The 57,671-nt window shown below is 38.1% G+C and carries 45 protein-coding genes and 1 tRNA gene (2 of these 46 only partly in view); 26 read left to right on the top strand and 20 right to left on the bottom strand.

The window, feature by feature from the left end:
- On the top strand, positions 1-846 hold the 3' portion of the coding sequence (locus tag ASG38_RS09170) for a FecR family protein (protein ID WP_056069550.1). The gene continues 51 nt to the left of window position 1, outside the view; only the last 846 of its 897 coding nucleotides appear in the window; the start codon falls outside the window, past its left edge; the stop codon is at positions 844-846.
- Complete coding sequence (locus ASG38_RS09165) at positions 843-3,182, top strand: TonB-dependent siderophore receptor (protein WP_056069547.1); 2,340 nt, start codon at positions 843-845, stop codon at positions 3,180-3,182. The genes ASG38_RS09170 and ASG38_RS09165 overlap by 4 nt, the downstream gene beginning before the upstream one ends.
- A 37-nt stretch (positions 3,183-3,219) precedes the next feature.
- Here the strand turns inward: ASG38_RS09165 and ASG38_RS09160 are convergent, their stop codons facing one another.
- The 5 genes from ASG38_RS09160 to argS form a co-directional block, all read right to left on the bottom strand.
- Complete coding sequence (locus ASG38_RS09160) at positions 3,220-3,678, bottom strand: hypothetical protein (RefSeq protein ID WP_056069545.1); 459 nt, start codon at positions 3,676-3,678, stop codon at positions 3,220-3,222.
- A 101-nt stretch (positions 3,679-3,779) separates the two neighbouring features.
- Positions 3,780-5,468 carry an MBOAT family protein gene (locus ASG38_RS09155; protein WP_056069542.1) on the bottom strand — a complete coding sequence of 563 codons (1,689 nt, stop codon included), beginning with the start codon at positions 5,466-5,468 and terminating at the stop codon, positions 3,780-3,782.
- Positions 5,468-6,901 (bottom strand): LysM peptidoglycan-binding domain-containing protein, encoded by a 1,434-nt coding sequence (locus ASG38_RS09150; RefSeq protein ID WP_056069540.1) that lies wholly within the window; start codon positions 6,899-6,901, stop codon positions 5,468-5,470. Before ASG38_RS09150 ends, ASG38_RS09155 begins: the two co-directional genes overlap by 1 nt.
- Positions 6,894-8,342 carry an SGNH/GDSL hydrolase family protein gene (locus ASG38_RS09145; RefSeq protein WP_157486132.1) on the bottom strand — a complete coding sequence of 483 codons (1,449 nt, stop codon included), beginning with the start codon at positions 8,340-8,342 and terminating at the stop codon, positions 6,894-6,896. The genes ASG38_RS09150 and ASG38_RS09145 overlap by 8 nt, the downstream gene beginning before the upstream one ends.
- Before the next feature lie 22 nt (positions 8,343-8,364).
- A complete protein-coding gene (argS, locus tag ASG38_RS09140; protein ID WP_056069538.1) occupies positions 8,365-10,140 on the bottom strand; it encodes an arginine--tRNA ligase in 1,776 nt (591 codons plus the stop codon).
- Between the two features lie 255 nt (positions 10,141-10,395).
- Between argS and ASG38_RS09135 the strand changes: the two genes are divergently transcribed.
- The gene (locus tag ASG38_RS09135) at positions 10,396-14,565 is read left to right on the top strand and encodes a choice-of-anchor L domain-containing protein (RefSeq protein ID WP_056069535.1); all 4,170 of its coding nucleotides are present in this window, start codon (positions 10,396-10,398) and stop codon (positions 14,563-14,565) included.
- A gap of 246 nt (positions 14,566-14,811) precedes the next feature.
- Complete coding sequence (locus tag ASG38_RS09130) at positions 14,812-17,223, top strand: TonB-dependent receptor domain-containing protein (protein WP_056069532.1); 2,412 nt, start codon at positions 14,812-14,814, stop codon at positions 17,221-17,223.
- A 92-nt stretch (positions 17,224-17,315) separates the two neighbouring features.
- Here ASG38_RS09130 and ASG38_RS09125 read toward each other — a convergent pair whose 3' ends face one another.
- Positions 17,316-17,753, bottom strand: a complete 438-nt coding sequence (locus ASG38_RS09125) for a murein L,D-transpeptidase family protein (RefSeq protein ID WP_235498579.1) — start codon at positions 17,751-17,753, stop codon at positions 17,316-17,318.
- A gap of 127 nt (positions 17,754-17,880) precedes the next feature.
- Positions 17,881-18,891, bottom strand: coding sequence for a 3-oxoacyl-ACP synthase III family protein (locus tag ASG38_RS09120; protein ID WP_056069527.1), 1,011 nt, complete (start codon positions 18,889-18,891; stop codon positions 17,881-17,883).
- Between the two features lie 215 nt (positions 18,892-19,106).
- Here ASG38_RS09120 and ASG38_RS09115 point away from each other — a divergent pair, with 215 nt between their 5' ends.
- Positions 19,107-21,515 (top strand): prolyl oligopeptidase family serine peptidase, encoded by a 2,409-nt coding sequence (locus tag ASG38_RS09115; RefSeq protein ID WP_056069524.1) that lies wholly within the window; start codon positions 19,107-19,109, stop codon positions 21,513-21,515.
- Between the two features lie 57 nt (positions 21,516-21,572).
- Here ASG38_RS09115 and ASG38_RS09110 read toward each other — a convergent pair whose 3' ends face one another.
- The 4 genes from ASG38_RS09110 to ASG38_RS17685 form a co-directional block, all read right to left on the bottom strand.
- The gene (locus ASG38_RS09110) at positions 21,573-22,520 is read right to left on the bottom strand and encodes an ABC transporter ATP-binding protein (protein ID WP_056069521.1); all 948 of its coding nucleotides are present in this window, start codon (positions 22,518-22,520) and stop codon (positions 21,573-21,575) included.
- 102 nt (positions 22,521-22,622) lie between these two features.
- Positions 22,623-23,225, bottom strand: a complete 603-nt coding sequence (locus tag ASG38_RS09105) for an outer membrane protein (RefSeq protein WP_056069519.1) — start codon at positions 23,223-23,225, stop codon at positions 22,623-22,625.
- 215 nt (positions 23,226-23,440) lie between these two features.
- Positions 23,441-23,974, bottom strand: coding sequence for a hypothetical protein (locus ASG38_RS18010; protein WP_056069517.1), 534 nt, complete (start codon positions 23,972-23,974; stop codon positions 23,441-23,443).
- 296 nt (positions 23,975-24,270) lie between these two features.
- Positions 24,271-24,411: a hypothetical protein gene (locus ASG38_RS17685; RefSeq protein ID WP_157486131.1), complete on the bottom strand. Its 141-nt coding sequence runs from the start codon at positions 24,409-24,411 to the stop codon at positions 24,271-24,273.
- A 199-nt stretch (positions 24,412-24,610) separates the two neighbouring features.
- On the opposite strand from ASG38_RS17685, the gene ASG38_RS09095 reads away from it, so the two are divergent.
- The 3 genes from ASG38_RS09095 (at position 24,611) to ASG38_RS09085 (ending at position 28,229) form a co-directional block, all read left to right on the top strand.
- Positions 24,611-25,147, top strand: coding sequence for a porin family protein (locus ASG38_RS09095; RefSeq protein WP_056069515.1), 537 nt, complete (start codon positions 24,611-24,613; stop codon positions 25,145-25,147).
- Positions 25,148-25,254: 107 nt separating this feature from the next.
- Positions 25,255-25,668 (top strand): type II 3-dehydroquinate dehydratase, encoded by a 414-nt coding sequence (gene aroQ, locus ASG38_RS09090; RefSeq protein ID WP_056069512.1) that lies wholly within the window; start codon positions 25,255-25,257, stop codon positions 25,666-25,668.
- Between the two features lie 92 nt (positions 25,669-25,760).
- Positions 25,761-28,229 (top strand): DUF5686 and carboxypeptidase regulatory-like domain-containing protein, encoded by a 2,469-nt coding sequence (locus ASG38_RS09085; RefSeq protein ID WP_056069510.1) that lies wholly within the window; start codon positions 25,761-25,763, stop codon positions 28,227-28,229.
- Between the two features lie 57 nt (positions 28,230-28,286).
- On the opposite strand, the gene murA is transcribed toward ASG38_RS09085, so the two are convergent.
- Genes murA through ASG38_RS09070 form a run of 3 tightly spaced genes read right to left on the bottom strand, consistent with a single transcriptional unit; the run spans position 28,287 to position 30,657 of the window.
- Positions 28,287-29,594, bottom strand: a complete 1,308-nt coding sequence (murA, locus tag ASG38_RS09080) for a UDP-N-acetylglucosamine 1-carboxyvinyltransferase (protein WP_056069507.1) — start codon at positions 29,592-29,594, stop codon at positions 28,287-28,289.
- Between the two features lie 56 nt (positions 29,595-29,650).
- Positions 29,651-30,355, bottom strand: coding sequence for a DUF4290 domain-containing protein (locus ASG38_RS09075; protein WP_056069504.1), 705 nt, complete (start codon positions 30,353-30,355; stop codon positions 29,651-29,653).
- 17 nt (positions 30,356-30,372) lie between these two features.
- On the bottom strand, positions 30,373-30,657 hold the full coding sequence (locus tag ASG38_RS09070; protein WP_056069501.1) for a DUF493 family protein: 285 nt from the start codon (positions 30,655-30,657) through the stop codon (positions 30,373-30,375).
- A 312-nt stretch (positions 30,658-30,969) separates the two neighbouring features.
- Between ASG38_RS09070 and ASG38_RS09065 the strand changes: the two genes are divergently transcribed.
- The 5 genes from ASG38_RS09065 (at position 30,970) to ASG38_RS09045 (ending at position 35,487) form a co-directional block, all read left to right on the top strand.
- Positions 30,970-31,509: an AAA family ATPase gene (locus ASG38_RS09065; protein WP_056069499.1), complete on the top strand. Its 540-nt coding sequence runs from the start codon at positions 30,970-30,972 to the stop codon at positions 31,507-31,509.
- Between the two features lie 4 nt (positions 31,510-31,513).
- On the top strand, positions 31,514-33,403 hold the full coding sequence (locus tag ASG38_RS09060; RefSeq protein ID WP_056069496.1) for an ATP-dependent DNA helicase RecQ: 1,890 nt from the start codon (positions 31,514-31,516) through the stop codon (positions 33,401-33,403).
- A gap of 1 nt (position 33,404) precedes the next feature.
- A complete protein-coding gene (fmt, locus tag ASG38_RS09055; RefSeq protein ID WP_056069493.1) occupies positions 33,405-34,352 on the top strand; it encodes a methionyl-tRNA formyltransferase in 948 nt (315 codons plus the stop codon).
- Between the two features lie 178 nt (positions 34,353-34,530).
- The gene (locus tag ASG38_RS09050) at positions 34,531-34,809 is read left to right on the top strand and encodes an HU family DNA-binding protein (RefSeq protein WP_056069491.1); all 279 of its coding nucleotides are present in this window, start codon (positions 34,531-34,533) and stop codon (positions 34,807-34,809) included.
- A 117-nt stretch (positions 34,810-34,926) separates the two neighbouring features.
- Entirely contained in the window at positions 34,927-35,487 is a 561-nt protein-coding gene (locus tag ASG38_RS09045; RefSeq protein WP_056071367.1) for a YqgE/AlgH family protein, read from the top strand.
- On the opposite strand, the gene ASG38_RS09040 is transcribed toward ASG38_RS09045, so the two are convergent.
- Both ASG38_RS09040 and ASG38_RS09035 read right to left on the bottom strand, forming a co-directional pair.
- Complete coding sequence (locus ASG38_RS09040; protein WP_056069489.1) at positions 35,484-36,320, bottom strand: aminotransferase class IV; 837 nt, start codon at positions 36,318-36,320, stop codon at positions 35,484-35,486. The two genes, ASG38_RS09045 and ASG38_RS09040, sit on opposite strands and share 4 nt — an antisense overlap.
- A gap of 56 nt (positions 36,321-36,376) precedes the next feature.
- Positions 36,377-36,769, bottom strand: coding sequence for an START-like domain-containing protein (locus ASG38_RS09035; protein WP_056069486.1), 393 nt, complete (start codon positions 36,767-36,769; stop codon positions 36,377-36,379).
- Positions 36,770-36,917: 148 nt separating this feature from the next.
- On the opposite strand from ASG38_RS09035, the gene ASG38_RS09030 reads away from it, so the two are divergent.
- Positions 36,918-36,994: transfer RNA gene (locus ASG38_RS09030), tRNA-Met, on the top strand.
- 227 nt (positions 36,995-37,221) lie between these two features.
- Positions 37,222-37,770 carry a DUF4113 domain-containing protein gene (locus tag ASG38_RS09025; RefSeq protein ID WP_255354198.1) on the top strand — a complete coding sequence of 183 codons (549 nt, stop codon included), beginning with the start codon at positions 37,222-37,224 and terminating at the stop codon, positions 37,768-37,770.
- Here the strand turns inward: ASG38_RS09025 and ASG38_RS09020 are convergent.
- The gene (locus ASG38_RS09020; RefSeq protein WP_056069479.1) at positions 37,767-38,717 is read right to left on the bottom strand and encodes a hypothetical protein; all 951 of its coding nucleotides are present in this window, start codon (positions 38,715-38,717) and stop codon (positions 37,767-37,769) included. The two genes, ASG38_RS09025 and ASG38_RS09020, sit on opposite strands and share 4 nt — an antisense overlap.
- Before the next feature lie 614 nt (positions 38,718-39,331).
- Here ASG38_RS09020 and ASG38_RS09015 point away from each other — a divergent pair.
- The 6 genes from ASG38_RS09015 (at position 39,332) to ASG38_RS08990 (ending at position 46,056) form a co-directional block, all read left to right on the top strand.
- Complete coding sequence (locus tag ASG38_RS09015) at positions 39,332-41,626, top strand: hypothetical protein (protein WP_056069472.1); 2,295 nt, start codon at positions 39,332-39,334, stop codon at positions 41,624-41,626.
- A gap of 435 nt (positions 41,627-42,061) precedes the next feature.
- On the top strand, positions 42,062-42,514 hold the full coding sequence (locus ASG38_RS09010) for an Hsp20/alpha crystallin family protein (protein WP_056069469.1): 453 nt from the start codon (positions 42,062-42,064) through the stop codon (positions 42,512-42,514).
- A gap of 68 nt (positions 42,515-42,582) precedes the next feature.
- Complete coding sequence (locus ASG38_RS09005; protein WP_056069465.1) at positions 42,583-43,758, top strand: cation:proton antiporter; 1,176 nt, start codon at positions 42,583-42,585, stop codon at positions 43,756-43,758.
- A 78-nt stretch (positions 43,759-43,836) separates the two neighbouring features.
- A complete protein-coding gene (locus ASG38_RS09000) occupies positions 43,837-44,127 on the top strand; it encodes a hypothetical protein (RefSeq protein ID WP_056069461.1) in 291 nt (96 codons plus the stop codon).
- Positions 44,128-44,463: 336 nt separating this feature from the next.
- A complete protein-coding gene (locus ASG38_RS08995; RefSeq protein ID WP_162239684.1) occupies positions 44,464-44,976 on the top strand; it encodes a CPBP family intramembrane glutamic endopeptidase in 513 nt (170 codons plus the stop codon).
- Positions 44,977-45,060: 84 nt separating this feature from the next.
- Complete coding sequence (locus ASG38_RS08990; protein WP_056069454.1) at positions 45,061-46,056, top strand: OmpA family protein; 996 nt, start codon at positions 45,061-45,063, stop codon at positions 46,054-46,056.
- Between the two features lie 184 nt (positions 46,057-46,240).
- Here the strand turns inward: ASG38_RS08990 and ASG38_RS08985 are convergent, their stop codons facing one another.
- Positions 46,241-46,588: a helix-turn-helix domain-containing protein gene (locus tag ASG38_RS08985; RefSeq protein ID WP_056069450.1), complete on the bottom strand. Its 348-nt coding sequence runs from the start codon at positions 46,586-46,588 to the stop codon at positions 46,241-46,243.
- A gap of 93 nt (positions 46,589-46,681) precedes the next feature.
- Between ASG38_RS08985 and ASG38_RS08980 the strand changes: the two genes are divergently transcribed.
- Entirely contained in the window at positions 46,682-47,281 is a 600-nt protein-coding gene (locus ASG38_RS08980) for a nitroreductase family protein (RefSeq protein WP_056069447.1), read from the top strand.
- Between the two features lie 323 nt (positions 47,282-47,604).
- Here ASG38_RS08980 and ASG38_RS08975 read toward each other — a convergent pair whose 3' ends face one another.
- Positions 47,605-48,603 (bottom strand): GlxA family transcriptional regulator, encoded by a 999-nt coding sequence (locus ASG38_RS08975; protein WP_056069445.1) that lies wholly within the window; start codon positions 48,601-48,603, stop codon positions 47,605-47,607.
- A 173-nt stretch (positions 48,604-48,776) separates the two neighbouring features.
- Here ASG38_RS08975 and ASG38_RS08970 point away from each other — a divergent pair, with 173 nt between their 5' ends.
- A complete protein-coding gene (locus ASG38_RS08970) occupies positions 48,777-49,694 on the top strand; it encodes an SRPBCC domain-containing protein (RefSeq protein WP_056069442.1) in 918 nt (305 codons plus the stop codon).
- A 130-nt stretch (positions 49,695-49,824) separates the two neighbouring features.
- On the opposite strand, the gene ASG38_RS08965 is transcribed toward ASG38_RS08970, so the two are convergent.
- Positions 49,825-50,697: a DUF808 domain-containing protein gene (locus tag ASG38_RS08965; protein ID WP_056069438.1), complete on the bottom strand. Its 873-nt coding sequence runs from the start codon at positions 50,695-50,697 to the stop codon at positions 49,825-49,827.
- Between the two features lie 451 nt (positions 50,698-51,148).
- On the opposite strand from ASG38_RS08965, the gene ASG38_RS08960 reads away from it, so the two are divergent.
- The 3 genes from ASG38_RS08960 to ASG38_RS08950 all read left to right on the top strand — a co-directional run.
- A complete protein-coding gene (locus tag ASG38_RS08960; RefSeq protein WP_056069435.1) occupies positions 51,149-55,186 on the top strand; it encodes a M14 family zinc carboxypeptidase in 4,038 nt (1,345 codons plus the stop codon).
- Positions 55,187-55,201: 15 nt separating this feature from the next.
- The gene (locus tag ASG38_RS08955) at positions 55,202-55,408 is read left to right on the top strand and encodes a hypothetical protein (RefSeq protein WP_056069432.1); all 207 of its coding nucleotides are present in this window, start codon (positions 55,202-55,204) and stop codon (positions 55,406-55,408) included.
- Positions 55,409-55,707: 299 nt separating this feature from the next.
- Positions 55,708-57,671, top strand: partial view of a LamG-like jellyroll fold domain-containing protein gene (locus tag ASG38_RS08950; RefSeq protein WP_056069429.1) — the 5' end (the start) only. 2,680 nt of this gene lie beyond the right edge of the window; only the first 1,964 of its 4,644 coding nucleotides appear in the window; it begins with the start codon at positions 55,708-55,710; its stop codon lies beyond the right edge, outside the window.

Raw genomic sequence — 57,671 nt, 5'->3', positions numbered from 1 at the left:
AGTGAATTGGAGGCTTTTGAAAAATCGCCTGAATTTGCTATCTATCAAAAAATTAAAAACTATTCGGGTAGTATGGAAGCTCCTGCTTTTGATACTGAAAAATCGTATCAAAACGTTATAAAACAAGTAAAAAAGGAACCGGTACGAAAGCAAAACTACTGGTTTATAAAACTAGTCGCTGCTACTCTTGTAATCAGCCTGGGAACAGTGTTCTATTCAAAAAACAAGACCACTACCCAATATGCAGAAGCCGGGCAGAAAACAACTTTTTCTCTTCCTGACCAATCAGAAATCGTACTGAATTCTGATTCAAAAATCCAATATAAAAAATGGAAATGGAAAACCAACAGAAGTTTGAAGCTTGAAGGTGAAGCTTTTTTTAAAGTTGCCAAAGGCGAAACGTTTGACGTGAATACCAGCCTTGGAAAAGTAACGGTTGTAGGCACACAATTCAATGTCAAATCCCGAAACCGGAATTTTGAAGTGGAATGTTATGAAGGAAAAGTAAAAGTTGCCTTTGGAAATAAGAACTTTCTGTTAGAAAAAGGAAGCAGCATTACGGTACGAAATGGAAACATAACCGCTACAGTGCCGCTGAATACAGAAAAACCAAGCTGGCTTTTGAACGAAATAAAATTCAGCCAAAACAACTTAAAAGAAGTCATGGACGAAATTCAACGCCAGTACGGTATTGAAATTGAATATCCTCAAATTAATTCGGGTCAGTATTTTACCGGGACAGTTCCGGCAGACAATATTGATACGGCCATGAAAATTATAGGCAAGGTGTATCATTTGAATTATATAAAAGCATCTGACAAAAAGATTATTTTGAAGAAAGAATGAGGAAAATAATCTCGCGATTATTGTTGTTTTTGGTGTTATTTTTCGCGGGCCAATCCATCCGGGCTCAGGAAAAAGGCATTGCCATGCCCTTAAAAGAAATTCTTACCGGTTTATCCAAACAGTATAAAATCCAGTTTAATTTTCTTGAAGAAGAAGTAAAATATATTTCGGTCATACCGCCTTCACCAGAATTGAGCTTGTCTGAAAAACTGCACTATTTAAGCAACCGGACGGCATTGACTTTTGAAAACATAAACAATCGCTATATTGTTATTACTTCACAAAAGCAGTCAATTACTATAATTGACTCTGTTAAAGGTGTTCCTATTCCCCTTGAAGAAACGGTTATTGAAAAATACCTGACCAAAGGCATTGCCAAAACCGCAGAAGGAAATCTGGTCATAAAACCTAAAAAATTCGGGATACTTCCAGGGCTGACGGAAGCAGATGTATTGCAGACCATGCAACAGGTTCCGGGAATTTACAGCGCTGACGAAACGGTTTCCAACATCAATGTGAGGAGTGGCACCCACGACCAGAACCTGTTTTTATGGAATGGAATCCGGATGTTCCAGACCGGACATTTTTTTGGATTGATTTCTGCCTTTAATCCGTCACTTCCACAAAAAATAACCATTTCAAAGAATGGCACTTCTGCCTTTTATGGAGAAAGTGTTTCCAGCACTATTGCTATATCTTCTTTTCCTGAACCTATTGAAAATACGGCTTCCAGCATCAGCACCAACCTCATTGCGGCACAGTTCAATTCTAATATAAAAATTTCCGACAATTCCAGCTTTCAAATTTCCGGCAGGCGTTCCTTTACGGATTGGGTCAATTCTCCAACCTATCAGAACTTTTACAATCGCGTTTTCCAAAATACTATCGTAACCAATATTGAAAACAATGAAATCTCTGATTATCACACAGACGAGAAATTTTACTTTTATGATTTTACCGCCCAATACCAGCAAAAAATAGGCTCCAAGTCTGAAGCCACGGCCGCATTTATAGGAATCAACAATTCACTGGACCTTAACCAGAACATGATTTCCGAAGGAATCCAAAAATCCCGGAACAGTGATTTGAGTCAGCAAAATTTTGGAGGTATGTTAGCACTAAAAACAGTCTGGAATGATAATATTTCCAGTAAAATTAGCGGCTATCTTTCCTATTACAATCTCAATTCAAAGAATGAAGCCGTAGAAAATAACCAAACGCTGGTTCAGCAAAATACGGTTATCGATATGGGATTCCGATTGGAAAACAGACACATCCTGAATCCAAACATGGTTTTAAATACAGGCTACCAATACAACGAAACCGGAATCAGGAATTTCGAAAACATTGATAATCCCGGATTTTCCAAAAGTATTAAAGAAGTCTTACGTTCCCATTCTTTAATTTCTGAAGCCGAAATGCATTATCTCGACGGACATCTTTTTATAAAGCCGGGCTTCCGATTTAATTATATTGAAGAATTAGAAAAATATATTTTTGAACCGCGCCTGCAATTCAATTACAGACTCACACAGGAAATAAGCATAGAAGTTCTGGGCGAACTGAAAAGTCAGACCGCCTCTCAGGTTATTGACCAGCAGCAAGACTTTCTTGGTATTGAAAAAAAACGTTGGGTTTTGGCTGACGACCGTTCTATCCCGATACAAAAAAGCAGGCAGGCTTCTGTCGGGTTTACCTACAACACATCAGATTGGTTGATTTCTTTAGATAATTTCTACAAAAAAGTGACCGGAATTACAACACCAAGCCAGGCATTCCAGAATCAATTGGAATTTACAAAACTCAATGGCGATTATACGGTATGGGGTTCCGAATTTCTGATACAGAAAAACTTTGACCGATTTTATTCCTGGATTAGCTATAACCTGAGCAGCAGTGAATACAATTTCGGGACACTCCTACCTTCTCAATTCAGCAACAATTTCCAGATAATCCACAATATCAATTGGGCAGTGATTTATGATTGGAACAATCTTAAAGTAGCTTTAGGTACTAAATGGCATTCCGGAAGACCGGAAACCACTCCGGCAACAAATCTCCTGGATTTGAGTAATCCGGCAAAACCTGAAATCTATTATAACTTCCCGAACAATAAAAACTTAAGCGATTATTTTCAGGTAAATTTTTCTGCAGCCTATTGCTGGAAGTGGAATTCAAAAAACCAACTGGAATTGGGCATATCAGCCCTTAACCTATTGAACAAAAAAAATACGATTAGCCGTTATTATAGAGTGAATGATAATAATGCTATAGAAAGCGTCAATACCTATTCATTGGAAAGAACACCTAATATTGCTTTGAAATTTAATTTTTAAAGTCAAAAAAAGCCGGTCTTTTCAGACCGGCTTTTTGTTATTCTACATTTTTTTCAAAAGTCAGGTAATCCGTTCCACTACCACCGCCACTCACGTCAACAAGCCTGATTTTTGTTGGGGTTGTTTCCAGAATATCCCAATCATCGCTTAAATCTGCAAAAGTAGCCGGTGCAGTAAAGGAAATATTAAAGTCGATGTCATTTGCTGAATCATCGTCACGTGTTACACTCCATACACCCTGATAATTATTGGTACCATTGTTAGCTATGAGAATATCACCAGCTCCAAAAGTAAAATTATAGTTTGTAAAATTATCGGTTTTAATAGTCCCGCTATCTATATAACTGGTAATTCTCCAGCTACCTGAACGGGCAATATTGGTAACCTGTTGAATTGTTGCATTTGTCGACGATGAATTACTGTCATCATCCGAGCTACAGGCTGTTGTAAAAAACAGTGCCATAGCAAATACTCCAAAAATTAGTTTCTTTTTCATAGTTGGTCGCTTTTATCGTTAAAATAATATTCTATTAACAATAATAACGAATTTATCCGTTTATTTATTACAAATAAATCTTAAAATAATATAAAAAAATACTAAAACTGGAAATAGATAAAAGGCTGCGGGCCTGCTGTTGCAGTAGCATAGACTATCCAATAGACGAAGCCTAATATCAAGGCTTTACCAACCAGCGGAGTTTTGTCAAAAGCCAGCTTCATGTTTCTGGTAATGCCTTCCGGAAGGAAATGCCAGACATAACCTATCAGCATCAAAAGAAATACATTTTTATAGCCCTGAATGATAATCTGCCATTGTTTTGGGTCAAAAGTAAGCTGCCCAATATTATTGATTACCTGTAAGGCCGTGTCAAAGTCTTTCGCTCTGAAAAACAGCCAACAGAAAACCACAAAATGAAACGTTAGCAAAACAGAGAAAAATCTCCAGATATAGCTGAAAGCATTCTTTTCACCATCTTTTTTGGATGGGAAGAATTCCAAAAAGATTTTGTGTACTGCCAAAGCAATTCCGTGCAAGGCGCCCCAAATAATAAAACGCAAACTGGCCCCGTGCCACAATCCTCCAAGAAGCATGGTCGTTAGCAGGTTGACATTGGTAAACATAGTTCTTTCCCTGTCTTTTGAAAGGATAAAGGTAAGGCTGAAAAGCACCAGGGATGAAACGGCAATAATCAGCGGAATGTGACTAACTGTAGAATAGCTGATACCCCAAACTATCAATCCGAAGAAAAACAGTGCCGGAAAAAGGAATCCTGCAAAAGAACCATTACGGTTTCCACCAATCGATATGTATAGAAAATCTTTTAGCCAGGTAGAAAGCGAAATATGCCATCTTCTCCAGAATTCAGTTATAGAAGCTGATTTATACGGAGTCCTGAAGTTGGTTGGTAATTTAAATCCAAGTAACAATGCTACTCCAATCGCCATATCTGAATATCCGGAAAAATCACAGTAAATCTGAATCGCATAGCCATAGGAAGCCATCAGGTTTTCAAACGCCGTATAGCTGGTTGGTGCGTCAAAAACACGGTCGACAAAATTGACGGAGATATAATCCGAAATGACCGTTTTTTTAATAAGCCCTCCAATCAAAAGAAATAAGGCCGCATTGACATCTTCTTTGGTAAGATTCAGTTTTTGGTAAATCTGCGGTAAGAAATCTTTGGCTCGTACAATTGGACCCGCGACCAATTGCGGGAAAAACGACACAAAGAACAGGTATTCAACATAATTATTGGTAGGAACAATTTCCTTTCTGTAAATCTCAATAATATAACTTATCGATTGGAAAGTATAGAATGAAATACCAACAGGCAACAGTATGTCATGGAATGCGAAATGGCCATTAAACATATCATTATAAGTGCCTATCAGGAAATTGGTATATTTAAAATAACCTAAAAGTCCTAAGTTCAGGATGACGCTGAGCCAGATATAGAATTTACGCCAGCCTTCCCTGTTCTCCCGATAAATGACGCCGCTGAGATTATAATCGACAACGGAGGACAGAATCAGCAAAAGAAAATAAATCCCGCTTGACTTGTAATAAAAGAAAAGCGAAAACAGAATGACATATACCAATCTTAAATAAAAGGTCTTACGCAGAAAGGCATAAACCAGATAAAAAATCAGGAACATTCCTAAAAACAATCCTGTATTAAAAAGCAAAGGCTCTTTCGGATTGTATATAAACCAGCCTTTCACCTGCTCTAAAGTGATTGCTCCAAAGGTTTGAATAAACCAGTCATTTATGCTGTTGATCGTCATTAATTCTCTGTACCTGATTTAAAATTATTGTATGCTTTTAGAAATGCTTCCGACAAAAGATTTCCTTGTTTTTCATAACCTGCTTTGGAATAGTGAACTCTGTCTCCCGACATGAGTCCTCTTGCCGCATTACGCTCCACTCCATACAAGCCCCCAAACTGGGAATACAAATCCCAAACGGCAAAGCCTTTTTCTTCTGCCGATTTCAGTATATTTTCTGAATAATCGGCTGCAAATGTATTTGGAAATTTCCTTTTAAACAAGGAAGGCGGTGGTGTCGACACCAATACGGAAGCGTTTATATTTTGAGCCTTTAAATTCTCCAGAAACAGGTTGAGCTGTACCATATATTCTGAAGAAACGGTCTTGTCGAAAGTTTCATTTGTTCCTAAGGAAAGGACAATCATGTCCGGCTGCAATGCTTTCAGTTGTTCGAAAAACAGCGGATATTTGTTATAATCTGAGAATTTTGCTCCGTTAACTCCAATACTGCTATAAATAACACCCGGATTATTATTTTCCAACACCAGTCCGTTCAATGCAAATTCTGAAGCCTGAGGTTCAGGAATAAGATAAATCCTGCTTAAAGGAGTGTCACTTGTATAATAATGCGTTAACTGATCGGACTGTATATCCAAAGGAATAAATTCCGACCTTGAAATGGATTTTTGCTGCATTTCATTGGTAGGAATCCTGAGCGTCTTTCCGGCGCGGATATTATTCGACTTTAGATTATTTGCTTTTTTTAATTGGGCAACCGAAATACCATATTTTTCAGCAATAATAGAAACAGCTTCCCCTTTTTTAATCTTATGCGTAATCTTTTTAGGAATGCTCGATTCCATTACGATTGTTTTTGATGCCGTAGCAACATCAAACATATCTTTATTTTTAGGAGTAATTATCTTAATCGTATTGAAACCGTAGGAACTGTCCTTTACATTGATTTCAATGGCAAAATCCTTTGCCTTTGTCCAAAGTCCGATTCCGCTCAGACCAACAGGATGTCCTATTGCGGGATAAATATTCCGATAGCTTTCCCATGTTCTGTTTGATGAAAATCTTTCGTTATAAGACCCGTTTGTTTTGGCCAGACTGTACGGAAAAATAAATCCTCTCCCGCCGTTTCCAAATTCGCCCTGCAGTTTTTTCCGGATAACATTCGTCATCAAATCGGCCTGTATATGGGAATCACCGATATGAACAATATTGATTTTTCCTGTTTTTTGCTGCTGATTAAGGATTAGCTTTTCAAAAAATGGCTTCAATGCCTTGGTATTGTGAAAATGATTGTCGGGAATAATGATAGTTTCTGTCGTATCAATTGCTGCAACAGTATCGATTTCTACAAATATAGAATCTGTTACCTGCGCACGCATACCAACCACAGCCAATAAAAACCACAGGCTTAAAAATAATTTTAGCTTATGCATTGACGCTGTCCTTTTTAATTCCTGTTGAATCCGGAGATTTTTTTGCAGCCGGCTTTCTCTTTTGTCTTAAAGCCTTGTACTTTTCATATCCCTGATTCAGCTGTTCGTACAACAATCCTGCAATCTTTTTAGCTCCCCTGTGATTGAAGTGGGTATAATCCTTATTGGCCTTTACCGGTTCTTCTTCTACCCATTTTACCATAGAACCGTCACCACCCATTAAGGTATACAGGTTCACAAATCCGGATTGGGTTTTCAAAGCATATCTCTTTTGGGCAACAGTCAACGGAACCACAGCTGAATCGGTTTTCATTTCCAGGTCGTATTTTGTTCCTTTATCTGCTGTCGAAACAATCAGTATGGCAACTCCCGGAAAGCATTCTTTCAGGTGGTTCACGGTTTTGGTCATGCTTCTGTCATACCAGGTATAATCTTTCGTTCCGTAGTTCAATACGTTTGTTCCGTAGTGCAATACAATCAGGTCATAACCCAACTTGTTGTTAAATGCCTGCATTACCACCGGATTAAATGTTGAAATAGGCAATCCGGAATTACCTCTCTGCGAGAAGTTATCGACATGCACACCTTTTCCATCATCAAAATTGAAACCGAAGATTGGAATAGAATCGGCCTTTATAAAATCGGCCTTAAATCCTTTTATGCTGTTGGAAGAAACCTTTAGGGTATTCACCAGATTATTTGGCGTCAGGCTTTTTACAATGGTATCTTTTCCAATAATTACGTTGACTTTTCCGTTAAGATTAGACGACTTGCCATAGAAAAGCGTTGGATTGTCAAGCATGGTTGCAAATCTTGTCGTATTAGCCTTGAAGCGTACCCATTCAATATGAGCGGTGTCGTTGGCAAAAAACACATGACCGTTCACTCCAAACGGACTTCTCGGTTTTTTGACATTCAAATAGGACTGGGTTTTCCAGTTTCCTGAATATTGGTGCGTGATGGAACCTCTTGAAGCTGCCGATTCAGAAGTTATGGAAACAAAACCAACGCCCTGTCCTCCAAATTTTGCCTGATAGTCGGCTCTCAAATCCTGAACAATCATATCGCCATCTGTCATGGAATCACCAAAATAGGCAATCCTTACATTTTCAGACTCCGGATTTGTTTCCAGCTGATAAAGCTTTTCATAAAAAGAAATCAGGTATTGGTAACCTTTATATTCTTCAAATTTTTCTGCAGGAAAAGTAACTCCAAAGGTCGGGTCAAAGACAATCTTTTTATTCACCAATGTATCCTTTGTTGTTGCCTTGACATCTTTTGCCACCGCATCCAGAAGCATACTGTCAATCAGGACGTTCTTTGAATCAGGAGCACTTTCAGAAAAAATTTTCTTAGGCAGAAACTGTTTAAACCCAATAAATGCGACAGTTGCCAGAAGCACAATTGCAAATGATTGAAAGAAATAAGATTTCGTTTTCACTTAATTGATTATGATTTATGCGTTACATTCTTTCAGGAACATCAATTCCCAAAAGGCTAAATGCCGAAGCAATAATATCGGCTACTTTTTTTGACAACTGGACGCGGAAAATCTTCTCTGTTTTATTTTCAGAGCCCAAAATAGGCACGGCCTGATAGAACGAGTTGTATTCACGAACCAGCTCATACGTATAATTTGCAATTAATGCCGGGCTGTAATTTTGAGCCGCATTCTGAATTACTTCAGGAAAAGCTTCCATTTGCTTCAGCAATTCTTTTTCTTTTTCGTGCAGTACGACCGAAACGTTTTCTGAATAGTCAAAATCTGCTTTTCTGATGATGGACTGGATTCTTGCATAGGTATACTGAATAAACGGGCCTGTGTTCCCTGCGAAATCGACAGATTCTTCAGGATTGAACAGTATACGTTTTTTCGGGTCAACTTTTAATATATAGTATTTCAAGGCACCCAATCCGATAGTCTTGTACAATTTCGCCTTTTCTTCTTCAGAGTAATGGTCGAGTTTGCCCAATTCTTCCGAAATCGTTTTGGCCGTTTCAGCCATATCCTCCATCAAATCATCTGCATCAACAACAGTTCCTTCACGGCTTTTCATTTTTCCCGAAGGCAAATCTACCATCCCGTAAGACAAATGGAAAAGATGCTGAGCCCAGTCGTATCCCAGTTTTTTCAAAATCAGGAACAACACCTTGAAGTGATAGTCCTGTTCGTTTCCTACCGTATATACCATTCCTCCTACATCCGGAAAATCTTTGGAACGCTGAACGGCAGTTCCGATATCCTGTGTCATATAAACTGAAGTTCCGTCAGAACGAAGCACTAATTTTTCATCCAGACCGTCTTCAGTCAAATCAATCCAAACCGAACCGTCTGGCTTTTTATAAAAAACACCTTTTTCGAGTCCGTGTTCAATAATATCTTTTCCTAATAAATAGGTATTGCTTTCGTAATAATAAGAATCAAAATCGACACCCAGGTTAGTATAGGTTTCGGCAAAGCCGGTGTAAACCCATTGGTTCATCATTCTCCAAAGATTCATTACCTGTTCATCGCCTGCCTCCCATTTTTGAAGCATTTCCTGGGCTTCCAAAATAATAGGTGCCTGTTTTTTTGCTTCTTCTTCTGATTTACCTTGCTGTATCAATGCGTTAATCTGGTCCTTATAGGCCTTGTCAAACTCCACATAATATTTCCCAACCAGTTTATCGCCTTTCATGCCTGATGTTTCCGGAGTTTCATTGTTCCCGAATTTCTCCCAGGCCAGCATTGATTTGCAGATGTGAATACCCCTGTCGTTGATAATCTGTGTTTTGTACACTTTTTTACCCGAAGCCTTAATGATTTCGGCTACAGAATAGCCTAAAAGATTGTTACGAACATGTCCCAAATGCAAAGGCTTGTTTGTATTTGGAGACGAGTATTCCACCAAAATGGCTTTTTCGTTTTCTTTTGGGGTTACAAAACCAAAGTTCTTTTCGGTTCTGGTTTTTGCAAAAAAATCAAGATAATAGCTATCCGAAATCACAATATTCAAAAATCCGGAAACCACATTGAATTTTTCAACCTCAGCAACATTTTCAACCAGATAGGTTCCTATTTTATTTCCAAGTTCAACCGGATTGCTTTTCACCAGCTTGAGCAACGGAAAAATCACCATAGTGATATCACCTTCGAATTCTCTCCGTGTTGCCTGAAATTCTATTTTGTCAATAGTAACTCCAAACAAAGCCGAAATGGCTTTTTCAATTTGCGGTGTAAGAATTTGAGATAATGTCATTTTAAGTGTTTTTTAAGCGTGCAAAGATATTAATTCTGACTGAATTTAGGAAGGCAAAATTTTAATTCCGAAAAGATGTTTTTTCCTGTTTTAAACAAATCTGTAAGATTATTAATATACAATGTCATAAATATTAACATTTAATCGGAATTATTTGTATTTCGTTGACGCGAATCCCTATCTTTGCTATGAACTTTCAAATAAAAGCCCCAATTTTTATTAAGTGAGTATCAAAAAATTTGCCCAGATTTTGATATGAAAAATAACCTATTGATTTTATTGGCATTATTGCCAATAGTTGGCTATTCCCAGGCCATAACTGTCGATACGTCTACCCGTACAGTTCCTGAACTTGTCACCAATGTTCTGGTAAACTCCCCTTGTACAGAAGTAACGAATATTTCATGGCGGACCGGAACCAATTTTGGCTCCAGCAACGGTATTGGCTATTTCCAGAACACCAATCCCAATTTCCCCATACCAAGCGGTGTCCTATTGACCACAGGCGATGCAAACCGTGCTCCCGGACCAAACAATTCAACACTCAATGACGGAGATAATCCGGCATGGATAGGCGATACCGATTTGGAAAATGTGCTGGCAGCAGCAGGAATCACCATGAATTCTGTAAATGCTACCGTACTTGAGTTTGATTTCGTACCTATTTCTTCAAATTTCAGTATGGATTTTCTGTTTGCTTCTGAAGAATATGGTAATTCGCAGTGTAACTTTTCTGATGCCTTTGCCTTTCTTCTCACCAACCTGAATACGGGAGTCACTCAAAACCTGGCCGTAATTCCAAATACGAACATCCCGATTTCTGTCTTGACGATTCGCGATTTTCTTTACAACTCTTCTTGTCCTTCAGCCAATCCGGAATATTTCGGACGATTTAACGGAGGTTCGGAGGCATTGGGTTCTGCTATTAACTTCAACGGACAGACAGTACTTTTTCAGGCTACATCGGTCCTGATTCCCAATACGCCTTACCATATCAAACTGGTTATTGCCGACCGTTCGGACTACAAATCAGATTCTGCCATTTTTCTTTCGTCAGATAGTTTTAATATCGGTCAGGATGTTTTGGGTCCTGATTTGACCATTGCCAGCCAAACGGCTATTTGTCAGGGCGCAACACATACGCTTACCACCGGATTGGACCCAGCCACTTATTCTTTCTCCTGGCTAAAAGATGGAAATCCAATTGGCGGAGATGTTGACGAACTTGTCATCAATGAACCGGGAACCTACTCTGTCACTTACAACAATACACTATTTCCTTGTGAGGCTCCGGTTACTGATACTATAGTAGTGGAATATTATCCGGAACTGATTACACCGGAACCACATACATTATATAAATGCAATACGGGGCAAGCCTCTTATAATTATGACCTGTCCTACAACACGCCTATTATTTTGTCTGGTATTGACCCCGGCGTTACACTTTCTTATCACGCCAGCAGAGCAGATGCAGAAAGCGGCGCCAACATTCTCCCTACTATTCGTCCAAGCGCGGGAAATGAAACCATCTACGTACGGATTCGCAACACAAACGGTTGTATCACAATCAAATCATTCGACCTGCTTTTGATTGCACCACCAACCGCAACACAGCCTAATGATATGACAGAATGTGCCGTAGCTTTGGACGCTACAGATGCCGACTTTAGTTTTGCGGTACAGGATTCCTCAGTCCTGAACGGACTTTCTACAGATATTTATACTATTTCATATTATACGTCGCTTCCAAATGCGCAGGCCGGAAGCAACCCGCTTCCATCAACAGGTTACACAACGGGAGGCAATCAGACGATTTATGTCAGGATAGAAAACAAAACTGATACGGACTGTTATGACACAACCAGCTTTCAGATTTTCGTAAAGAACCTCCCTCCTGTAGACAGACTGGAAAATGTAATCGTGTGCGACCAGCACGAATTGACTCCTTTAACAAACGGAAATTATTTTTCCGGACCTAACGGAACAGGAACACCACTCCTTCCGGGCGATGTTATTACAGAAACGCAAACCGTTTATGTGTTTAACCAAACGGGAGGCTCACCCAACTGTACAAACCAAAGCAGTTTCAGAGTAACCATTATTGACCCGGAGTCATTAATTCCGCCTGACGGAAGGTATTGCACCAGCTATACTTTGCCAACCTTGCCTTTTGGAAATTATTACACCCAATCTGGCGGAAACGGTACACAGATTGCTGCCGGAACCGTAATCAGAAACACCCAAACTATTTTTGTGTATTATCAGTTTCCTGAAGAGCCTTTCTGTATTATTGATGGTAGTTTTGATGTTGAAATCATACCATTTGAGAATCTTCCTGAAATTTCTTCCGTATTTGACTGCGACTCTTATGTATTGCCTGCCCTGCCTTTTGGAAATTATTATACGCTGCCGGGAGGAACGGGAGCCATAGTGCCGGCGGGTACGACAATTACTGCTACACAAACGCTTTATGCCTACGTACAGAACGATATCTGCGAGGACGAGAAAGAATTTACAGTGTTTATCAGAATCGACACTCCACCTAATGCTGAGAATTGTTCAAGCTATACGCTTCCCTCACTGCCTATCGGAAATTATTACACAGGACCGGCCGGTTCAGGAACGCAGATTCCGGCAGGAACAATAATCACTACTTCGCAGACAATTTATATATATGTTGCCACAACCGAAAATCCAAACTGTACAGACAATGTCCATTTTGATGTTATCATATCCGACCCGTTTGATTCCATACCGGAAGATATTGCAGTTTGCGGCAGCTATACACTACCTCCTATTACGGTTGGAAATTATTATACCGGTTCTAACGGAACCGGCACGATGATGCTTGCCGGACAAACAATATACAGTACACAGCGGATTTATATTTACAAACCCGTACTTCCGGGACAAAACTGTACTAATGAAATCAGTTATCTGGTGACCATTAACCCTATTCCGCAAATCAGTTCGAGGTCTGACATTGGACCAACCTGCCAGCCTTATACTTTAACCCCTTTGGCTGTGGGTAATTATTATACCGAACCTAACGGACAAGGAAGAATACTGAATGCCGGGGACGTTATTTCCCAAACGCAAACTATTTATATCTATGCTATCAGCACAACAGAACCTCCGTGTAGTGCCCAAAACAGCTTTACAATAACAATTGTAGGCATTGAAGCCGATTCACCTGACCCTGCTATTAGCTGTGACAGCTACGTGCTTCCACCGCTGACGGTTGGAAATTATTATACGCAAAGTGGCGGACAGGGAACTCTAAGGCATGCGGGCGAAGTTATTACCGCCAGCGAAACGCTTTATATTTATGCTGAAATAGACAACCGTGGCGAAATCTGTTCTGACGATAATATATTCCCAATCACTATTGTCACAACTCCAACGGTAAATCCTATTCCCGAAGATTTGAAAATAACTTGCGATAACGACGACGTTAATGATGGGTTTACCTCATTTGACCTGACTCCGTTTACGGACTTTGCACTGGGCAGCCAATTACCGGCAGATTATCTTGTGGAATATTTTGAATCTGAAAACGACGCCCTAAGAAGAACGAATCCGGTAACATCTTCTACCATGCAGACCATTTACGTACGGGTTTCGAGCAGGATTTCAGACAGCTGTTATGATATTATGCCTATCCGACTAACGGTACGCCGCTTACCGGAACCGCGTCCAAGAGGAGGAACTGTTTGTATTAACAGTGAAACCAACCAGTTAGTCAGTTCTCATACGATGCAAACAGGACTTAGCAGTTCAACCCATACGTTTGAATGGTTTGATGACAATGGGCCGATTGCAGGAGCAACAGGCAGTTCCTATACGGCAACAGCTCCGGGAACGTATTCCGTAATTGCGACCAATAACACGACAGGCTGTCCTTCAAAACTTACGAGCGTTGAAGTTGTACGTTCCGAAAAAGCAACCGTCACCTATGTCGTAACCAATACATTTGGCGACAACCAAAGCATTATAGTCACAGCGACCGGCATTGGAGGCAATTATGTCTACCAACTCGACAACGGACCCTTTCAATCCAGTAATGTTTTTGAAAATGTTTCTTCCGGTGAGCATACCATAACGGTAGACGATTTGAACGGATGTGAAAAAACAACAATTACTGCTTTTGTGATTAATTATCCAAGATATTTCACTCCAAACGGAGATGGTTATAATGACTATTGGAACATTTGGGATTTAGCGCACCAACCGGAAGCCGTTATCTACATTTTTGACCGTTATGGTAAATTACTAAAACAAATAAAACCATCGCAACCCGGTGGCTGGGACGGATTTTATAATAACGCTCCTATGCCTTCCACAGATTATTGGTTCAAAGTCATCTATACAGAAAACGGCGTTACAAAAGAATTCAGGGCCCATTTCGCTATGAAACGATAAATCCGAAAACGCTAACATACACCTAATCAGAAAGCTTCCCTAAACAGGAAGCTTTTTATTGTTTGGAATGAATTTAAATATAAAAAATAGTGTAACATATTTTAATTTTTGTAGTCTATATAGGCAACTAAAATCTTGTTCAATTTTAAAAAGATGTTAATTTTTGTATAAACTAGTACTATGTATTACATATTAATAAAAAAATAAATACATTTGCAACATCAATCATCAATCAAAAATAACCCAATGAGACTAAAATTATTTTTTCTAAGCCTTATTATGCCTTTGCTTTCTATGCAGGCACAAAACAATTTAACGATTACCGGAAAAGTGGTCGACAAATCAGGGCAGCCAATTTCTTATGCTACGGTAACGATTAAGGAAGGCACAGCAGTAATTACAGGAAGTATCACAGACGACAATGGTGATTTCGAAGTAAAAGGACTTGCTCCTAAAAATTACGATATCGAAATACAGTTTATCGGATACAAGCCTTATAACGGAAAAGCAGATTTGGCTTCCGGTCAAAAAAGCCTGTCTTTGAACAGAATTACGCTTGCAGACGAAGCAACACAACTGGAAGGCGTTGAAGTTATTGCAGAGCGTTCAACGATAGAGCAGAAAATCGACCGGAAAGTAATCAACGTAGGGCGTGACCTTACTACGGCAGGAGCTACGGCTTCGGAAATCATGAACAACATTCCAACGGTGAATGTTGACCAGGATGGAAAAATCTCTTTGAGAGGAAACCAAAATGTCAGAGTATTGGTAGATGGAAGACCAACCAACATAGACCCCGCTCAATTGCTAAAGCAAATCCCTTCTACTTCAATCAAGAAAATCGAATTGATTACAAACCCGAGCGCGAAATACAATCCGGAAGGAATGTCGGGTATCATCAATATTGTCTTGCACAAAAACTCCAACAATGGTTTTAACGGAAGCTTGAATTCCGGAATTACTTTTGCGAAAGATGCCAAATTCAACAACTCTCTGGATATGAACTACAGAACCGGAAAAGTAAACTTCTTCGGGAATGCAGGTAGCAATTTCGGAAAATATTACAATGATGGTTTCATCCAAAGATTTGACAACAATTCACAGCAAGTACTTGATATTGTAAACGACAACGAATCTTATTTGTATAAGATTGGTATGGACTACTACATCGATGATAACAATACTATTTCATTCTATACGAACCAAAACTCTATGAATGGTAAAGGAAATGTAGATACCGATATCCGCTATTTGAATGGCGACCTGCCAAATGTGCTTCAACTAGGAAGATATAAAACAGACAATAATAGCGGAGCCTACAACCTGGCCTATAAGCATAAGTTTGCAAAAGAAGGGCATACTTTGGATTTTGAAGGAAACTATAACGACTATGAGCAGACTCAAAATGCGAACTTCAATACAACGACATTTAATACTCCGGCAGAACAGGTTGTTTATGGTGATAAAATCAAGGATGAAAGAAAAACGACAACTTTAAACCTGGATTACGTAAATCCTTTGTCTGAAAAGTCAACTCTTGAATTGGGTGCTGAGGCAAGAATTACAAGAACAACCAATGATTATACAACCGGAAACTTATTGGTTCCGATTGAAAACAGAAGTTCAAACTATACCTACGATATAGATATTTATTCTGCTTATGCTACTTTCGGGCAAAAGTTTGAAAAATTCAGCTACCAGCTTGGAGCACGTTTTGAAAGCTACAAAGTAAAAGCCAACCTGAATGTAAACAATAGCAACGTAGCTTTTGATGACGATTATTTTACTGTTTATCCTTCGGCTTACCTTACGTATAACCTGACTGAGAAAAACATGTTCCAGTTAAGTTACAGCCGTCGTGTTGACAGACCAAGTTTGGAGCAGACAAAACCAATCAGGGAGTTTGCAACGCCTTTGGTTACCGGTTTGGGTAATCAGGAATTGGAGCCACAGTTTACTAACTCTGTAGAATTGAACTACACCAGAATACTTTCAAAAGGTTCAATTACCGGAGGTATTTACTACAGATTAATTAATGACGAAATCAACAGGGTTTTATATTCTGACGAAACAACAGACAATCCAAATGACCTGATTATGAGTTGGGCTAACTTTGACAACAACTCTGCTTACGGATTTGAAGTGTCTGCCAACTACAAAATCACAAAATGGTGGGATGTACAACCTTCTGTAGACTTCTCAAACATTACCCAAAAAGGTCTGGTTTCTGTATTGAGACCCGGAACAACAGACCAATTTGATTTTGTAAGAAAAGAAATTGATGCAGCCGCATTTAATGCAAGACTGAACAGTAACTTCAAAGCGACAAAAAATTTAAGTTTCCTTCTGTTCGGATTCTTTAGAAGTGGTGTTGACGGAATCCAAAACGACAGCAAGGACATGTATAAGATTGATATGGGAGGCCGTTATTCATTGCTAAACAACAAACTGAATTTCAGCGTTCGTTTCAATGACGTCTTCAATATGATGGAATACGGTTTCGACAGCAAACACCCTTATCCAAGCACAGGAACTTTCAGATGGGAAAGCCAGAGTCTTTACTTCGGAATCAACTATATGTTTGGTGGAGGTAAAAACAGGGCACTTCAAAGAAAGTACCGTGAAGACAATACCAAACAAGGTGGTGGTATGTTCTAAGAATCAATTTTTAGGTTTTTTTATATATTGGGTTAAAAATGAAAAACTCGGAAGTGATGCCTCCGAGTTTTTCTGTTTTATACAACTGCCATTTAAGGAAATATTTCAATTTCTGTGCCTACTTTTACCGATTGATACAATTCGTCAATTTCATAATCGGTTACGGCAATACAACCGGCCGTCCAATCTTTCCATCGGTGGAACTTTGACCGATAGCCCCTCCCGTTCCGAAGTCCGTGAATTTTTATATCACCTCCTGCTGATTTCCCTAAAGCTGCGGCATGTTCCAAATCTTTTTCATTAGGATATGAAACTCCCAGGTTTTTATGGAAAGCGCTTTTCGGATTCTTTCCGTCAATCGTATAAGCTCCTTCGGGCGTTTTGCAGTCGCCTTCAATTTCTTTATGTCCTACCGGATTTTTTCCCAAAGCTATCTTATAGGTTTTTAAAAGAATCCCACCAGAATAGACATTCATTTTCCTTTTTGACTTATAAACTTCTATCCTGTCGATAATCTTATCTTTCGGCAATTTTTTCCCACGATAAAAATAGTAGAGAAGGATTGATACGGGTATAATTAGAAGGAGCATGTGATAAGAGTTTCTATGTGGCTAAGCTACTGAGTGGCTAAGTGACTTAGCAGCTTAACAACTTTTTTTACCATCTAATAACCACACTTCCCCAGGTAAAACCACTTCCGAAAGCAGCCAATACCACAAGGTCGCCTGATTTTATTTTTCCTTGTTCCCAGGCTTCTGTCAGGGCAATTGGAATAGAAGCTGCGGTAGTATTTCCGTATTTCTGAATATTATTATAAACCTGGTCGTCTGCCAGTTTGAATTTTTGCTGGATGAATTGGGAAATCCTCAAATTCGCCTGATGCGGAATCAGCATATTGATGTCAGAAACATCCAAATTGCTGGCTTTTAATCCTTCCATAATTACTTCACTGAAACGAACTACTGCGTTTTTAAATACAAACTGTCCGTTCATGTATGGAAAATAGCTTTCATCATTCGGGTCATTATCAGCAATAATATCTGTCACCCATCGTCCGCCCATTCCCGGAGCTTTTACGATAAGTTCTTCCGCATATTGTCCTTCAGAATGCAAATGCGTCGACAAAATTCCTTTGTTTGTATCTTCTTCTCTTGAAATGATTGCCGCTCCTGCACCATCTCCAAAAATTACAGAAACGCCACGTCCGCGTGTTGTCATGTCTAATCCTGTCGAATGTACTTCAGAGCCGATAATCAGGATATTTTTATACATTCCGGTCTTGATATACTGGTCTGCAATTGACAAGGCATATACAAATCCTGAACATTGGTTTCGGATATCCAACGCTCCAACGGTATTCAGTCCTAAATCTCTCTGTACTAAAACTCCAGGACCTGGAAAATAGTAGTCAGGACTTAGGGTAGCAAAAATGATAAAATCGATGTCCTCTTTTGCTACACCGGAACGTTCAATTGCAATTTTTGCCGCTTTCACACCCATTGACGTCGTAGTATTCCCGTCGCCTTTTACAATATGGCGTCTTTCCTGAATTCCTGTACGCTCCTGAATCCACTCATCATTAGTGTCTATTATTTTAGACAAATCATCATTAGTAACAATATTTTCAGGAACATAATATCCTAAACCTGCAATTTTTGAATGATACATATTTTATTATTTCGTTAAAAATCAGACCGCAAATTTACGCATCCGCAAATTATCTATCGCACAAGTTAGCAAATATTTCAATATCAGCAATTGAGTGTGCGTTTTTGAAAGTACTTTTCTATAACTCCTTTTTATTTATTAACTAAATATTTTAGCACATGTAACAAGCTTGACTTATTTTAGACAAATATTTCATCAACCCTAATATAAATAATATGAAATTAAAGTTATCTATGCTTTTCCTGCTTGTCGGATTGACAGGATTTTCGCAGGAAGAACTTACTTACCAAAAGCCCTCCAAAGAAATTTTGGACCTGGCCGACTATGAAAGAGCTCCTTCGGTTTCGATGGACACCAAAAAAGAATACATGCTTCTTTCGTACCGAAATACCTACAAAACTCTTGATGAATTAAATCAGGAAGAAATGAGATTAGGCGGTTTGAGAATTAACCCAATTACGAATATCTCAAGTACCGTTACCTATATTAACAACCTGAAAGTCCGCAAAATCAAGGACAAGAATGAAACTCAGGTAACCGGCTTGCCACAAAATCCAAAAATCAGCAATATTTCCTGGTCACCGGACGAAAAGAAACTTGCTTTTACACACACTACAGCTACAGGAGTGGAATTGTGGGTTTTGGACATCGCTTCAGCAAAAGCAACCCGATTAACAGAGGCAACTGTAAATGCCAACATGGGTAGCCCGTACAGCTGGTACAGAGACAATCAGAACCTATTGGTTAGGATGCTTCCTAAAAACCGTCCTGCCTTGATTGATTCCAAAAAAGACCTTCCAAAAGGACCTACGGTTTCTACCAGTGACGGTTCAAAATCACAAAACAGAACCTATCAGGATTTATTAAAAAACAAAACTGACGAGACTAATTTTGAAACCTTAGTAAGTTCTGAGCTTTATAAAATTGACCTTAGCGGAAAAGCGTCGCTGTATAAAAGCGCCGATTTATATGCCGGTGAAGGTTTTTCTCCTGACGGAAACTACATCATGATTACTACGATACAAAAGCCATTTTCTTATATTGTTCCTTTGAGCCGTTTCCCAATGAAGTCTGTAGTATATGACCTGACAGGAAAAGAAATTAAGGTGGTTAACGAAGTGCCTCTTTCTGAAATCATGCCAAAAGGTTTTATGGCTACCCGAAAAGGAAAAAGAAGCATGGGCTGGAGAAGCGATGCTCCGGCAACTCTTTATTTTGTTGAAGCTTTAGATGGCGGAGACCCTGCCAATAAAGTAGATTTCAGGGACGAAGTTTTCTTATGGCAGGCTCCATTTACTTCCAATCCTACATCTTTGGTTAAAACAGTACAACGTTACGGAGGAATTGTTTGGGGTAATAACACTACCGCTATTTTATACGACCAGTGGTATGACACCCGAAATGAAAAGACCTACTTATTCAATCCGTCAAATCCGGGACAGGCTCCAAAAGTAATCTTTGACAGAAATTCTCAGGACATTTATTCTGACCCGGGAAGTTTCGAAACAATCAAAAACCAATACGGAAGACAAGTATTGGCTCTTGAAAACGACAATGCCTTCCTAGTTGGTGAAGGTCATACTAAAAATGGTCAGTTTCCATTTATTGACGAGTTCAACATCAAGACTTTCAAGACAAAACGTTTGTACCAATCGGCTTACAAAGACAAAAAAGAAAGCATCTTCTCTATTGAAGACTTCAAAAAAGGCGATGTATTAGTTCAGATTCAGTCAAAAAGCGAATACCCGAACTATTACTTCAGAAATATCAAAAAGAAGAATGAGCTAACGCAGATTACCAATTTCAAAAATCCGTTTGAAAGTATCAAAAACGTACACAAAGAAGTAATCAAATACAAAAGAAAAGACGGTGTAGAACTTTCAGGAACATTATATCTTCCTGTTGGTTATGACATGAAGAAAAAAGAGAAATTACCTCTTTTAATCTGGGCGTATCCTGAAGAATACAAAGATAAGAACAGTGCGGGACAAAGTTCTCAAAACCCGAACGAATTTACATTTCCTAACTACGGTTCTTTCGTGTATTGGGTAGCCAAAGGTTATGTAGTTTTGGATGATGCATCTTTCCCAATCATTGGAGAAGGCTCAACAGAACCAAACGACACGTTTATCACGCAGTTGGTAGACAATGCTGCTGCTGCAATTGACGCAGTTGACAAGCTAGGTTACATTAACCGTAAAAAAGTGGCCGTTGGAGGACACTCTTACGGTGCTTTTATGACAGCTAACCTATTGACACATTCTGACCTGTTTGCTTGTGGTATTGCAAGAAGCGGTGCTTACAACAGAACGCTTACACCATTCGGATTCCAAAGCGAGCAAAGAAACTACTGGGAAGTTCCTGAAGTTTACAATACAATGTCGCCATTTATGACTGCTGATAAAATGAAAACACCACTTTTGCTTGTACATGGTGACGCTGATAACAATCCGGGAACTTTCACATTGCAGTCAGAAAGATATTTCCAAGCGTTAAAAGGACTTGGTGCTCCGGTAAGATTGCTTTTATTGCCAAAAGAAAGCCACGGCTATGCTGCTAAAGAAAACATCCTTCACCTGCTTTGGGAACAGGACCAATTCTTAGAAAAGCACCTGAAAAACTAATTGGGAATCATTTCCAAAAACAAAAATCCCGGAATCAAAAATTCCGGGATTTTTATTTTAAGATATTTTATTATTCAGTTCCAGAAAAACAAAAGTTTCATTTTCAAGTGCACCATTGTGCTCAAAGAAAATAACCTGTTTTTCAAGTACCGCCTTAACCAGATACCGGTTTCCTTTAAAATAAGATTGTTTTACCAACACCTGTATAAAACCTGTCTGTGCCACTTTTAATTGATGCGGATACAAAAGCAGGTTGATCATTGTCCCGTTTTCGTCTTCTACCGTAATTTCATTAATCTCACCAAAAAGCGAAGCTACATATTTGTTAACCGGATTAAAATACAACTCTTTTGACGGTGCTTTTTCAAGCATTCTACCCTTTTGCATCACAATGGTCTCATCAGCAAAAGAAAGCGCATCTGCGCTGTCGTGTGTAGCCACTATACAGGTAATTCCTTTTTTCTTCAGGTAAGCAAACAGGTTTCTGCGAAGGGCATTCTTTCTAAAGTTATCAATATGGCTAAAAGGTTCGTCCAATAGCAAAACTTCAGGCTCTAAAGCCAGAACTCTTGCCAAAGCTACTCTTTGCTGTTGACCGCCACTTAAATACTTCGCTTTGGTTTTGGCATAATCAGACATTTCAACCATAGCCAGCAAATCGGCTACACGTTGCGCTTTTTCTTCTTTATAAACATTGGAAAGATATTTACCCACATTTTCCTCTACCGTTGTATAAGGCATCAGGTCAAAATCCTGTGCCAGGTATTTGATATAATCTTCTCCGGGAATCAGATTGTATTTTGGTCCTAAAATAGGCGTATCGCCATAAAAAATCTGTCCTTCATCCAAATCGTAAAGTCCATAAATTAGTTTTAAAAGCGTGCTTTTTCCGCAGCCGCTTTCACCAATTATGGCAATATTCTGGCCTTTTTGAATGGTAAAACTGATGTTCTCTATTACTTGTTTTTCGGTATAACCGAAAGAAATATTCTGGACTGATAACATGAATGTGGATTGAAGATTGCAAAGTTAGCGAAACGGGAGTTAATCTTAAAAGAAAAAGGCCTCCCAAATGGGAAGCCTTTTTGATATATTCTAATGTTATTCTTAGAATTTGTAAACCAATCCTAATCTGATATCTCTCATATCAAGACCGAAATTGAAACCATTTGTGCTGTCAACTCCATCCTCATCTGGGTTAAGAGTTTCGTAGCTCAAGATTCCGAAAGTAGCCTCAATTGCAAAGTTTTTAGCAAGGAAGTAGCTAACACCTGGAGCTACAGCAACACCAAAACCATTACCTTTTGAATCAGCAAGTGTTCCTGCTTCTAGGTTAAACTCATCATCGTAGCTCATGTAGTTTACACCCAACTGACCGAAGATAGAGAATTTAGAAGCTGGTGTAAAGTAGTATCTACCAAAAGCACCTACTGACAATGTACTGTTTTTAGCATCTGCAACACCATTATCAATTTTTGATGATCCGTATCCGAATGCAACACCAAGGGCAATGTTTTCAGTTACAAAGTAACCAACACTTGGAGCGATTTCAAAATCACTAGTTTTGAAATCTCCAGTTTTAGTTGAACCAAAACCTACAGCACCAGAAATGAATACATCACCTTTCTTGAAACCTTCTGAAGTCTCTTCCTGAGCATTAGCAAATCCGAAAGCGAATACTGCTGCTACTGTTAAAACAATTTTTTTCATGTTTGTTTAGTTTTAAAATTATGCGGCAAAAGTATAAAAAAAATAACACGAAACAACTGACATGTTATTTTTCATTTATCATTAAATTCATACAAAAACCACATAGTTCTGAAAATCAGAAAATTATCACAAAAAAGAGATAGAAACAGTCCATTTGAAAAATAAAAAAACCTCCCGTTCAGGAGGCTTTTTTTGTGTAATCTAAATTTTATTTCTTAGAAATGCAGCGCAAAACCAATTCTTACCTGAAAAACGTCATCATAAAAATCATCGTTTAAGCTTTTATTGAATCTTAAACCTGGTTCAATAGATACGTTTTGTCCTAAGAAGATGGCATAACCACCCTGGATTCCTAAATAGGAAGGATTTTCATCAGCATCTTTAATAGAAGCGCCGGAATAGTCTAACTGAACAGGAATTTGGCTGATGATATAGTACTTCGCACCTATTTTATATGTGAATGAAGAAACATCGTCCCCCATATCTACATAACCCAAACCGGCTTTGATAGCCAAATCATCCATGACAAAATACCCCCCTTCAGCACCAATAGACCATGTCGTTTCACCATCTTCAGATCTCAATCCAAAAGAAGTGTCAGCGGAATGAGCAGCACCAAACCCGGTATTTGCCTCAATTAACCATTTCCCCTTTGCAGTTTGTCCTGCATTGGCTGTACTTTTTGCATCCTGAGCATTCGCAAATCCGAAAGCGAATACTGCAGCTAGTGTTAAAACAATTCTTTTCATGTTTGTTTAGTTTTAAATTACTATCAAATTTATCAAATAATTAACATAAAAATTTGACATATTACTTTTGTTATTAACTATTAAATTAACAAAAATAAAATCTAAATCCCCCTATTTATCTGGCTTTAAGAACCAAATGAATATTTCAGAATAAAAAAGCCTTCCATAAAATGGAAAGCTTTTAAGTATAGTGAAATGGAATTAAAATCTGTAACCTGCATCAATTTGAAAACCAGTAGTATTGATATCAAAAACCGGTACGGTATCATTACTATTTGTCAACCCGGCATTATATGTTAATCAAAGAACATACCGATTGGCAATTTATAATCTCTGCCAAAATTGGTAAATTCAAACCCACTAACATCAAATTTAATTCCTTCGGGAGCATTAGCAAACCTAAAAGAACCTATCACAATTACTGATAAAAACATCATGTTCGTTAAGTTTTAAAACACAAATCAAAAACAGTAAGAAAAACACATGAAATACCTGGCTTTCATGACTTTGTTTAACTTAATTTTAAGAAAAAAAATATTAATAATTTCATAATTTTAAAATTAACTCAAAAAAACATAGCTACATTTGTTTAGCTAAAAAGCTTTAAAACTTTTAAACCACCTTAAAAAATTTATTATGAAAAAATTTATCGTAGCTGCAATTTTAATCATTGCAGGAGCAACAAATGCTGATGCACAACTTTTAAAATTTGGTATCAAAGGAGGTGTTAACTTCGCCAACTTTAACGGAGGTGCCGATGGTATCGACTACAGCAGCAGAACCGGTTTTCATGCAGGTGCGGTTGCCGAAGTAAAACTTTTTCAAAACTTTTCATTACAACCAGAATTGCTTTATACTTCGCAAGGTGCTGATGTAAAAGGGATTGGTGATTTCAACCTGGACTATGTTTCTGTTCCGGTTTTGGCTAAATTTTACTTAATCTCTGAAAAATTGAGCCTGGAAGTAGGCCCGCAGTTCTCCTTTTTAGTTGATGAAGCAAAAGAGTCTTTCGACAACAAAAGCTTTGATTTCGCGGCTGCCGGAGGTTTAGGACTTAACATTACCGATAACTTTTTCGCTCAGGCAAGATATACTATCGGACTTTCTGAAGTTTCAAAAGAGGCAGAAGTCAAAAATGCCGTTTTCCAATTATCGCTTGGATACTTTTTCTAAAAAATATATTTCTTAAAAGAGAACCGTTTTGTCAAACAAAACGGTTTTTTTATGCCTTAACATTTTATAAAGAACGGAAATTCCTATTTTTACACAAATCATCTTTCATGAAAATCATTATTATTAACGGACCTAATTTAAACCTGCTTGGAAAACGGGAACCTGAAATCTATGGCAGCCAAACTTTCGAAGAGTATTTTGTTTCGCTTCAGGCTGAATTTCCAAACGTCGAGCTTGTATACTTCCAAAGCAATATTGAAGGAGAAATCATCAGTAAACTTCAGGAAACTGGTTTTACCTTTGATGGAATTATCCTGAACGCCGCTGCCTACACCCATACTTCTGTAGGAATTGGCGATGCCGTTAAATCGATTACTACCCCGGTTATTGAAGTCCATATTTCCAATACTTTTTCCAGGGAATCTTTCAGGCATCAATCCTATATCTCGCCTAACGCAAAAGGAATCATAATCGGTTTCGGACTTGGGAGCTATAAACTTGCCATAAAAGCTTTTCTATAATTTTTTTCACCCCATACAACCATTTCATAAATAGAAACGTCTATTTATAATGTGACCGTATTACTAATTTTAAACTTCACTTAACTCTCTGCATGAAACAAATAATTACCCTCATTTTATTTGCCTTTTCTATTGTTGCTTCAGCACAAATTAAGGGAAAAATTACCGACCAGTCCGGAACTACCTTACCAGCCGTAAACGTATACATCGAAAACACCTATAATGGCACCTCTTCCAATGAAGTGGGACAATACGAACTCAATGTAAAATCATCAGGAAAATACACCGTCGTATTTCAGTATTTGGGCTATAAAACTCAAAAAATTGCCATTAATGCGGATAGGCTTCCTTATGTTTTGGATGTAACACTATTGGAAGAAAACATTGCCATTCCGGAAATTGTCATTGATTCAAAAGAAAATCCGGCCAATGCCATCATCCGTAGTGCTATTGCTGCCAGAAAACAAAATTCAGAAATGACTGCCAAATTTACAGCCGACTTCTATTCCAGAGGAATTTTCAGGGTAAAAGACATGCCTAAGAAAATTCTGGGTCAGACGATGGATGAAAAAGGTATCCTGGATTCTACCGGAACGGGAATTATGTACCTATCCGAAACGGTATCCCATATTACTTACCAAAAACCGGACAAACTAAAAGAAAGGATTATCGCATCTAAAATAAGCGGAAACGACAACGGATTCAGCTATAATACTGCCAGAAATACCGATTATGATTTCTATCAAAACTATATTGAATTCAACATCAATATGGTTTCTCCTATTGCCAGTAATGCTTTTGGCTATTACAAATTTAAAATGGAAGGTACGTTTATAGACGAAAACAACAATACCATAAACAAAATCAAAGTAACCCCTAAAAGAGACAGCGACCCGGTTTTTGAAGGTTACATCTATATTGTTGAAGATAGCTGGGCCATTTATGCCGTAGACCTTGACATCAAAGGTTACAGAATGCAGGAGCCAATTCTTGAAGTAATGAACCTTACGCAAAACTTCAGCTATAATTCCAATTCTAAAATCTGGGCCAAAAGCCTTCAGACTTTAGATTTCAGCGCAGGACTTTTCGGCATTAAGTTTACCGGAAAATTTACGCATGCCTTTAGCAATTACGAATTCAAAGAGGAATTTGAAAAGAAAACTTTTACCAAAGAAATTGTATCAATAGATAAGGAAGCCAACAAAAAAGACGACAACTTTTGGGATGCTGCCCGTCCTGTTCCTTTGACTGACGAGGAATCAAAAGACTACATCAAAAAAGACAGTATCCAGACAATCCGTAAATCCCAGACCTATCTTGACTCCGTAGACAGAAAGAAAAACCGTTTTAAACCGTTTGACCTAATTGAAGGCTATACCTTTAGAAATTCCTATAAAAACTGGAGTGTAAAATATGACGGATTAATACAAGTACCTGCTTTTAACACAGTACAAGGATGGAATTTAAATAGCGGATTTTCATTTATAAAAAGAAATCCAGATGAAAACACCTATACCAATTTTGGCGTAAGAATGAATTATGGGCTTGCAGAAGACAGGCTTAGAGCTTTTGGTTATTTCTCAACAAGATTGAACAACCAGACCAATTCTTATTTTTATGCAGCTGCCGGTAATCAAATCGTACAATTTAACAGCGCGGCTATTTCTGATGTTGTCAATTCAGTCAGCACGTTGTTTTTCAAGGACAACTACATGAAACTATACGACAAGACTTTTGGTAGAATTAGCTACCAGCAGGAAGTTGTAAACGGACTGACCTTAACCGGAAACGCCGAATATTCCAGAAGAAAATCGCTTTTCAATAATACAGACTATGTATTGATTAAAAACGATAAGGAATATACTTCAAACAATCCTTTCGCTCCTACAGCCAATTCGTTGCCAATTTTTGAAACACACCGTTTGGCAAAAGCTTCGATTTCTGCCAGAGTGAATTTCGGACAGGAATATATTTCAAGACCGGACGGAAAAATGAATATCAGAAACGAAAAATACCCGGTTCTTTTTGCAACCTATGAAAAAGCATTCGCAGGTAGCGAAAAAGAATATGAATATGATGCCATCCACGCCCGTATGACGTATGATGTTACTTTAGGAAATAAAGGAGAACTTGGAGTAAACCTAAAAGCCGGAAAGTTTTTTAATGCAGACAATATCTCTTTTGCCGATTACAAGCACTTTAACGGCAACCAGACACATATTGGCCAAACTGAAAGATACCTTAACGTATTCAATTTGCTACCGTATTATTCACACAGCACCAATGATGCCTATATTGAATTTCATGCCGAGCATAATTTCAAAGGTTACATCATGAACAGAATTCCTTTGTTGAATAAGCTAAAATCAAATCTTATGGTTGGATATCATGCAATAGCAGTACCGGATGTAAAACCTTATTCCGAGTTTTCTATAGGGTTAGACAATCTTGGTTTTGGCAAGTTCCGAATGCTGCGTGTAGATTATGTACGTTCCTACCAAAACGGATTCCAGGGCGACGGTGTCATCTTTGGATTAAAATTCCTGAACATTTTAGAATAAGCAAACAAAAAGGCGTTTCAGTTGAAACGCCTTTTTTATATCATGATTTGCCAATTATTACTCAGCAGTAATTTTAGCTCCTAATGCTTTTAATCTTTCCTCGATATTTTCATATCCTCTGTGGATTTGTTCGATGTTTTGGATTTTACTCACCCCTTTTGCAGAAAGAGCAGCAATCAACAGGGAAATTCCGGCACGTATATCAGGAGATGACATGGTTGTAGCTTTCAATTGCGATTTGAAATCGTGACCTATAACTACTGCCCTATGCGGGTCGCAAAGGATAATTTTCGCTCCCATATCTATCAGCTTATCGACAAAGAACAAACGGCTTTCAAACATTTTTTGGTGAACAAGAATACTTCCTCTTGCCTGCGTTGCCACAACCAAAACAATACTCAAAAGGTCTGGTGTAAATCCAGGCCACGGCGCATCTGAAATAGTCAGGATAGAACCGTCAATATAGTTCTGGATTTCATAACCGTCTGTATGAGCCGGGATATAAATATCATCGCCTCTTTTTTCTAATGTAATTCCAAGCTTTCTGAAAGTTCCCGGAATTACTCCAAGGTTTTCCCAGCTTACATTCTTGATTGTAATTTCGCTTCGCGTCATTGCTGCCAATCCAATCCAGGAACCGATTTCAATCATGTCCGGAAGAATCGTGTGCGTGCATCCGCCCAAAGACGAAACACCTTCAATTTCCAACAAGTTAGAACCTACTCCTGTTATCTTCGCTCCCATGGAATTCAGCATCTTGCAAAGCTGTTGCAAATACGGTTCGCAGGCAGCATTGTAAATGGATGTTTTTCCTTCAGCCAAAACAGCCGCCATTACAATATTAGCCGTTCCGGTTACAGATGCCTCATCAAGAAGCATTGTAGTTCCTGTTAATTTAGTCGCTTCAACACCATAAAAATGGTCTTCTCTATTGTAACGGAATGAAGCTCCAAGATTGATAAAGCCTTCAAAATGCGTATCCAGTCTTCTTCTGCCAATTTTATCTCCTCCCGGTTTTGGGATATATCCTTTTCCAAAACGAGCCAAAAGTGGTCCTACAATCATGATGGAACCACGTAAAGAGCTTCCTTCTTTTTTGAAAGCTTCAGATTCCAGATAAGCCATATTCACCTCATCTGAAATGAAAGTATAAGAACCTTTGCCTATTTTTTCAACTTTAACTCCAAGATTTTTCAATAAGGTAATCAGCTTATTGACATCGATAATATCCGGAATATTATTGATAGTTACTTTTTCCGGAGTAAGCAAAACCGCACATAAAATTTGCAATGCCTCATTTTTTGCCCCTTGTGGCGTAATTTCTCCTTTTAAAGGAACGCCTCCTTCAATCTTGAAAGTTTCCATTTTATTAAATTATGAGTTTATAGGTCAGAAGCTATTGGCCAACGCCAAATGCCTGCCTAACCTTGTGGTTTTCTATTGTTTTTGTTTTGATTATTCTGCTTTCCGCCATTTTTAGATTTTGTCTTTTGCGGAGTCGATTGATTTTTATTGGACATCTTTTTGTTTGTACGCATCAAATCTGTAGAATTCAGCAATTCCTCAGAACTCGTCTTAAGATTGATTTTTCCGTTTGACAATTCATACAAATGTTCAAAAATCACTTCATCCTTTACCGTATCCTTATTCCAGCTCAGGTAGGATTTTTTCATGTGATTGGCAATCACTTTTATCAACGCACTTTTCAATTCGCCTTCCTCCCATTTATTGGCCACATCTATCATATATTTGATATTGTTTCCATAAAATCGGTATTTAGGAAAGTTTTGCGGATATTTCAGGCGTTCCGGCTTTTGCTGCAGCATTTCTCTTGACGGCACCGGATAGGGAGAATCTACATCCAGCTTAAAATCAGACATAATAAAAATCTGGTCCCAAAGCTTATGTTGGAAATCAGGCACATCACGCAAATGCGGATTCAGGCTACCCATAACCGCTATAATATATTTCGCTGCCTTGTTGCGCTCATTTCTGTCTTCGATTACAGTTGCCTGATCGATTAGTTTCTGCAAATGACGTCCGTATTCCGGAATAATCAAATGCGGTCTTTCAGCATTATATTCCAGATGATGAACAATGTCGTGTGGGTTTTCTTTTATATACATAAAATCGTCGTGAAGCTTTAAAGCGATATGATTCCTTCGACTGTGGAAACTTCAATATATTTATCAATAATACTCTGTGAACTTTCCATTCTTACATTTACAGAAACACTGGTAAATTTTCCCGTTTTTGATTGCGTCGTATGAATAACAGCTCCCATGCCGTTAAAAGCATTCTCAACTGTGTCAATCTTTTGCTTGTCCGTCGGGACTATGAACTTAAAAAGGTATTCTGCCGGCCAGACATTTGCCTCGTCCAATTCTGTTTTCAGCCTTTCATAAAATTCCTGAGTCTTCTTATCCATCTTCAAAATTAAAATAAAGGCAAATATACGGTATTGATTTTAGATTTAAGACTTATGATATTAATTTAAATGTCTGTCGGGAAGTTTATACCAGATAAAGAAAAGCTGATTATGGTCGGGTCCGTTTGAATTGCATTTTTTTATTTTAGTCACAGGTTATCACGGATTAAAACAAACATCCTAAGCCTAAAAAACAATTCCTGACCTTTTTACCTTTGCTTATTTTCCCAATTCAGAGTGGTTTTCTAAAAAACAAAATTCACTTTAGTATTTAAAAATCTTTAAGTAAATTTGCCCCTTATTTTCAAAAAAGTGCAAAAAGATATTGTTGTTATCATCGGCGGTCCCGGAACTGGGAAAACAACCATCATTGATGGACTGCTTGAACGCGGACACTGCTGTTACCCTGAAATTTCACGGGAAGTAACAATGGAAGCAAAAAAACAGGGAATTGAACAATTGTTTCTTGAAAATCCGCTGCTTTTCAGCGAATTGCTTCTGGAAGGAAGAAAAAAACAATACCATGATGCCCTGAAAGAGGAAAGTCCGGTAGTTTTTATTGACCGCGGAATTCCTGACGTTTTAGCCTATATGCACTACATAGGCGATGCTTATCCGGCTTTCTTTGACGAAGCCTGCCGCGAACACAAATACACTAAAATCTTCATATTGCCACCCTGGGAAGACATTTACGAATGTGATGAAGCGCGCTATGAAAATTACGAACAGGCAACCCTAATCTACAAGCACCTTAAAGAAACTTACGAAAGTTACGGCTATTCGTTGATTGAAGTTCCAAAAGACACGGTTGATAACAGAATTCTTTTTATATTAGGGCATCTTTCGAACTAGAAACATGCAAGAAGCGTTATCGATTCTCCAAAAATACTGGAAATACGATTCATTCCGAACTCCGCAAGCTGAGATTATAGCCTCTGTCTTAGACGGACAGGATACTTTTGCCCTGATGCCAACAGGCGGCGGAAAATCTATCTGTTTTCAGATTCCTGCTCTAATGCAAAACGGCATCTGCCTCGTAGTTTCACCTCTGATTGCATTGATGAAAGACCAGACTGCCAATCTTCAGAAAAGAGGCATTAAGGCGATTGCACTCACAGGAGGCATTTCTACCGATGAAATCAGCGACCTCTTGGACAATTGCCAATTTGGCAATTATAAATTTTTATACCTGTCGCCGGAAAGATTACAAGCCGACTGGATTGTCGAACGTCTCAAAAACCTTCCCATAAATCTCATTGCTATTGATGAAGCACATTGCGTTTCACAATGGGGACACGATTTCCGTCCGGCTTATTTAAAAATCGCTTCCCTTAAAACCCATTTCCCCAAAATTCCTTTCCTGGCATTAACCGCCACTGCTACCGAGCACGTAAAAAAAGATGTCATTGCCCAGCTTGGCATGGAAAATCCGGCTGTTTTTCAAAAATCATTCGTAAGGGAAAACCTTGCCTATATGGTTTTTGAGGCCGAAGACAAACTTTACCGGATAGAGCAAATCGTAAAAAAACATCCACAACCATCCATTATTTACGTCCGAAACAGAAAAGGCTGCCTTGATACGGCTTCACAACTGGAATCCTTAGGCATAAAAGCAACTTATTATCACGGCGGACTCCATATCACCGAAAAAGAAAAAAACATGAAACTGTGGATGGAAGAAAAGGTTCAGGTCATTGTAGCGACCAATGCTTTTGGTATGGGAATAGACAAGGCAAACGTAAAAACAGTCATCCATATACAATTACCGGAAAATCTGGAAAACTATTATCAGGAAGCCGGACGTGCCGGACGAAATGGAGAAAAGGCTTTTGCCGTTTTACTGAACAGCCCTTCTGACATTCAATATTCCGAAAACCAAATACTGAACAGCCTTCCCGACAAAAAGTTCTTAAAAGAAATGTATGTCAAACTCTGTAATTTTTTCCAGATTGCATACGGAGAAGGAATCTATGAACAGTTTTCTTTCAATATCAACCAGTTTTGTGTCCAATATGGCTTTCCTGCATTAAAGACATTTAACAGCCTTCAGTTTTTAGACCGACAGGGAATCATTTCCCTTTCGCAGGAATTTTCAGAAAAAGTAACCGTACGGTTTGTTATCGAATCTAAAGAAGTAATCAGGTACATGAGCCTTAACCCGCAGGATGAAGAAATAATCCTGACCTTGTTACGCACCTATCCCGGCATTTATGAAATTGTCACCGCCATCAATATTCCGTTGGTTGCAAAAAAATCAGGTGCTAAAGAAACGCAGGTAATGGCCGTGCTGCTAAAGCTGCAGGAAAGGCAAATTATAGAATATCATGCAAAAAATAACGATTCTACTGTTACCTTTAATGAAATACGTGAAGATGACCGGACCATCAACCGGGTCTCAAAATACCTGGAAGAACAAAACAGCCTGAAAAAAGAGCAATTTGAAGCGGTTTTGGAATATGCCACCAACAATACAACCTGCAAAAGCAGACAACTCCTGAGTTATTTTGGAGAAAAAGACAGTAAAGATTGCGGTATCTGCTCCTATTGTATTCAAAAAAACAAAGTTGCAATTCCGGTGACTGCCGGCGAAAAAATACTGCATTTATTAAAAACGGCCCCAATGAGTTCGAGAGAAATTCAGTTTCGTTCCAAATTTCCGGATGAGGCACTTATCTTTGCCTTGAGACAGCTTTTAGAAACAAACAAAATAGAATTGTTGCCCAACAACAAATATACTTTAAAATAGAATGGAAAAGTTACGCATCGTTTTTATGGGAACTCCGGAATTTGCCGTAGGCATACTGGACACCATTTTGAATACTAATTTTGAAGTCGTTGGAGTAATTACTGCTCCAGACAAGCCGGCGGGTCGCGGCCAGAAAATCAAATACTCTGCCGTAAAAGAATATGCCTTAGAAAAAAACCTGAAATTACTGCAACCAACCAATCTTAAAGAGGAAGCTTTTTTAACAGAGCTAAAAGATTTAAATGCCAATCTTCAGGTAGTAGTAGCTTTCCGTATGTTGCCAAAAGTGGTTTGGGACATGCCTAAGTTTGGCACGTTTAATCTCCACGCTTCCTTACTTCCAAATTATCGGGGTGCCGCTCCTATCAACTGGGCCATTATAAACGGCGAAACCAAAACCGGCGTCACTACCTTTTTTATTGACGACAAAATAGATACCGGCGCGATGATATTGAGCAAAGAAGTAGGTATTACTCCCGATGAAAATGCAGGACAACTGCACGACACCTTAATGCATCTGGGAAGCCAGGCTGTTGCCGAAACCTTAGAACTAATCCAAAACGGAAAAGCAGAAACAACCTTACAGGTTGACTCTGCTGAAATAAAAACGGCATACAAGCTCAACAAAGACAACTGCAAGATTGACTGGAACCGTCCGGGAAAAGAAATCCACAACCAGATACGCGGACTATCTCCCTATCCGGCCGCCTGGAGTTTCTTTAGCGACAACGGTCAGGAATGGAACGTTAAGATATATGAAGCTAAATTTATAGCCCAAACGCATGCCGAAACCATTGGAAAAATAATTACCACAAAAAAGGAAATGAAAATTGCGGTCAGTGACGGCTATATAGAAATTATCCAATTACAGTTTCCGGGAAAGAAAAACCTAAAGACGTCCGAACTATTAAATGGTATCAGTTTCGGAACGAATGCCAAAGCGTTCTGACCCCGCATAAACACTGATTTCACAGCGATTTCGAGAAAAACAAGTCGGTTTTATTAACAAAAGCCCCAAGTTATCAACAAAACAGCGAAAAACACCCGAAATGTGTTGCCCAGTAAGGAAATCCTATTAAATTTGTTATAATTAACATAATGTTTAACCAACAATTAAAACTATTATTATGAACAAATCAGAATTAATTGATGCTATCGCTGCTGACGCAGGAATTTCTAAAGCAGCTGCAAAATTAGCTTTAGAGTCATTTTTAAATAACGTAGGTGGCACTTTGAAAAAAGGTGGCAGAGTATCTTTAGTAGGATTTGGATCTTGGTCAGTTTCTTCTAGAGCTGCAAGAGAAGGAAGAAATCCTCAAACTGGAAAAACTATCAAAATCGCTGCTAAAAATGTAGTGAAGTTCAAAGCTGGTGCTGAATTAGAAGGATCAGTTAACTCTAAATAGTTTTTTGTCCCGATATAAATTAAAGCCTTCCATTTGGGAGGCTTTTTTTATACTGTTCGTCGAATTAATTTGGAAAAAAAACTTTTTATTGTTAAATTTAATGAAAAATGCATCCAAATGATTTCAGAAAAACTCAAAAAAGGAATACTTCTGATCGCGGAACCATCCATAATCGGAGACCTATCATTCAATCGCTCAGTGATTTTGCTTGCAGATCATAACGAGGAAGGTTCTGTAGGATTTATCCTTAACAAACCTTTGGAATATACCATACAAGATCTGATTCCTGAAATCAATGCCAAGTTTAAGATTTATAATGGCGGACCTGTCGAACAGGACAACCTTTATTTTATCCACAATATTCCGGAAATGATTCCAAACAGTATTGAAATTTCAAACGGAATCTATTGGGGCGGCGATTTTGAATCGACTAAAGCACTTATTAACGAAGGAAAAATCAAAAAGAATAACATCCGCTTTTTCTTAGGCTATACCGGTTGGGATGCACAACAATTGGATAGGGAAATGCAGGCCAATTCATGGATTATTTCCAAGAATATCTATGAGAATAAGATTATCGGCAAATCCACCACTGATTTCTGGAAGCAGAAAATCCTCGAGTTAGGGGGCGATTATGTCATATGGTCGAATGCCCCCGAAAATCCGATACTGAATTAGCCCAAACGGATTTGCGCGTTTAATCGAAGCAGCAAGTCTTTAGCCAAGTCCATCCCATATTCTTTTTTACGATATTTTGTTATAGGCTGAATACCTCTGACTACATTCGTTATAAACAATTCATCCGCTTTTTGAAGGTCAAAAGGAGAAATTGGAGCTTCTTCCACTTCTATCGTTTCTATTTTTTTAGCAAGAGCCAAAATTTGCTTACGCATGACGCCATTCAGGCATCCTTCAGAAATTGGCGGCGTTACCAGTTTATTTCCCATAAGCATAAAAAGATTCCCGTTTAAGGCCTCAATAACATTCTTTTCATCATTAATCAAAAGACAGTTGTCATAGCCGTTCTCGTCTGCAAAAATACTTCCCGTGACATTTATCATCCTGTTGGACGATTTAATTGTAGAAAGCAAATGTTTGGTAACGATAAAATCTTTGTACAATTCGACTTCATATTGGTCTTTTTCAATTCGGTATATCGAATCTTCCAATGGCAATACCGTAATCAAAAAAGACACGTTATTGTCTTTAGGAAGGTAAAAACCTCCTTCTTTTCTGTAAACGGAAATACGGGCACGGCAGGAACCTGAAAAATTTTCCGAAGCAGCCGTAGACAAAATCTGCTCTTCGAAATATTCCATCGTAAAGTTCATCGGGATTTCCATACGAACAATCCGCATGGCAGACATCAACCTAAAATAATGATCTTCAAGAAAAAGCACTTTCCCATCTAAAATTTTTACTGTTTCAAAAACCGAATCTCCGTAAAGAAATGCTCTGTTACCAGCCAATATGTTTGCGTCGTCTGTAATAGTTCCGTTGAAATTAATCATAAAAAAAGCCCTGAAATTAAATCAGGGCAAATATAAGTCTTAAAAAGGGAATTCTGCTATACCGATCCGATTACATGTTTTAAATCGGAAATCTGGTTTTCCCATAACTGAGTCGATTCAGCCACCTCATCTTTTTCGGCAAAGTCAACCACCATTAAGGAAACATCTTTTGTGATTTCATCCACAAGGATTCGCAATTCAAAGAAATAGTCTCCGTCCTGCCCGTTTTCATCAATCCAGCGAAATTTTACTTTTTCACCTGTTTTTTTGGAAGCCAGTCTGGCTTTCTCTTCTGCGTCATCCCATATGAACGTAAAAAGCTCTCCGCGAGAATTGACATTATCAGCAAACCACTCCGATAAACCCGAAGGTGTTGATATATACTGATATAGCAATTGAGGTGAGGAATTTAAAGGAAATTCTAGTTCGTAACGTATTTTACTTTCCATAGTATGCTCTAATTTTTTTTGGAAATATATAGAATAAATTCAAGATAACTATAATTTAAAAATTATTTTTTTTGGTCATTTATATTTGCAAGCTTTAAATTTAGTTTTATATTTGCACCCGCATTCAAGGATGCATGTCTTCAGAAATGGCGAGGTAGCTCAGTTGGTTAGAGCGCAGGATTCATAACCCTGAGGTCACGGGTTCAACTCCCGTCCTCGCTACCAGGTTTAAAAAAGCCCTTACAAATTGTAAGGGCTTTTTTTATTTTTCAGGTATCGGAAGTATGCATTTTTGATTTCAAAAAAATTTAAACTGTTTTTTTATACCAATACTTAAGCCTCTTATCCTAGATGAATATTTTTGAATACGATGTGTCAAAAAAAGGCCACTCATGACAAAAATATACGATACCACAGACTATACCTCTAAAAGGTAGTTTTGAAGAAGAAAGTTGAAACAGAACACCGTATGCACCCAAAACTTTGCTGACATGCTTACCGAAAAGGCCAACCTAAAGGAAAGGATATCGACCTTTTCCGGAACCGTCGCGAAAAAACTGCGCAATGACAAATTGCACACCAACGCAATCGACGTATTCCTGATGTCCAACCCGTTCCGGCGGGGCCTGGAACAGTATGTAAAGACCGTAAGGATAAGGACCGACTTTCCGACCAATTCGACATTTGAGATAAACAGGCTTGCAATAATTGCAATGGAAATGATTTACAAGCCGGGAATAAGCTACAAGAAGGCGGGCGTTATCGTCCATTCCATTACTCCGGCCGACAGTTTCCAGATGAAAATTTTCGGAGGGGAGAATCCGAATCACCAGCACATACTGAAAGTGGTTGACAGGCTGAACAGGAAAATTGGAGACACTAAAATAAGGTTGGGAAGCCAGAGCCTGAAAAGGAAATGGAAAATGAGACGCGAGAGGCTTTCACCTTCCTATACGAGCCGTTGGAGCGACCTTATAACGGTTAACTGTGAAAACTGTTAGTTATATGGGGTATCTTCAGACAGATTTTCCCTATTCTTCCATAAAAACCCTCCCATAATACTCAGCTTAACCGTATTTTCATCTTCATTATCTGTCACAACAAGCTTGCGTTCTACCATCAAACTAATTGCATCAATATCTATTATATTGTCATTTGTAATTTCGTGTGCCGCTGTTAAAAAAGTTTGCCATAAGTTTTCAGTTCTAAGTTCTCTTATCTTTAATAATGCCAGTTGAACCAAAACTACTGGATCAACATTGGCATCAAGATTTCCGAAGAAAAATTCAAGGAAATTTTCATTTATAGATTTTAGCCTATCATTAATATCACTTAATGATTCGTTGCTAGCTCTTAAATCTTGTACAATTCTTTCTGAGCTTTCAGCATCCATTTTCCATTTATTGGAATTAGATTTCTCCAATGATAAAGAGTTATTCAATGTGGTTATCTGTGACTGGAGGTTATTAATTAAGGAGATTTTATTATTTGCATCGGAAGATAGTTCATCAAAATCTTTAGACATTATCCTGACAGCATTTCTTTGCTCTTCATACTTTTCACTATATTCATTTCTATCCTTAACGACTTCGTTATATTCCTCTCGCATAACCAAATTTTCGCTTGCAATAATTTTTGTTATTATAGGCATGATGCGATATTCAATCCACAACGAAAGAGATCTAGTTCCAACGACAATAAGATATCCAACAAACACAAAAAACAAAGTGCACAAAATATCATAAATTATAGCCTCAGATGTAAATTCTTTAGCGCCAAGTTTACTCAAATATTCTACTTTTTGTCTGAGATTTACACCCTTGTCAAAATTAAAAAGGGAATACCAAAATTGCGGATGGTGCAGGATAAGCACAATGATTAGCGTGCCAAAAAAGGGATTGGTCAGCTTATCTTTTATGTTCTGAAAGAATGAGGTGAAATATTCCAAGCTGTTGTTAAGTTAGGTTTATAACCCAAATAAAAATAAATAATCTTAAAACGCGAATTTATTTCGATGTAATGTAAAAAAAGTCGTCCGAAAAGCAATCTGATTAAAAAGGTTAAATGCACGTAAATTGCAAAAAAAATCCACCTGAAAGACGGATGCAGTTTTATTATGGTAAACTCTCAATTTTTTTTAGCAATTTTTGTCAATCAATTGCCTTCGCGGATAATACTATTGGCCTGAAGCCCTGCATAAACCGAAAAATTGCATAAACAGAAATTACATAGTTTATGCTTATTCCATAAGTAAGTGTTTAAAGCAATATACTTAAATCATATCAGCAAAAAAATAATTGTTCATTTATGGCTTATACTGATGCTTTTGTCGAAAAAAATGTCAAATCGCAACTATTTACATAAAATTGAGCGATATTTACAATTCCATTACTGAAATTGTTTGTTTGTTCATATTCGCAAATTCAGATGTGACTGAGCAGGCTGAAGCCATAACTCAATCCATACAATAAAATACTAAACTATTTGGACAAAATGAAAAGCAATTGTAAGTAAAATAGATAACAGCTTATATAGGAAGATTAAATAAAATAAGTAAATTAAATGTCACAAAAAAAAATATTTAGTAAATTAATCCAATCATTTACGGATGTTGAATTAGATACTGTCGCGCATATGTATTTAAAAGAAGTCGAAGGGAACTTCAAAACTATTAACTGTAATGGCCCTTATGATTCTGGTTTGGATTTTAGAAACATTAATATAGATGATATTGATTATCAAATACAAGCCACCACTATTGAAGAAAAAAACTTCGAAAAAAAACTATTTGGAGACTTAAAAAAAGCACAAGACAACGTTAATAACCATAATTTAACAAACAAAGTAAAGTACTTTTATTCCTATCCGATTACTAATCATACAATATTAAATTATAGAAAAAAAGCTAAAAATGAATTTGGCCTTAATCTTGAAATAATTGAAGCTAATACAATTGCTGAAGTAGCCACTATTTATGACAATGTAAAAGATACCATTTTTGAAGTATCTAATCTTGGCGAACTTCAAAAAAAAGAAAGCTCGTTTTTCAAGGATACTAAAGTTCGGGCTTTTTATGACTTAATGTCCATAGGTTCTGCAAACGACATAAAATATAATATTACTAAATCATACATAATAGTTTATCTTAAAAATAACGGTGAAAGCAATCAATTCGGTTTGTTTGAGAAGATAAACGAAGAGTTTAGTGCAGATATGTCAAATGACTATCTTGAAGGTATTCTGAGAAGAATGAACTCTGAAAAAAAAATAAAAAAAACAAAAGAATATTATATTGATCTAACCGATGCAGAACGAGAACGAATAACTTCTGTATTGGACGAATATAGCATTGAAGAAGTATTAATTAGAAAAAAGATAAACGAAGAACTTGAGCTCTTCGATCTTTCGTCAAAAACTGATGACGTTATTGTGCAATTGAGTAAATTGTACGAGAGTAATTATGCAGTAAACCTTAGTGAATTTACTTTTCGAAATTCGACGATTCACGATTTGGAAACTTCAACCATAAAATTTATTAATTATTTGGTTGAAAATGGACTTGAAAAACATGAAGCGGAAAAGCTTGCTTCTAGTTTATTTAAAATAGCTGATGACAATGTAATTCTTTCGCGTATTGCAGCAGGACAGGTTTTTTCAAAAATCAGTGATCCAGACAGATTAAATGATTATGTGTCCCAACATCACAGAAATAAGAATGTATTTATAGACACTAACGTATTAATTAATTTAATTCTTGCACATTATGATGATTCCGCACGTTACGAAGATTATCATTACAAAGTGGCATGTCAATTTCTTAAATTCGCCAAGAAAAATGATTTAAAACTTAAGACAATCAGATATTATGCTATCGAAGTTACTAATCTTTTCAAGCATGCGCTAGATCTTATCCCATTTACTAGATTGCCATACTTTGATTCTTTAGGCAAAACTGGAAACCTTCTTTATAATTTTTACCAAAATCTGAATGATTGGGGAAAGCTTGAAGAACATGTAAAAGGTTTTGAAGAGTTCCTCCGTGAATTTGAATTTGAATATAAAGGTACACAAACTACTTTTACTTATAAAAACCAAATGGAGTACTTATTGGCTTCGTTGGGAGTGGAGATTGAAGAAATGGATTGGCAATATGATATATCTATACCTAGAAAACAAATTGAAGAGGTGATTTTGAGAGATCATAAAAGTAAATCACCATTTGCAATCAAGAATGATGCAATTATGTTTATGCGATTAGGGGATCCAGATGTAGATATCAATCCAATAGAACCTATATTCTGTACTTGGGATATGATATTAAATGAGGCAAGAAAATTATATTTCAAAGAGTATCCTAATTGTACTAAATGGTTTACATATACACCTACAAGATTAATGGATCATTTTTCAATGATGGGAATGAAAGTCCAACAAGGGGCACTTTCAAATGAACTCCTCACAATTTTGGACGATAATTACAACTTTCAAGAGCAAACTCAGTCACTCCTTGACTCCCTGAAGATTATTATAAATCCTAATGACGAAACCGGACTAAAATACACAAAAAAGCTGGCAGAATTACGGAATAAGGAAATTATACAAATTCATCATGTTGATCAGGATGAACCTGAAATGGAAAAACAAATAAACCCTGTTGACATAGTTTTTAATAGCTTACTTTTAAATTATTCTTCAAATGAGGTAACTGCGAGTCGATTAGATTCATTAAAGATTTTGTTTACAAAGGAAGACAAATATGATGAAGTCATCCTAATTCTTAAGGAGCAAATTGAATATTATTCTAGGAACAGAAAGATTAGTGATAGTCTTTACACAAAAATCGACGAACTAATGTAGTAAAACGTTGAACACTACGATTCTGACAATGCATTTCATTGACACTTTATGAATGATGCCAGCTGAAATCCTTGATTTGGCTTCTAAAGTCTGTACAGTTATCGGTTGCAATTCAGAATCAAAACTCATAACCCTAAGGTCACGGGTTCAACTCCCGTCCTCGCTACTAGAAATGGCAAAGGCTGACAGAAAACTGTCAGCCTTTTTTTCTTTTCCCCAACAGCAGGTATAATCCTTTATACATTCTCCTAATCAAATTTATACTCTAACATTAGCGCAACCAGCACTCACATTCTCATTGACAATTTTTCATATCAGAAACTGAAAAAATGTCATTTTTTTCGCTTGGCACATTTTTGGATTTTTACATGAAGCACACATCAAATTAGTGCATTATTTAAAAAATATTGTCAAACAATTTAAAAGTTAAATGTTATGAATCTTATCAAAAGAAACGGAAATCACACACCAGGTTTCCACCGTTCGTTTTTTGATGACATTTTTGGCCGTGAGCTTTTCAATTGGGAAAACAACAATTTTTCTACCACAAGCACAACGTTGCCATCTGTAAACATCAAAGAAACCACAGACACTTATGAAGTTGAAGTCGCTGCTCCGGGACTGGAAAAAAACGACTTCAAAGTCACTCTTGACGGCAATTTGCTGACTATTTCTTCAGAAAAAGAAAATAAGCAGGTAAGCGAGCAACAAAATTTCACACGCAGGGAATTCAGCTACCAATCATTTCAACGTAGTTTTGAATTACCAAAAAATGTGGTCGATGAAGAAAATATCAGCGCCCGATATGAAAACGGGCTCTTGCTGTTATCTATTCCAAAAAAGGAAGAAGCTAAACAGAAGCCTCCAAGAATGATTGAAATCCAATAACACCAATCATTTACCATTTAAAAGCTGCCCTTCGGGGCAGTTTTGCATTATCTTTAAAAGCCATTGCTATGTCATCACAATTATTCTCAGGGATAGCTGTGCTGTCCTTTGTACTATTGTTGCTTATTCTCCTCCTGCGCAGATTGAAGCAACCTTATTTCATTGCTTATATTGCATCCGGTTTACTTCTTGGTCCAAAAGTTTTAAACATCATCCATTCGCCGGAAGTGGTGTCGGAATTGGGAGAAATTGGTATAGTGCTACTCATGTTTTCGATTGGAGCTCATATTGACCTTCGGAATCTCAGCAAAAATTTTTACAAACCATTATTAATAGCTTTTGTACAAGTTGCATTAAGTTTCTTCTTTATGTACTGTATAGGCAAACAGGCGGGATGGAATATCAATACGATTGTTTTAACCTCTTTTATTATAAGCCTGAGCAGTTCAGCCATTGTATTCCAATATCTGGCAAGGACAGGAGAAATTAAGAGTCAGCTTGGCATCATTACCTGTGGCGTATTGTTAATGCAGGATATTCTTGTTGTACCAATGATACTAACGCTAAATTTTATGTCGGGCAGTAACGCATCCATGCAGGACCTGGTAAAAGTTTGCGTAGGCGGCATACTGATACTTTTATTTTTAAGAGCCGCTATTACAAAGAAACTTTTCCGGATTCCAATGCGAAGAGAAATTATCGCCGACCATGATCTGCAGGTTTTTATTGGTTTTTGTATATGTTTCGGAATGGCATGGATTAGCTCCTGGTTTGGCCTGTCGCATGCTTTCGGTGCTTTTGCCGCGGGAATAATAATTGGCCGGGACAAAGCGACACGATGGCTTGAAAAATCATTTATTCCATTCAGGGTATTTTTTATGGCTTTCTTCTTTCTGGCAGTAGGATTGCAGCTCGACATCCGCTTTTTTGTTGAGAATATGGATACAATTATTATGGTTACGGTAAGTGTACTGCTAATAAACAGCCTAATTAACAGCCTGCTTTTTAAGCTCACCGGAAATAATTGGAGAGACAGTATATATGGTGGCGCACTTTTATCACAGATTGGAGAATTTAGCTTTATGCTTGCTACATTAGGAGCTTCCCTGGGATTGGTTACAAGTTATACGTATCAGATTACACTTGCCGTTATTACTTTCACCATGCTTCTAACGACAATATGGCTGACAATAATACAACAGTTGATCTATCGCTTACCAATTGCAAAGAACATGAGAATATAAAAGAACTTACAAAGATGTATCTGCCTGAAAGTTTCAGTCAGAATAGTTGTAATTACAATTAATTTAATAGTATTTGAAATGGACAATTTATTTTTCATCTCACTCAATATTAAAACAGCATCCGGTTTTGAAAACTATGCAACCTACAATCTCGGTTCGAACAAAGAGAAGGCAAAAGCAATTTTTGACCAGCTGTATGGTTCATTAGATATCTCAGACAAAACCGTTCTGACAATGGATTTTACCGAAATGAAAGATGGAATACCCCTACCCATAGCAATGCTGGACTGTACTTTTGACCAGATTATCTCTAACACAAGAATTATTACACGAGAAATATTTAAAAATTTAAATCTGGAAGAGGAATGAAACATGTTTGTCGGAAATCAGATTAGAATTTTAGATACGCGCCACAATAATCATATATGTAAAATTTACTTTTTACTTAATTTTAAATGAAATGCAAGAAAACTTTATTGTAATTTTAAATAATTAACGGAGGAATTTAAATCCATAATCATTTTGGAAATGATTATTAATTTTAAACAAACTATGGATAAAGTAAGAAATCAAACGCTTACAACTCTCTTGGATGTGTGCAGTATAGTATTTCTTATTTTATTCCCACATCTTGCCCCACTGCCATTCTACTTGTATGCTGTTATATGCTTAGTGGTAATTTGGTTTCTTCTGCGAAAAAAAGGAATGTCATTCCGTGACCTGGGCCTTTCTAAAAGCCGCTTTACTCTAAAAACCATTTTAGCAAGTATAATTTCCGGTTTGATATGGGTAGTTTTTATGCAGTTTATTTATATTCCTGTAATCAAAAGCCTATTTGTTGTACCGGATTATACAGAATACAATTTCATACAGGGCAGCCTCTCCAAGCTCATAATGACCATTAGCGCTGCATGGCTCATAGGCGGTTTTTATGAAGAAATTGTATTTCGTGGCTATATACAATCCTTATTTGAAAAATGGATTCCCAAAAGCTCAAGGATTCCATGGAGCATTATTATTACAAGCCTATTATTTGGCCTTTACCATTGGCAACAGGACACTTTTGGTATTATAGCGGCGACGCTGGGAGGACTATATTGGGGATTTCTATACCGAAAATACAATAACAATCTTTGGATTGTCATTCTTTCACATGCATTATTTGATACTATCACTCTACTACTTATTTATACCGGAGTATTCGGTAATTTAAATTAATTATTGCGGCTGATTTCCTAATCAAATATTGCTTTTTACAAAATTAAATAAGACATTTAAAAACTAAATTTTATAAAATTCAAAATGAAAAAAGGAATTCTTTTATTCGCATTAACATCAATGATATTCTCGTGCAACAAGAAATCTGAAGGCGACCAGAATACGGAAGCAGAAACAGAGCAAGTTTCTGAAAAAAACAACCAACCAGAGACAGAAAAAAAATTCAATATTGAAGACATCGCTTTTTCGAATGCCAGCATAGGCGATTTCCCATTTTTCACTCTACCACAAGGACTAACGCAGCAAAACAAACCATTGGAAAAAAAATTCGATGTTTGTTATTTCCCTGTTGACGGCATAATGACTCCATTTGAAGGCAGGCTCTACAAAGCCAATATAACTTCCAAGCCGGGCGAAGAATTTTCACAGCGGTATTTCGAAAAGAGTCTTGAAGATTATCTCACTTCAGTGGGAGCAGTAAAGGTTTTTGATGGAAAAATTTCTTCCGAAGAATATGACCGATACAACAAACAGGATCCAAATAAAGGCGATGAAGGTGATATTGGTTATGCAGACGAACAGATTAAATTTTACATTATCCGTACAAAAGATAAAGGAAATATTTATGTTCAGTTTTCTGCTAATAATGCTGCCGGAAAGCTTAATATTCTTCAGGAAGAAGCATTCAAACAAACCATAACAAAGGTTACAGCAGATGAAATAGCAAAAGATTTAGCAGAAAAAGGCAAATCAATCCTATACATTAATTTTGATGTAGATAAATCTACCATTTTACCTGACGGTAAGGAAATCGTAAAAGAAATAGCTGGAGCATTAAAAGAAAATTCTTCTTTAAAAATTGCCATAGAAGGACATACTGACAATTCAGGTAATGCCACTCACAATAAAAAATTGTCCGATGATCGTGCTAAAGCTGTATTGTCTGCCTTAACAGCACAGGGAATTGACCAATCAAGACTTTCAGCTAAAGGTTTTGGGGCAGAACGTCCATTAGTTCCAAACGATTCAGAGGATAATAAAGCCAAAAACCGAAGAGTAGAACTGGTTAAGATAAAGTAAAAAGAATAAAATGATATCCAAATCTGGGATTGGTTTTTCTGAATTGAAAATATTTAATCCGCCTCAATTTGGCTAAATAGATGTAAAAATGAATTGTTCGTTCAAATAATTACCGTTCCGATTCCCTATAAAAAAGGCTAACAGAAAACAGGTTAGCCTTTTTTTTAAAAAGACTCACTTTATATTATTCCACAAAAGCAACCCGCTTATTATTCTTTGCGGTTTCCCTTCCCCATTCAGAAATAGCCTGGAGTAACGGGATTAGTGTTGTTCCAAATTCTGTCAGCTCGTACTCTACTTTTAATGGTGGCTTGCTGGCATGAACGGTGCGCTTAATTAAACCGTCTTCTTCCAGTTCCTTTAATTGGAGACTGATGGTACGTTCCGTAACCATTGGCAGCTCTTTTCGCAATTCGCTATAGCGTAATTTCCGAATCAAATGAATAAGAATGACCGCTTTCCATTTCCCACCAATATATTTCATGGTAAGGCTGGTAGTGCAGGGATATTTTTTGTCGTCTATGCAATACATTTATACTATCTATTTTGACCGTTATTGCAAAGCTACCTAACTATACTTAATTTTGCAACTATAAAATATATAGTATAAAAAATCAGAACAGATATGAACTTCTTGGACCTTGCAAAAAGCAGATACACTACAAAAAGCTACAATCCGAATAAAAGGATTTCAGAAGAAACCATTACAGAACTAAAAGAGATTTTAAGCCTGAGCCCTTCTTCTATTAACAGCCAGCCCTGGAAATTTATTTTTATTTCCGATGAGAAACTAAAAAGCGAACTGGCCGGCGTTTCTTATTTTAACCAGCAAAAAATCAATGACGCAAGCCACCTGGTTGTTTTCAGCGTCATTGATGACATTCAGTTATTTGAAAATCAAATCAGGCAAAATTTACCTGAAGGTTCGGTAAATTATTACAACCAATTTCTAAAGCCAAAACCGGAATCTGAAATCAAATCGTGGCTGGAACATCAGGTTTATTTGTCGCTCGGGTTTTTCCTTTCGGCTTGTGCGAGTATGGATATTGACAGCTCACCTATGGAAGGCATAAAAAATGAAGAATACGACAAAATTTTGCAATTAGATGGCTATAAATCGTTATTTGCTGTTGCCATAGGTTACAGAAATCCGGAAGATTTCAACCAGCCTTCGGTTAAAGCCAAGTCGCGTTTATCGCTGGAACAGACAATACAATCTTTTTAACCTATTCACAGAATCCGGAGCGGAAAAATAAACAAAGCCATTATTACTTTTCAATCAAAAAGTCGGTACCGTAGTATCGGCTTTTTTTGTATTTCAAATTATGGAGTTGCACAGGGAAATAAGCCGTTGGAAAACGCAAAAGTTGACCCAAGAGTGGAATTACTTTCGATAACTTTTCGATTGGCAGACGCCGAAGAATTTAAAAGCACCTATTTTGAAAGCTACGTAGAGGATATAAATACCTATTTGTTACACCTAATTATAGGAATGAAAATGTAGATTATCAGCCCAATTATAAATATTTCAGCATACCGCAATAACCATTATAGCTCAGCCACCATGCCTATTTTATTGTATTTGTTTTTATATTCCAATGGCGACAAACCTGTAATTTTCCGAAACACCTCGCGAAAAGCCTTTACATCAGCATAACCAACCTCATACATTACTTCATTGATTGTTTTTCTGGAAGTTTCGAGTTCTTTTTTTGCCGATTCGATTTTTACTCTTTGCAGGTATTCAACCGGCGTATTGCCCGTTGCTTTTATAAATCTGCGGTCAAAATTTCTTCGACCAACAGTAAATTTCTTCGAGAGTTCTTCTATCGATATTTTCTCTGTGAAGTTCTTTTCAATATATTCCTGTGCTTTTACAACCACTTCATCACCATGTGTTTTCTGCCCGTTAAAAATCACAAAGTCGGATTGCGCCTGCCTGTCAATATCGATTTGAAAAACCTTGGAACAATAAATGGCTGTTTGCCTGTCATAATATTTTTCAACCAGATAGATAATAAGATTCAGGAATGAATAACCGCCGCCGTTGGTGTAAATGCCCTGTTCATCTGTAATGAGTTTTTCAGCTTTCAGGTTTACCTTCGGAAACAACTGTTTAAAATTCGCAGCGGCATTCCAATGAATGGAACAGCTTTTCTTGTCTAACAGACCTGTCGAAGCCAAAATATAGGCTCCAGTGCACATGCTCGCTACCTCAGCTCCTTTTTTGTACTGCTCCAATATCCAATCCACCAGAAGAACATTTCCTCCTTCTACTTTTTTAAAAGCAGCCAGTATTGCAGGAATAATAATCAGGTCTGTTTTGGGAATGGAATTTATTCCTTTTTGTGGCATAACGGTAAGCAAACCATTTACAAAATTGGATTGTTCTGAAACACCCGCCATTTCAATAGTAAATACCGGGTCTTTATGTTGCCGGATATAATAATTATTGGCCTCCGTAAAAATATGATAGGCACCAATAATACACGACAGCGTGTTGGGTCCGGCCTGTGTATCGGGCACTAATATGGTAAGGTGTTTCATAAGACAAGATTTAAAACCATTTCATTTTATAACTCCATAGTTACTACAAAGTTAAAAAAGCATTTTGTCCAAATCAACCTCTTATAAAGTCTATTTCACACCCTATACAGGTAGTTTCTTGTCAATACCTTTGATTAGAGAATAAAAACAACAATCAAAATAGCAAACAAATCATGAAACAAGAAGATTTTACAACCTCATTTACCGTGGACGCTACGCCGCGAAAAGTATTTGATGCCATCAACAATGTACGCGGATGGTGGTCCGAAAACATAGAAGGCCCAACAGACAAACTTAACGGCGAGTTTTCTTATCATTATATGGATGTGCACCGTTGCAGGATAAGAGTAACGGAAATGCAGCCCGATACTAAAATAGTCTGGCATGTACTTGACAACCATTTTAAGTTTACCAAAGACAAAAGCGAATGGAAAGATACTTATGTGATTTTTGAAATTACTGAAAAAAATGGCCGGACGGAGATGAAATTCACACATCAGGGGTTAGTTCCAACCTATGAATGTTATCAGGTATGCCAAGATGCATGGACCTACTACATACAGGAAAGCCTGAAAATGCTTGTCGAAACTGGCAAAGGTCAGCCAACACCAAAAGAAACGGAATCGGCAGCCGTAACCAAACAAAACAACAACCCATCCGATACAAAAAGCATCTACCACAAATTACTGATTAAATCGCCTTTGGAAAAAGTATATCAGGCGCTAACCACACAGGAAGGATTAGCCGGATGGTGGACACCGGACACTACTGCAAAACCCGAAGTGGGCAGTATTTTGAGATTTGGATTTGGTCCGGAGTATTTCAAACAAATGGAAGTTTTAGAGTTAAAACCGTACAGCTTTATAAAATGGAAGTGTATCAAAGCTTTTGAAGACTGGATTGGCACCACGCTCACTTTTGAATTGGAAGCCCATCAAAAAGGATGCACTCTATTGTTTCATCATGACGGTTGGGAAGCCTATACACCGGAAATGGCGTCGTGCAGTTTTGATTGGGCACTTTTCTTTAGAAGCCTGAAGTTTCTTTGCGAAACCGGCAAAGGATTTCCTTATCCCGATTTTGATAAATAATCTGACGGTTTTGCAACGGGTAATTCTTTTCACGCAAAGGCGCAGAGTCGCAAAGCAATTAGTATAAAAATAGGAACGGCGGAGTATTCACTTCCGCCGTTCCTATTTTTCCAAAAAGATATTTTTATAATTAAGCAGATGTTTTCTTACCGAATATTTTTTTTACTACAGTTACCAAAACAACTACTATAATTCCAACAACCAGACCAATACCAAATTCTTTAACTATTGAAGGTATGGAAGGAAATAATTCATGCAGGAAATGTATGTTATGCACAAAAATACCTCCGGCTACCAAAATTAGGGCTACAGTACCTACTACTGCCAATCCTTTTATAATCAAAGGCAATGATTTCACCAGCAATGTCCCTATTAAAAACAGAAACGATTTTTCTTTTGAACGCCTAATCAAATTGTAACCTGCATCGTCCATACGGACAATCAGTGTCACAATACCATAAACACCCACCGTGGCTATGAGTGCCACGGCTGAAACCGTAATTATCTGTACCGTCAAGGGTTCTGTTAATACGCTTCCCAAAGCAATGATTACGATTTCGACCGAAAGTATAAAATCTGTGGTGATAGCCGACCTGACTTTTGTTTTTTCCGCATCCCTATCATTTTGAACTTCTTCAACTGCAGGCGCATCATGACCGGCCGTTTTTCGGTGAAAAAGATATTCAACAATTTTCTCTACTCCTTCATAGGCCAGAAAAGCTCCACCAAACATCAGGATAATTATAATAGCCAGCGGAAGAAAGGCATTTAACAGCAAAGCTATAGGCACAATAATTACCTTATTAAGCAACGAACCTTTAGTAATTGCCCAAAGAACAGGGATTTCTCTGGAAGCCAAAAAACCGGTTGCCTTTTCTGCATTCACTGCCAAATCATCACCTAAAATTCCCGCGGTTTTCTTGGTTGCTAACTTTGTAGTCATCGCTACATCATCCATGAGTAGCGCAATATCATCTAAAACGGCAAAAATACCTGAAGCCATATTTTTTTTAATTATTCAGGTCGCAAATTAGACAATCGGCAGGTGTCCTACAATAGCCGCAACAATTTTAATTGAATAAAATTAAGTGGGAAAGTCGAAAGGTTAATAAGGTTGGAAAGTTGGAAGTCGAAAGATAAAAGACTATTCGGAATGTTTTTCAATATTCATTATTCATTATCCACTATTAACTATACACTATCAACTATTCACTATTCGGGCGAGTTCTTGAACAATACCAAATAGAAAACGAAGACAGTTAAAATGACACAACCGGCAATATAAATAATCAAGGTCAGGCCAAACGCAAAGAATAAATTGGCTACAGAAAAACCAGTTGCTAAAAAAACTTGCAAAACGGCAGTATTTTGGCTTAAAAGGAAATATTTTACAACAATTTAACATTATTTAAATCTTTTTTCCTACGTTTGTAATCCCAAATCTAATATTAATTATGAATAAAACTACCTTATTAGGAGTGTTATGCCTATTCGTTATGGGCATAACCCAAGGTCAGGTTGTGTCTGAGAACAAGTCCCCACTTGAAAAAGCACAGCACTATCTTAAAGAAAAAGGAGAAGTAGTCTTTACTTTCCAGGCTCAATCCAAAGAACAATTTAAAGAACTGGCGCGTTTCTTGTCAATCAGCCACAAGAGAGTCGACCAAAACGAATTGAAAGTGGAGGCATATGCCAATCCGGAGCAATTCGAAAAATTTCAGACGTATGGCATTCCATATGAAGTCAGCGTTTCCGAAAATGAATTTATTGCGGACGAATATCTTGCTTATGGCACTTCGGCCTGGGATGACACATGGAATGCATATCCAAAATATTCCGAGTATGTAGCCAAAATGCAATATTGGGCAAACACCTATCCCAATTTATGTAAACTTCAGAGCATTGGCACCACCCCAAACGGAAGGACACTCTATGTATTAAAAATTTCCGACAACGCACAAGTTGATGAAGCCGAACCGGAATTTCTATACACTTCTTCCATGCACGGAGATGAAATTACCGGATATCCAACCATGTTACGTCTTATTGATTATTTGCTGACAGGCTATACTACAAACAGCGAAATCAGCGATATTGTCAACAATACCGAAATCTTTATCTGTCCGTTGGCCAATCCTGACGGTTCTTATAAAACTGCCGGAAACGACACTATGAATTCAACGGGAAATACGGCAACACGTGCCAATTCTGCCGGAGTCGACCTCAATAGAAACTATCCTGACCCAATTGACGGGCTTCACCCTGACGGTTATGCTTACCAACCGGAAACGCTTGCTTTTATGGAGTTTGAGAAAACAAGAAATTTTGTACTGGCAGCCAATTATCACGGTGGTGCTGAAGTAGTGAACTTCCCATGGGATACATCAACTACGCCAAGCACTTCCAATTTCAGCATCCACCCGCACGACAATTATTTCAAGTTTGTTTCCAAAGAATATGCACAGCTTTGCCAAACCGCAGACGGAAATGCCAACTATATGGACGATGTTTACAACACAGGCCAATTTGCAGGAACCACAAACGGTGCTGCGTGGTATTCAGTTTATGGAGGAAGACAGGATTGGAACAATTTCTTTAACCATAACAAAGAAATGACCATTGAGATTTCGGCAACAAAATTCCCGTCTGCAGCCAACCTTCCATTCTATTGGCAAAGAAACAGACAGGCGCTTCTTAACTATATGAAACAAGCCAACTATGGCCTCAAAGGAACTGTTAAAAACAGTACTGGTGAAGCTATTGATGCCAAAGTATACATCAACGGCACTGACCTGATGGGTTCGTGGGTAAAAACAGGGCCGCTGGGAGATTATTACAAAGTAATGATTGAAGGAACATACAACGTAATTTTTGAAGCTCCGGGTTATATCAGCCAGACACAAAGTGTTACTGTTTCTAATAATGCAGCCACAGTATTAAACGTAACAATGGTGCCAAGCACAACCATTCCAACGGCAAACGACAAAACCATCTGCGAAGGACAGACTGCTGCATTAACGGCAACCGGAACAGGAACTATCAGATGGTATGCAGACAATACAACCAGCACAGTACTTGCTACGGGCACTTCATATACCACTCCGGCATTAAGCGCAAATAAATCATATTTTGTTGAACGTGAAACTCCTCAAACGGTAGGTCCTGCAACAGTTTCAGGAGGCAGTGCCGTAAACAATACAAATTCCAGAAACAAGTACATGATTTTCAGCGCTACGGCTCCATCAAAACTGAAAACAGTCACAATCAATACAAGTGCAGCCGGAGAAATTCTGGTAGAACTTCAAAATAGCACCGGAACAATGTTAGAATCCAAAATGGTAAAACTGACAGCCTCCGGAACTCAGGAAATCGACCTGAATTTCTTTGTGCCTGCCGAAAATAATATGAGATTGGTTTTAAGACAAATTTCCGGATTCAATATTTATGCTGCTAATTCCGGAATCACCTATCCTTATAGCAACGGAATAGTATCAATTACTGCCAACAGCGGAACCGGAACATTCCTGCCTTTCTTTAACTGGAAATTCCAAACCTTCAAGAGTGTCAGAGACGAAGTTATCGTAACTGTAAAACCAAATCCTGCCATTACTACGATTACTCCAAATACAAAAGTGAGAGGCGAAGCAGGCTTTACGCTAACCGTAAACGGAACCAATTTTGTTAACGGCGAATCTATAATTAACTGGAATGGTACAAACAAGACTACAACTTTTGTAAGTTCAACCCAACTGACTGCATCAATTTCTGCTTCAGACATTGCTACAAGCGGTACGGTAGAAGTCAAAGTATTCAATACATGCAATAACTTTTCCTCAACGGCAGCCAACTTTACGATTACGGCTCCAACGTCAACAACATGGAACGGAAGCAGCTGGTCAAACGGAGCTCCAACCGCAAGTCTTGACGCTATTATCAACGGAAATTACGCTTCGGGTACTAACGGTTCATTTACAACCAAGAGTCTTACCCTGAACTCCGGTTATACACTAACTGTAAATACAGGAAGCAGCATCACCATCAGCGACGCTATCGTAAATAATGCAGGAGCAGCAAATTTCATTGTAGAAAGCAACGCCAACCTGATACAGACAAACAATGCCGTAAATACCGGCCTGATTACAGTAAAAAGAAACAGCGCTCCGTTATACCGTTTTGACTATACTTTATGGTCTTCACCCGTGAGTGGTCAGAACCTTCGTAATTTCTCACCTGCTACATTAACAAATCGTTTTTACGTCTATAATCCTACATCAGGAAACAATGGGAACTATGAAGCCATTTTTCCTGCACAAAATGAAGGAACTTATACATTTGCACAGGCAAAAGGATACCTGATCAGGGTTCCGGACAATTATGTTTCTTATGTAAATTCATCCATTCCGGGAGTGTCTTATAATGGTGTTTTTGTAGGAGTTCCTTACAATGGCAGCTTTAGCTTTCCGCTTTCCAATGCCAACAACGGATTCAACCTTGTAGGAAATCCTTATCCTTCGGCTATCTCAATTTCAGGACTATTTTCTTCTAATTCCAATGCTATTGACGGAACTGTCTGGTTCTGGAGAAAAAGAAATGGCGTTGCCGGAAGTGGTTATGCTACAACAACAGGACTGGGCATCACCAGCGCACAGCCGGAAGTAGCAGGTATGAATCCAAACGGAATCATCAGCAGCGGACAAGGATTTTTCGTGAAAGTGAAAAACGGTGCTACTCAGTCATCTTTAAATTTCAACAACAGTATCCGTTCGGCCGGTACAAATGGTGTATTTTTCAGAAATGGCAATACCAATTCAGACGAACCTGAAAAGCACAGAATATGGTTAAACCTGTCTAACGAAACAGATATCATTGGCCAGACCTTGCTCGGATATATGGCCGGTGCTACAGAAAATGTTGATTATGGCATTGATGGAAAATATTTCAACGACAGCCCAATTGCCCTGACTTCTTATATTGACAATTCAGAATATGCAATTCAGGGAAGAAGCCTGCCATTTTCTACAAATGACGTGGTTCCTTTGAGCTTTAAAACCAACGTTTCGGGCAGCTACAGCATTTCTATCGACCATCTTGACGGACTTTTTGAAGCAAACCAGGATGTTTTCTTAAAAGACAATCAGACCGGACAAATCCATAACCTAAAAATAGCGGCTTATAATTTTGTAACAGAATCCGGAAATTTCACCAACCGATTCGAGATTGTGTACAGAGCTGCACTGGGTATGGAAACCCCAACAATCAACTCCAACAGCATTGTCGTTTACAAGAAAAACGAAATGCTTTACATTGATGCCGGAAATTATATGATGGAGAAAATTGAGATTTATGATGTAAGCGGAAGACTTATTTATTCGAGGTCAGAAGTTGATGATACGAAAACCGTAATCTCAAACCTTTCCGTTGCCAATCAGGTATTACTGGTAAAAATCGTCACATCAGAAAACGGAACTGCTACCAAAAAGATTGTTTACTAATTAATAAAAGAAAACATGAAAGATATAGCTCTGAAATTCTCTGTCCTGATTTTCTTCTTATTTAATTCGTTGTCGGTACTGGCTCAAAATCCAGAAGAAGTTCCTGAAGAAGTAGACGGTCCTAGTGCTCCTATTAGTGACCATCTTTGGCTTCTCGCGTTAATTGGATTGGTCTATATTTTCTTTAAATACAGTCCGAAAACGGTGAAAGCAAAATCATAATATCTTAAAAAGAGTCTGTCGTAATATCAAATTTGCGAAAATGAGACTTCTTAAAATGTAAAACCCTATTAATTAAAGGCTTGCAAGTTCCAGTATTTGCAAGCCTTTGTATTTTTTACACTATATTTTTGCTAATTTTTGTTAAAATTTAAAAAAACTTTTTTATATTTGAATACCCAAATCTAGTATTAATCTTTAAAATCTATAAAATAGCCAAGTTGCTAACCCCTGCAACTTTCATACATTAAGACCCCAGTCTATTTTATCGTAATTTATCATTATCTAAACCCCATAAGATCATGAAAAAAACCTACCTACTAGGCTGTAAGCTGACGCTTACACTATTCCTTGTATTGCTTACTTCCGTAAGCTATTCACAAAACCAGACTTATACAACTTCAGGAACTTTTACCGTTCCCGTTGGCGTTACCAGCATCACTGTTGAAGCATGGGGCGGCGGCGGAAAAGGAGGAACAAGAACCAGCAACGGCGGAGCCGGCGGAGGTGGTGGAGGCGCTTATGTCAGAAGCGTAATGACCGTGACTCCCGGAACTACTTATACTGTAACTGTAGGCGCCGGAAGTACTTCTACTGCTGCCGGAGGCGATTCGTGGTTTGGCTCAAATACAACCCTGCTTGCCAAAGGAGGCGAAAGCGTTGCAAACAATACAACAGGCGGAGGCAACGGAGGTGCTGCCGCTGCAAGTATAGGCGATTTTAAACGTTCCGGCGGTGATGGTGCCGATGGGTCTTCCTTAATAACCATATATGGCGGAGGTGGGGGTTCGTCTGCAGGAAATGCTCTTGCAGGAACCAACGGTACTACTTTTAACGGCGGGGCAGCTCCAGCCGGCGGTGGTAATGGAGGTAACGGAGTCAACTCAAGCACTAACAATGGAAATGGTGCTAACGGTACTGTTCCTGGCGGTGGTGGCGGTGGCGGAAAAAGGACCAGCGGTTCTACTACCCGAAATGGAGGTAACGGAGCTGGCGGACAGGTCGTGGTTAGCTATACGTTGCCAAACGGACCGGGAGGAATTACAGCCGCACTGCAATTATGGCTACGCGCTGACCTTGTAAACGGAACTAGCTCTGTAGCAGATAATACGAATGTTTCTTCCTGGCAAACACAAGCTATGGGAAGCAACGCTTCAGTATATACATCCGGACAAGAGCCAAAATTCAAAAACAACCCGACAGATAACGTCAATTTCAACGCTGTTGTTGACTTTAAAAATGTTTCTACAGAAGCTTCCAGCAGCTATAATTATGGGCTTGCGGGTCAGCAATATTTGGTAGGAAATTCAGGATATTATACGCAAGACCAGTTTATTGTTGTCATTCCAAACGTTACTGTAAACAGCTCTTTTGGAAGTATGGATATTCTCTGTTCCGATGCTGATACATCAACCCAGGAAAATGACGGAACCGGAATTGGTTTTGGAGCCTATTCACAGCGTTTTAACAACGAGGTTCTTTCCTATGCCTATGGCACTTCATCCGGTTTAGGAAACGGATACGGTGTTGCTGAAACAAGCACAACAAAAACTTATACAAACGTTGGGATAATCAATACCCGAAACAATGCAGGAGCTACTGCCCAGGAACTTTTCTATAATGGTGTAAGTGTTGTAAATACAACTTCCACCGGAACATTTACCAACCTATCCAACGGAAAATACTGGATTGGACGAAGTGAAGGATGGAAAGCCACTCTTGATGGAAGAGTTGCCGAAATAATTACCTTTAGCTCCCGTAAAAACGATGCCAGTGAAAGAATCCGGATTGAAAGTTATCTGGCTATCAAATACGGCATCACTATGGGCGTAAACGGTATGTCACAAAACTATACCAATTCTGATGGTACGGTGATCTGGAATGCGACTTCGAATGCAGGTTTCAACTGGAATATAGCCGGAATTGGACGTGATGACCTTTCAAAATTAAACCAAAAACAATCCAGAAGTGTTAACTTGGCTACAGACGTTGCCATTGGATTAGGAGAAATAGCAGCGACCAACACGCAAAACGCAACAACTTTTACAACAAACAAAGACTACCTGGTTTGGGGATGCAATAACGGTACTTTTGCATCATCAGGCACAACCACAAACGTAAATCTTGGGGGACTTACGACTTCTTTTACGGCCGGAAACAGAAAATGGAAAATTGTTGAAACCGGAACAGATGTGGGCCAGGTAGTAGTATCACTTCCAAAATCTTCGCTGACTTCTAATTTCACAAAAACGGCTACACAGGAATA

It is taken from the genome of Flavobacterium sp. Leaf359 (assembly GCF_001423985.1).
GTDB lineage: Bacteria > Bacteroidota > Bacteroidia > Flavobacteriales > Flavobacteriaceae > Flavobacterium > Flavobacterium lindanitolerans.
This window is presented reverse-complemented; position numbering and strand designations above follow the sequence as displayed.

Bases quoted from the DNA above. Each gene is read 5' to 3' on its own strand.
- ASG38_RS09165 (WP_056069547.1), top strand. From the start codon at position 843: ATGAGGAAAATAATCTCGCGATTATTGTTGTTTTTGGTGTTATTTTTC.
- ASG38_RS09160 (WP_056069545.1), bottom strand. From the start codon at position 3,678: ATGAAAAAGAAACTAATTTTTGGAGTATTTGCTATGGCACTGTTTTTT.
- ASG38_RS09155 (WP_056069542.1), bottom strand. From the start codon at position 5,468: ATGACGATCAACAGCATAAATGACTGGTTTATTCAAACCTTTGGAGCA.
- ASG38_RS09150 (WP_056069540.1), bottom strand. From the start codon at position 6,901: ATGCATAAGCTAAAATTATTTTTAAGCCTGTGGTTTTTATTGGCTGTG.
- argS (WP_056069538.1), bottom strand. From the start codon at position 10,140: ATGACATTATCTCAAATTCTTACACCGCAAATTGAAAAAGCCATTTCG.
- ASG38_RS09135 (WP_056069535.1), top strand. From the start codon at position 10,396: ATGAAAAATAACCTATTGATTTTATTGGCATTATTGCCAATAGTTGGC.
- ASG38_RS09130 (WP_056069532.1), top strand. From the start codon at position 14,812: ATGAGACTAAAATTATTTTTTCTAAGCCTTATTATGCCTTTGCTTTCT.
- ASG38_RS09120 (WP_056069527.1), bottom strand. From the start codon at position 18,891: ATGTATCATTCAAAAATTGCAGGTTTAGGATATTATGTTCCTGAAAAT.
- ASG38_RS09115 (WP_056069524.1), top strand. From the start codon at position 19,107: ATGAAATTAAAGTTATCTATGCTTTTCCTGCTTGTCGGATTGACAGGA.
- ASG38_RS09110 (WP_056069521.1), bottom strand. From the start codon at position 22,520: ATGTTATCAGTCCAGAATATTTCTTTCGGTTATACCGAAAAACAAGTA.
- ASG38_RS09105 (WP_056069519.1), bottom strand. From the start codon at position 23,225: ATGAAAAAAATTGTTTTAACAGTAGCAGCAGTATTCGCTTTCGGATTT.
- ASG38_RS18010 (WP_056069517.1), bottom strand. From the start codon at position 23,974: ATGAAAAGAATTGTTTTAACACTAGCTGCAGTATTCGCTTTCGGATTT.
- ASG38_RS17685 (WP_157486131.1), bottom strand. From the start codon at position 24,411: ATGATGTTTTTATCAGTAATTGTGATAGGTTCTTTTAGGTTTGCTAAT.
- ASG38_RS09095 (WP_056069515.1), top strand. From the start codon at position 24,611: ATGAAAAAATTTATCGTAGCTGCAATTTTAATCATTGCAGGAGCAACA.
- aroQ (WP_056069512.1), top strand. From the start codon at position 25,255: ATGAAAATCATTATTATTAACGGACCTAATTTAAACCTGCTTGGAAAA.
- ASG38_RS09085 (WP_056069510.1), top strand. From the start codon at position 25,761: ATGAAACAAATAATTACCCTCATTTTATTTGCCTTTTCTATTGTTGCT.
- murA (WP_056069507.1), bottom strand. From the start codon at position 29,594: ATGGAAACTTTCAAGATTGAAGGAGGCGTTCCTTTAAAAGGAGAAATT.
- ASG38_RS09075 (WP_056069504.1), bottom strand. From the start codon at position 30,355: ATGTATATAAAAGAAAACCCACACGACATTGTTCATCATCTGGAATAT.
- ASG38_RS09070 (WP_056069501.1), bottom strand. From the start codon at position 30,657: ATGGATAAGAAGACTCAGGAATTTTATGAAAGGCTGAAAACAGAATTG.
- ASG38_RS09060 (WP_056069496.1), top strand. From the start codon at position 31,514: ATGCAAGAAGCGTTATCGATTCTCCAAAAATACTGGAAATACGATTCA.
- fmt (WP_056069493.1), top strand. From the start codon at position 33,405: ATGGAAAAGTTACGCATCGTTTTTATGGGAACTCCGGAATTTGCCGTA.
- ASG38_RS09050 (WP_056069491.1), top strand. From the start codon at position 34,531: ATGAACAAATCAGAATTAATTGATGCTATCGCTGCTGACGCAGGAATT.
- ASG38_RS09045 (WP_056071367.1), top strand. From the start codon at position 34,927: ATGATTTCAGAAAAACTCAAAAAAGGAATACTTCTGATCGCGGAACCA.
- ASG38_RS09040 (WP_056069489.1), bottom strand. From the start codon at position 36,320: ATGATTAATTTCAACGGAACTATTACAGACGACGCAAACATATTGGCT.
- ASG38_RS09035 (WP_056069486.1), bottom strand. From the start codon at position 36,769: ATGGAAAGTAAAATACGTTACGAACTAGAATTTCCTTTAAATTCCTCA.
- ASG38_RS09015 (WP_056069472.1), top strand. From the start codon at position 39,332: ATGTCACAAAAAAAAATATTTAGTAAATTAATCCAATCATTTACGGAT.
- ASG38_RS09010 (WP_056069469.1), top strand. From the start codon at position 42,062: ATGAATCTTATCAAAAGAAACGGAAATCACACACCAGGTTTCCACCGT.
- ASG38_RS09005 (WP_056069465.1), top strand. From the start codon at position 42,583: ATGTCATCACAATTATTCTCAGGGATAGCTGTGCTGTCCTTTGTACTA.
- ASG38_RS09000 (WP_056069461.1), top strand. From the start codon at position 43,837: ATGGACAATTTATTTTTCATCTCACTCAATATTAAAACAGCATCCGGT.
- ASG38_RS08995 (WP_162239684.1), top strand. From the start codon at position 44,464: ATGTCATTCCGTGACCTGGGCCTTTCTAAAAGCCGCTTTACTCTAAAA.
- ASG38_RS08990 (WP_056069454.1), top strand. From the start codon at position 45,061: ATGAAAAAAGGAATTCTTTTATTCGCATTAACATCAATGATATTCTCG.
- ASG38_RS08985 (WP_056069450.1), bottom strand. From the start codon at position 46,588: ATGTATTGCATAGACGACAAAAAATATCCCTGCACTACCAGCCTTACC.
- ASG38_RS08980 (WP_056069447.1), top strand. From the start codon at position 46,682: ATGAACTTCTTGGACCTTGCAAAAAGCAGATACACTACAAAAAGCTAC.
- ASG38_RS08975 (WP_056069445.1), bottom strand. From the start codon at position 48,603: ATGAAACACCTTACCATATTAGTGCCCGATACACAGGCCGGACCCAAC.
- ASG38_RS08970 (WP_056069442.1), top strand. From the start codon at position 48,777: ATGAAACAAGAAGATTTTACAACCTCATTTACCGTGGACGCTACGCCG.
- ASG38_RS08965 (WP_056069438.1), bottom strand. From the start codon at position 50,697: ATGGCTTCAGGTATTTTTGCCGTTTTAGATGATATTGCGCTACTCATG.
- ASG38_RS08960 (WP_056069435.1), top strand. From the start codon at position 51,149: ATGAATAAAACTACCTTATTAGGAGTGTTATGCCTATTCGTTATGGGC.
- ASG38_RS08955 (WP_056069432.1), top strand. From the start codon at position 55,202: ATGAAAGATATAGCTCTGAAATTCTCTGTCCTGATTTTCTTCTTATTT.